This window comes from Variovorax soli NBRC 106424 (assembly GCF_001591385.1).
Taxonomy (GTDB): Bacteria; Pseudomonadota; Gammaproteobacteria; order Burkholderiales; family Burkholderiaceae_C; genus Variovorax; species Variovorax soli.
Map to the genome: position 1 here is coordinate 1 of NZ_BCUU01000046.1, position 40,910 is coordinate 40,910.

Annotated in this window: 46 protein-coding genes; 29 read left to right on the forward strand and 17 right to left on the reverse strand. The window is 67.5% G+C overall.

Annotated features, from left to right (window positions below):
- The 4 genes from VSO01S_RS14645 to VSO01S_RS14660 form a co-directional block, all read left to right on the forward strand.
- Positions 1 to 458: class I SAM-dependent methyltransferase (locus tag VSO01S_RS14645; RefSeq protein ID WP_068643554.1), on the forward strand; the 458-nt coding region annotated here is incomplete at its 5' end.
- Between the two features lie 63 nt (positions 459 to 521).
- Positions 522 to 1,412 carry a 4-hydroxy-tetrahydrodipicolinate synthase gene (gene dapA / locus VSO01S_RS14650; RefSeq protein WP_084241884.1) on the forward strand — a complete coding sequence of 297 codons (891 nt, stop codon included), beginning with the start codon at positions 522 to 524 and terminating at the stop codon, positions 1,410 to 1,412.
- A gap of 105 nt (positions 1,413 to 1,517) precedes the next feature.
- Positions 1,518 to 2,603: an NlpB/DapX family lipoprotein gene (bamC, locus tag VSO01S_RS14655; RefSeq protein ID WP_068643555.1), complete on the forward strand. Its 1,086-nt coding sequence runs from the start codon at positions 1,518 to 1,520 to the stop codon at positions 2,601 to 2,603.
- Entirely contained in the window at positions 2,600 to 3,376 is a 777-nt protein-coding gene (locus tag VSO01S_RS14660; RefSeq protein ID WP_068643556.1) for an MBL fold metallo-hydrolase, read from the forward strand. Before bamC ends, VSO01S_RS14660 begins: the two co-directional genes overlap by 4 nt.
- 72 nt (positions 3,377 to 3,448) lie before the next feature.
- Here the strand turns inward: VSO01S_RS14660 and VSO01S_RS14665 are convergent, their stop codons facing one another.
- The 3 genes from VSO01S_RS14665 to VSO01S_RS14675 form a co-directional block, all read right to left on the reverse strand.
- Entirely contained in the window at positions 3,449 to 3,754 is a 306-nt protein-coding gene (locus VSO01S_RS14665; protein ID WP_068643557.1) for a hypothetical protein, read from the reverse strand.
- 104 nt (positions 3,755 to 3,858) lie between these two features.
- On the reverse strand, positions 3,859 to 4,374 hold the full coding sequence (locus VSO01S_RS14670) for a hypothetical protein (RefSeq protein WP_068643558.1): 516 nt from the start codon (positions 4,372 to 4,374) through the stop codon (positions 3,859 to 3,861).
- A complete protein-coding gene (locus VSO01S_RS14675; RefSeq protein WP_068643559.1) occupies positions 4,361 to 5,524 on the reverse strand; it encodes a JmjC domain-containing protein in 1,164 nt (387 codons plus the stop codon). The genes VSO01S_RS14670 and VSO01S_RS14675 overlap by 14 nt, the downstream gene beginning before the upstream one ends.
- 14 nt (positions 5,525 to 5,538) lie before the next feature.
- Here VSO01S_RS14675 and VSO01S_RS14680 point away from each other — a divergent pair, with 14 nt between their 5' ends.
- Entirely contained in the window at positions 5,539 to 6,063 is a 525-nt protein-coding gene (locus VSO01S_RS14680) for an FKBP-type peptidyl-prolyl cis-trans isomerase (protein WP_068643560.1), read from the forward strand.
- Positions 6,064 to 6,133: 70 nt separating this feature from the next.
- On the opposite strand, the gene VSO01S_RS14685 is transcribed toward VSO01S_RS14680, so the two are convergent.
- From VSO01S_RS14685 to coaBC, 4 genes are all read right to left on the reverse strand, one after another.
- A complete protein-coding gene (locus tag VSO01S_RS14685) occupies positions 6,134 to 6,652 on the reverse strand; it encodes a glycine zipper 2TM domain-containing protein (RefSeq protein WP_084241885.1) in 519 nt (172 codons plus the stop codon).
- Between the two features lie 138 nt (positions 6,653 to 6,790).
- Positions 6,791 to 7,237, reverse strand: coding sequence for a dUTP diphosphatase (dut, locus tag VSO01S_RS14690; RefSeq protein ID WP_068643562.1), 447 nt, complete (start codon positions 7,235 to 7,237; stop codon positions 6,791 to 6,793).
- Positions 7,234 to 7,584: a hypothetical protein gene (locus VSO01S_RS27735; RefSeq protein WP_068643563.1), complete on the reverse strand. Its 351-nt coding sequence runs from the start codon at positions 7,582 to 7,584 to the stop codon at positions 7,234 to 7,236. The genes dut and VSO01S_RS27735 overlap by 4 nt, the downstream gene beginning before the upstream one ends.
- 21 nt (positions 7,585 to 7,605) lie before the next feature.
- Entirely contained in the window at positions 7,606 to 8,832 is a 1,227-nt protein-coding gene (gene coaBC, locus VSO01S_RS14700) for a bifunctional phosphopantothenoylcysteine decarboxylase/phosphopantothenate--cysteine ligase CoaBC (RefSeq protein ID WP_068643564.1), read from the reverse strand.
- A gap of 128 nt (positions 8,833 to 8,960) precedes the next feature.
- Here coaBC and pyrG point away from each other — a divergent pair, with 128 nt between their 5' ends.
- Genes pyrG through VSO01S_RS14730 form a run of 6 tightly spaced genes read left to right on the forward strand, consistent with a single transcriptional unit; the run spans position 8,961 to position 13,915 of the window.
- Positions 8,961 to 10,631: a CTP synthase gene (gene pyrG, locus VSO01S_RS14705; protein WP_068643565.1), complete on the forward strand. Its 1,671-nt coding sequence runs from the start codon at positions 8,961 to 8,963 to the stop codon at positions 10,629 to 10,631.
- Between the two features lie 34 nt (positions 10,632 to 10,665).
- Positions 10,666 to 11,523: a 3-deoxy-8-phosphooctulonate synthase gene (kdsA, locus tag VSO01S_RS14710; RefSeq protein ID WP_068643566.1), complete on the forward strand. Its 858-nt coding sequence runs from the start codon at positions 10,666 to 10,668 to the stop codon at positions 11,521 to 11,523.
- Positions 11,524 to 11,542: 19 nt separating this feature from the next.
- Complete coding sequence (locus tag VSO01S_RS14715) at positions 11,543 to 11,833, forward strand: DUF1330 domain-containing protein (RefSeq protein WP_068643595.1); 291 nt, start codon at positions 11,543 to 11,545, stop codon at positions 11,831 to 11,833.
- A gap of 53 nt (positions 11,834 to 11,886) precedes the next feature.
- A complete protein-coding gene (eno, locus tag VSO01S_RS14720) occupies positions 11,887 to 13,173 on the forward strand; it encodes a phosphopyruvate hydratase (RefSeq protein ID WP_068643567.1) in 1,287 nt (428 codons plus the stop codon).
- Between the two features lie 29 nt (positions 13,174 to 13,202).
- Positions 13,203 to 13,478, forward strand: coding sequence for a septum formation initiator family protein (locus VSO01S_RS14725; protein WP_068643568.1), 276 nt, complete (start codon positions 13,203 to 13,205; stop codon positions 13,476 to 13,478).
- Complete coding sequence (locus VSO01S_RS14730) at positions 13,475 to 13,915, forward strand: hypothetical protein (protein ID WP_068643569.1); 441 nt, start codon at positions 13,475 to 13,477, stop codon at positions 13,913 to 13,915. Before VSO01S_RS14725 ends, VSO01S_RS14730 begins: the two co-directional genes overlap by 4 nt.
- On the opposite strand, the gene hslO is transcribed toward VSO01S_RS14730, so the two are convergent.
- Both hslO and VSO01S_RS14740 read right to left on the reverse strand, forming a co-directional pair.
- Positions 13,909 to 14,916 (reverse strand): Hsp33 family molecular chaperone HslO, encoded by a 1,008-nt coding sequence (gene hslO, locus VSO01S_RS14735; RefSeq protein ID WP_068643570.1) that lies wholly within the window; start codon positions 14,914 to 14,916, stop codon positions 13,909 to 13,911. The two genes, VSO01S_RS14730 and hslO, sit on opposite strands and share 7 nt — an antisense overlap.
- A gap of 19 nt (positions 14,917 to 14,935) precedes the next feature.
- Complete coding sequence (locus VSO01S_RS14740; protein ID WP_068643571.1) at positions 14,936 to 15,460, reverse strand: gamma carbonic anhydrase family protein; 525 nt, start codon at positions 15,458 to 15,460, stop codon at positions 14,936 to 14,938.
- Between the two features lie 45 nt (positions 15,461 to 15,505).
- Here VSO01S_RS14740 and VSO01S_RS14745 point away from each other — a divergent pair, with 45 nt between their 5' ends.
- On the forward strand, positions 15,506 to 16,336 hold the full coding sequence (locus VSO01S_RS14745) for a ferritin-like domain-containing protein (RefSeq protein WP_068643572.1): 831 nt from the start codon (positions 15,506 to 15,508) through the stop codon (positions 16,334 to 16,336).
- Here VSO01S_RS14745 and VSO01S_RS14750 read toward each other — a convergent pair whose 3' ends face one another.
- The 3 genes from VSO01S_RS14750 to VSO01S_RS14760 all read right to left on the reverse strand — a co-directional run bounded on the left by VSO01S_RS14750 (position 16,337) and on the right by VSO01S_RS14760 (position 19,421).
- Positions 16,337 to 17,347, reverse strand: a complete 1,011-nt coding sequence (locus VSO01S_RS14750; RefSeq protein WP_068643573.1) for a Bug family tripartite tricarboxylate transporter substrate binding protein — start codon at positions 17,345 to 17,347, stop codon at positions 16,337 to 16,339.
- Positions 17,348 to 17,370: 23 nt separating this feature from the next.
- A complete protein-coding gene (gene xerD / locus VSO01S_RS14755) occupies positions 17,371 to 18,276 on the reverse strand; it encodes a site-specific tyrosine recombinase XerD (RefSeq protein ID WP_068643574.1) in 906 nt (301 codons plus the stop codon).
- Between the two features lie 170 nt (positions 18,277 to 18,446).
- Positions 18,447 to 19,421, reverse strand: a complete 975-nt coding sequence (locus VSO01S_RS14760; RefSeq protein ID WP_068643596.1) for a tripartite tricarboxylate transporter substrate binding protein BugE — start codon at positions 19,419 to 19,421, stop codon at positions 18,447 to 18,449.
- A gap of 120 nt (positions 19,422 to 19,541) precedes the next feature.
- Between VSO01S_RS14760 and VSO01S_RS14765 the strand changes: the two genes are divergently transcribed.
- Together VSO01S_RS14765 and VSO01S_RS14770 are read left to right on the forward strand one after the other, a co-directional pair.
- On the forward strand, positions 19,542 to 20,447 hold the full coding sequence (locus tag VSO01S_RS14765) for an AEC family transporter (RefSeq protein WP_068643575.1): 906 nt from the start codon (positions 19,542 to 19,544) through the stop codon (positions 20,445 to 20,447).
- A gap of 138 nt (positions 20,448 to 20,585) precedes the next feature.
- The gene (locus VSO01S_RS14770) at positions 20,586 to 20,996 is read left to right on the forward strand and encodes a hypothetical protein (protein WP_084241886.1); all 411 of its coding nucleotides are present in this window, start codon (positions 20,586 to 20,588) and stop codon (positions 20,994 to 20,996) included.
- Between the two features lie 65 nt (positions 20,997 to 21,061).
- Here the strand turns inward: VSO01S_RS14770 and VSO01S_RS14775 are convergent, their stop codons facing one another.
- Positions 21,062 to 21,454, reverse strand: a complete 393-nt coding sequence (locus VSO01S_RS14775) for a hypothetical protein (protein WP_068643576.1) — start codon at positions 21,452 to 21,454, stop codon at positions 21,062 to 21,064.
- Positions 21,455 to 21,515: 61 nt separating this feature from the next.
- Here VSO01S_RS14775 and VSO01S_RS14780 point away from each other — a divergent pair, with 61 nt between their 5' ends.
- Entirely contained in the window at positions 21,516 to 22,136 is a 621-nt protein-coding gene (locus VSO01S_RS14780) for a GNAT family N-acetyltransferase (RefSeq protein ID WP_068643577.1), read from the forward strand.
- On the opposite strand, the gene VSO01S_RS14785 is transcribed toward VSO01S_RS14780, so the two are convergent.
- From VSO01S_RS14785 to VSO01S_RS14800, 4 genes are all read right to left on the reverse strand, one after another.
- Entirely contained in the window at positions 22,121 to 23,560 is a 1,440-nt protein-coding gene (locus VSO01S_RS14785; protein ID WP_068643578.1) for an aldehyde dehydrogenase family protein, read from the reverse strand. The genes VSO01S_RS14780 and VSO01S_RS14785 overlap by 16 nt on opposite strands.
- A 29-nt stretch (positions 23,561 to 23,589) precedes the next feature.
- Positions 23,590 to 24,501 (reverse strand): 5-dehydro-4-deoxyglucarate dehydratase, encoded by a 912-nt coding sequence (gene kdgD, locus VSO01S_RS14790; protein WP_068643579.1) that lies wholly within the window; start codon positions 24,499 to 24,501, stop codon positions 23,590 to 23,592.
- 70 nt (positions 24,502 to 24,571) lie between these two features.
- Positions 24,572 to 25,552 carry a Bug family tripartite tricarboxylate transporter substrate binding protein gene (locus VSO01S_RS14795; RefSeq protein WP_068643580.1) on the reverse strand — a complete coding sequence of 327 codons (981 nt, stop codon included), beginning with the start codon at positions 25,550 to 25,552 and terminating at the stop codon, positions 24,572 to 24,574.
- Positions 25,553 to 25,707: 155 nt separating this feature from the next.
- Positions 25,708 to 26,532, reverse strand: a complete 825-nt coding sequence (locus tag VSO01S_RS14800) for a FadR/GntR family transcriptional regulator (RefSeq protein ID WP_068643581.1) — start codon at positions 26,530 to 26,532, stop codon at positions 25,708 to 25,710.
- Positions 26,533 to 26,590: 58 nt separating this feature from the next.
- Here VSO01S_RS14800 and VSO01S_RS14805 point away from each other — a divergent pair, with 58 nt between their 5' ends.
- From VSO01S_RS14805 to grpE, 14 genes are all read left to right on the forward strand, one after another.
- Complete coding sequence (locus VSO01S_RS14805; protein ID WP_068643582.1) at positions 26,591 to 27,442, forward strand: NAD-dependent epimerase/dehydratase family protein; 852 nt, start codon at positions 26,591 to 26,593, stop codon at positions 27,440 to 27,442.
- Positions 27,443 to 27,467: 25 nt separating this feature from the next.
- Positions 27,468 to 28,367 (forward strand): SMP-30/gluconolactonase/LRE family protein, encoded by a 900-nt coding sequence (locus tag VSO01S_RS14810; protein WP_068643583.1) that lies wholly within the window; start codon positions 27,468 to 27,470, stop codon positions 28,365 to 28,367.
- Between the two features lie 51 nt (positions 28,368 to 28,418).
- Positions 28,419 to 29,390 (forward strand): TRAP transporter substrate-binding protein, encoded by a 972-nt coding sequence (locus VSO01S_RS14815; protein ID WP_068643584.1) that lies wholly within the window; start codon positions 28,419 to 28,421, stop codon positions 29,388 to 29,390.
- Positions 29,391 to 29,530: 140 nt separating this feature from the next.
- A complete protein-coding gene (locus VSO01S_RS14820; RefSeq protein ID WP_068643598.1) occupies positions 29,531 to 30,061 on the forward strand; it encodes a TRAP transporter small permease in 531 nt (176 codons plus the stop codon).
- Entirely contained in the window at positions 30,052 to 31,362 is a 1,311-nt protein-coding gene (locus VSO01S_RS14825; RefSeq protein WP_068643585.1) for a TRAP transporter large permease, read from the forward strand. The genes VSO01S_RS14820 and VSO01S_RS14825 overlap by 10 nt, the downstream gene beginning before the upstream one ends.
- A 13-nt stretch (positions 31,363 to 31,375) precedes the next feature.
- Positions 31,376 to 33,037 carry a galactarate dehydratase gene (gene garD / locus VSO01S_RS14830; RefSeq protein ID WP_068643586.1) on the forward strand — a complete coding sequence of 554 codons (1,662 nt, stop codon included), beginning with the start codon at positions 31,376 to 31,378 and terminating at the stop codon, positions 33,035 to 33,037.
- A gap of 103 nt (positions 33,038 to 33,140) precedes the next feature.
- Positions 33,141 to 35,192, forward strand: coding sequence for a hypothetical protein (locus VSO01S_RS14835; protein ID WP_068643587.1), 2,052 nt, complete (start codon positions 33,141 to 33,143; stop codon positions 35,190 to 35,192).
- Between the two features lie 33 nt (positions 35,193 to 35,225).
- The gene (locus VSO01S_RS14840) at positions 35,226 to 35,990 is read left to right on the forward strand and encodes an SDR family NAD(P)-dependent oxidoreductase (RefSeq protein WP_068643588.1); all 765 of its coding nucleotides are present in this window, start codon (positions 35,226 to 35,228) and stop codon (positions 35,988 to 35,990) included.
- A 14-nt stretch (positions 35,991 to 36,004) separates the two neighbouring features.
- Positions 36,005 to 36,994 carry a Bug family tripartite tricarboxylate transporter substrate binding protein gene (locus tag VSO01S_RS14845; RefSeq protein WP_068643599.1) on the forward strand — a complete coding sequence of 330 codons (990 nt, stop codon included), beginning with the start codon at positions 36,005 to 36,007 and terminating at the stop codon, positions 36,992 to 36,994.
- 119 nt (positions 36,995 to 37,113) lie between these two features.
- The gene (asd, locus tag VSO01S_RS14850; protein ID WP_068643589.1) at positions 37,114 to 37,956 is read left to right on the forward strand and encodes an archaetidylserine decarboxylase; all 843 of its coding nucleotides are present in this window, start codon (positions 37,114 to 37,116) and stop codon (positions 37,954 to 37,956) included.
- 89 nt (positions 37,957 to 38,045) lie between these two features.
- Positions 38,046 to 39,365 (forward strand): Hsp70 family protein, encoded by a 1,320-nt coding sequence (locus VSO01S_RS14855; protein ID WP_068643590.1) that lies wholly within the window; start codon positions 38,046 to 38,048, stop codon positions 39,363 to 39,365.
- A 162-nt stretch (positions 39,366 to 39,527) separates the two neighbouring features.
- On the forward strand, positions 39,528 to 39,863 hold the full coding sequence (locus VSO01S_RS14860) for a winged helix-turn-helix transcriptional regulator (protein WP_068643591.1): 336 nt from the start codon (positions 39,528 to 39,530) through the stop codon (positions 39,861 to 39,863).
- A gap of 49 nt (positions 39,864 to 39,912) precedes the next feature.
- Entirely contained in the window at positions 39,913 to 40,263 is a 351-nt protein-coding gene (locus VSO01S_RS14865; protein ID WP_068643592.1) for an FKBP-type peptidyl-prolyl cis-trans isomerase, read from the forward strand.
- Positions 40,264 to 40,442: 179 nt separating this feature from the next.
- Positions 40,443 to 40,910, forward strand: a 468-nt coding sequence (grpE, locus tag VSO01S_RS14870) for a nucleotide exchange factor GrpE (RefSeq protein ID WP_068643593.1), incomplete at its 3' end; no start/stop codon positions are given.

A 40,910-nucleotide genomic window follows, 5' to 3' on the forward strand; every position in this document is an offset into this window, starting at 1 on the left:
GGCACCTGCGCTGGTTCGCCCAGCGCGGGCATCCGGTCACGGGCGTCGACCGCTCGGCCGAGGCGCTGGCCAGCGCCGGCGCCTTCGGGCAGACCGTCCTGGCCGACATCGAGAACGGGCCCTGGCCCTTCGCCGGCCAGGCCTTCGACGCCGTCGTCGTCACCAACTACCTCTGGCGCGCGCGGCTGCCGGACATCATCCAGGCCGTGGCGCCGGGCGGCCTGCTCCTCTACGAAACCTTCGCCCAGGGCAACGAGAGCGTCGGCAAGCCCTCGCGCCCCGACTTCCTGCTGGCGCCCGGGGAACTGCTGCGTGCCTGCGACGGCCTGCGCGTGGTGGCGTACGAAGATGGTTTTCTGGACAGCCCCGAGCGCTTCGTCCAGCGCATTGCCGCCGTCCGCGCGGCGCCGAACCCGGGGGAAACCCCGCCCCGCTACCCGCTGCAAACGCAGGGCTGAGGCTCCCGCCCGGTCCGGCGGCGCCGGTAGAATGAGGACTTTTCGTCCTAAAGAGACTCCCCCTTGCAGCAACTGACTGGCAGCATCGTCGCGCTCGTGACGCCGATGCATGAAGACGGAAGCGTCGACTACCCGGCCCTGCGCCGCCTGATCGACTGGCACATCGAAGAAGGCACCGACTGCCTCGGCGTGGTCGGGACCACCGGCGAGTCGCCCACGGTCAACGTCGAAGAGCATTGCGAAATCATCCGCGTCTCGGTCGAGCAGGCCAAGGGGCGTGTGCCCGTCATGGCGGGCTGCGGTGCCAACTCCACGCAGGAGGCCATCGAACTGGCCAAGTTCGCCAAGGGCGTGGGCGCCGACTCGCAACTGCAGGTGGTGCCCTACTACAACAAGCCCACGCAAGAGGGCCAGTACCGGCACTTCAAGGCCATTGCCGAAGCCGTGGGCGACCTGCCCATCGTGCTGTACAACGTGCCCGGGCGCACCGTGGCCGATATGGCGCACGACACCGTGCTGCGCCTGGCGCAGGTGCCCGGCATCGTGGGCATCAAGGAAGCCACCGGCAACATCGAGCGTGCGCAGTGGCTCATTCGCGAAGTGCCCAAGGAATTCGCCGTGTACTCGGGCGACGACCCGACCGCCGTGGCACTCATGCTGTGCGGCGGCCAGGGCAACATCAGCGTCACGGCCAACGTGGCGCCGCGCAAGATGCACGAGCTGTGCATGGCCGCCATCGCCGGCGACGCGCGCCGCGCCATGCAGATCCAGATGGAACTTCTGCCGCTGCACCGGCATCTGTTCGTGGAGCCCAATCCCATTCCGGTGAAGTGGGCCATGTCCCGGCTCGGGCTGTGCGGCGGCGCCATGCGCCTGCCCCTGACCGAGCTGTCCGAAGGGGCTCGCCCCGTGGTTGAAGCCGCTCTGCGCCAGAGCGGCCTGCTCAAGGATTAGTCGACAAGCCCCCACGACGTCACAAAAGCCGGCACCCCCGCGCGACCCGCGTCCAAGACCGGCCACATAGAGCGCCAAAGCGCCCCCTCAATCAGGAAGAACACCTTGAAAACTCTTTCGCGCCTCGCGTTGCTGGCTCTTGCTGCCAGCCTTGCCGCCTGCTCCGTGTTCGAGAGCGACAAGATCGACTACAAGAGCGCCGGCAAGGTGCCGACGCTGGAAGTCCCGCCCGATCTCACCCAGCTCACCAAGGACAACCGCTACGCGATTCCCGGCGGCGGCGTGTCGGCCAACGCCATGCAGGCGGGCCTGGCCAATGCGCCCAGCCAGCCCGCGGCAGCGAACGTGATCGGCGACGTGCGCATGGAGCGCAACGGCACGCAACGCTGGCTGGTGGTCGACCGCGCGCCCGAGCAGCTCTGGGATTCCATTCGCGATTTCTGGCAGGAAAACGGCTTCTTGCTCACCACCGACCAGCGCAACATCGGCATCATGGAAACCGACTGGGCCGAGAACCGCGCCAAGCTGCCGCAGGACATCATCCGCGGCACGCTGGGCAAGCTGGTGGATTCCATCTACTCCACCGGCGAACTGGACCGCTTCCGCACGCGGCTGGAAAAGTCGGGCAACGGCACCGAAATCTTCGTGACCCATCGCGGCATGATCGAGGTCTATTCCAACAGCGCCAAGGACCAGACCGTCTGGCAACCGCGCCCGGCCGACCCCGAGCTCGAAAACGAATTCCTGCGCCGCCTGATGGTCAAGCTTGGCGTGCCGCAGGAGCAGTCGAAGGCCATGATGGCCGCCGGTGCGCCCGCCGCGGCGCAGCGTGCCGTGGTCAGCAACGAGGGTGGCGTGCCCACCGTGCGCATCAACGAAAGCTTCGACCGCGCCTGGCGCCGCGTCGGCCTCACGCTCGACCGCACCGGCTTCACCGTGGAAGACCGCGACCGCGCGGCCGGCACGTACTTCGTGCGCTACGTGCCGCCGGACCGCAAGGAGCCCGGCACCTGGGCCAAGATCCTGAGCTTCGGCCAGGCCGGCAAGGATCTGAAGCCGCTGAAGCTGCGCGTGCAGGTCAAGAGCCAGGCGGACGTGAGCACCGTCAGCGTGCTCACCGAAGCCGGCGCGCCCGACACCAGCGACAACGCCAAGAAGATCGTCCAGGTCATTGCCGACGACATGAAGTGATCCGGTTCCGCAGCCTGGGCAGCGGCAGCGCGGGCAACGCCACGCTGATCGAGGCCGGCAACGGCCTTTCCACCAGCCGCGTGCTGGTGGACTGCGGCTTCGGCCTGCGCCACCTGGAAGCGCGCCTCGCGCGCGCGGGCCTCGCGGCCACCGACATCGACGCCGTCTTCATCACGCATGAACACGGCGACCACATCGGTTGCGCACATGCCTTCTCCCGGCGCCACGGCGTGGCCGTCTGGATGAGCGAAGGCACCTGGCTGGCGAGCGGCTCGCGCGACTACGAAGGACGCCTGCGCTTTGCACGCGACGGCGAGGCGATCGAAGTCGGCGAGCTGCAGTTGCGCCCCTTCACCGTGCCGCACGATGCGCGCGAGCCGCTGCAACTGCGCTGCACCGATGGCGCCCGCCACCTGGGCGTGCTCACCGACCTGGGCCATGCCACGCCCTACGTGATCGCCCAGCTCGCCGGCCTCGACTCGCTGCTGCTGGAGTTCAACCACGACACGGACATGCTCGCCGTGTCGAGCTACCCGCCCTTTCTCAAGCAGCGAGTGGGCGGCAAGTGGGGGCACCTGTCGAACAATGCAGCATCGGATATTGCGCAGGCGCTGTGCCACAGCCACATGCGCCACCTGGTGGCAGCCCACCTGAGCGAGCAGAACAACAAGCCCGAGATCGTGCGCCAGGCCATGGCGCAGGTGCTGGGCGCGAGCGCCGACGAGATGCTGACGGCGAACGCGGCCGACGGAACGCCCTGGCTGGACGTTTAGTTGCGCCTGTTCGCGACGCGCAAAGAACAAAAGCCGCCCGAGGGCGGCTTTTGTCTTGGCAGACAGGCCCGGCTATTCCTTCTTGGGCGCGTTCGCGGCGGCGTCGGCTGCCGCCTTGCGTGCAGCCTCGACGGCCTTGTTGGCTTCATCCAGCGCGGCTTGCGAATCGGGCGCCGGCGTGCCGGGCGTTGCAGCCGGGGCAGCTGGCGCGGCAGGTGCAGGTGTGGCGGCCGGGGCAGCCGGCGCAGGCGAAGGTGCGGGGGTGACGGCAGCAGGCGGCGGCGTGCTCACGGACGGTGCCGCGCCTTCCTGCTTGTTGCAGGCGGTCAGCGCAGCTGCACCGACCAACGATGCGATCAGCCAGACGGACTTGTTCATGCATGCTCCTTGGAGATTTCGAATCGAGAACGAAAAAATTCTAGATCGCGATCCATCGGGCATGCCCCGCGCGGCGTGTATCAAAGGGTGTTCGCGGCCTTGGCCTACAGGCCGAGCGTCGTGATCGGAAAGCCTTCGCGGCTCGCACGCAAACATTCGTCTAACGCTTCGCGCAGCGCGCGGCGCCCCATGGCATCGGTGCCGCTGTGGCCGCGGCAACGTTCGGCGTCGAGGCGCCGCAATGCCCAGGTCGGGGTCCAGATGGCACTGGGCACGGCCGGCAATCCGGCACCGCGGCAGACGCGCGCATCGACGATGTGGCCCCACATGCGGCGCCAGTGCACGAAGCGCGCATGATGCCGCTCGAACACATCGAAGCGTTCAGCCAGGAGCGTCAGCCGGCGCCCGGCGGACGACCACTGCTGCAGCGCCTCGGCCACGGCCCGCTCGCCCAGCGGCCAGTCGGCAAAGTCGGCGTCGCTCCAGACCCATTCGCGCCAGCCCTCGCGCGCCGCTGCTTCGATGGCCTGGCGAATGAGCTGCGCAAATTCCTCCGGGCCCGAGAAGGGGCCGGACGCCAGCGTGGCGCCGTTCGATGATGCGTCGTCATTGCTCGGCATGGGCCCACCCCGCTTCGCACCAGTCGGCCAGGAGTTCCAGCGCGCCGTCGCTCGCGCGCGCCAGGTCCCTGGCCTGCAGTTCGCGCCGGTCGGCCAGGCGCCGCATCAGCGTGGCGTCCCGCCCGCCGGCCAGAAAGCTCTCGCCGTTGATGTAGATGTGGCGTGCGTCGTAGAGCATGCGGGTGCGGCGATCGAGCACCACGCGCTGCCAGGGCTGCGGCGGCACGTCGCCGTCATCGTCGAACCACACGTTGGCCTTGGGCTCGGTCATGGACTCGCCAAGCGCACGCTCGATGGCGTCGGGCGAGCGCAGCGCCAGCGCGACGGCCTCGCGCGCGAAGGCCTGCAGTTCAGCCGGCATGGCTGCGGGCGCCTCGACCGCTGCCTGGCCGGGATCGCGGTAGTGCGTGTGCGCCGTCTGGGCAACGGGCGCGTGCTCCAGCTCTTCCGCATGCGCCTCGGCCACGCGCGCCAGCAGATCGGCACCCAGGTGCCGCTTGGCGGGCGAACGCAGGCCGATGGAATAGGTCATGCAATCCGTACCCTCGGCCACGCCGTCGTGTGCATAGCGCGGCGGCAGGTAGAGCATGTCGCCGGGCTCGAGAACGAAGCTCTGCTCGGGCTCGAAGCGCTCCAGGATCTTCAGCGGCACGCCTTCCTGCAGCCGCATGTCGCGCTGGCGCCCGATGGACCAGCGGCGCCGGCCCGCCGCCTGCAGCAGAAAGACGTCGTAGCTGTCGAAGTGCGGGCCCACGCCGCCCCGGTCGCTGGCGTAGCTGATCATCAGGTCGTCCAGCCGCGCATCCGGCAGGAAGCGGAACTGATTGAGCAAGTCATGGATGCCCTGGTGGTGCAGGTCCACACCCTGCACCAGCAGGGTCCAGCCGGGCTGCGTGGTGGGCGGCAGCGAACGGCGCCCGAAGGGCCCGTGGCGCAGCGTCCAGACCTGCCCGTTCTTGCCGCCATGCTGGATGAGCCGCGACTCAACGCCCTCTTGGCCAGCAAGGTCGAACAGCTGCGCACGCGGGATCGGTGGCACCATGTCGGGAACGGCGCCGCGAACCAGAAGCGGCTTCTTCTGCCAGTAACGGCGCATGAATTGCTGCGGGCTGATGCCGCCGAGCAGCGCCAGTGGCGTGTTGATGTCCATGGGACAATTCTCGTATGGAAATCACTCAACAATGCGTGGTCGCACTGACCTGGAAACTGAAGGACACGCTGGGCGAGCTGCTCGATGAGCTGGACGAGCCGGTGGAATTCCTGGTGGGCGGCGACGACCTGCTCAAGCCCATCGAGGCCGCGCTTCAAGGCCACGAGCCCGGCGCGCAGCTGCAGCTGCACATCGAGCCGGAGGAGGCTTTCGGCGACTACGACGAGGAGTTCGTCTTCCTCGAGCCGCGCGCCATTTTCCCGAAGGAGCTGGAAGAAGGCATGACCTTCGACGGCAGTGCCCTGCCCAAGGGCAACAGCGGCACCCTGCCCGCCAACCTGCTCTACACCGTGACCGAGATCTACCCCGAGCACGTGGTGCTCGACGGCAACCATCCGCTGGCCGGCATCGCGCTGCGCCTGGAGCTGAAGGTGGAAGCGGTGCGCGAAGCCACCGAGGACGAGATCGGCCGCGGCACCGCGGGCACGGGCTTCTTCAAGGTGCAGCCCATGGCGCCGGGCAACGACACGCTGCATTGAGCCGTCCCGGTTCGATGCACAGTAAAAAAGCCGGGCAGTGCCCGGCTTTTTCTTTGGCGCGGCGAAGAACTCAGACGCGCGTGATCTGGTTGCCGTCGATGCGCACGCGGTCGCCCACGCGCAGGTCGCCCGGGCTTTGCACGTCGAAGGCGCGGTAGTTGCCGTTGTCGGTCTGGATCGACACCCGGTAGCTCTGGTAGACGCGCGGCGAGCGGGTGTTGGCTTCGATGGCATTGCCCAGCAGGGCGCCGCCCACCACGCCCAGCACGGTGGCAGCCGCCTTGCCGCTGCCGCCGCCGACCTGGTGGCCGAGCACACCGCCCACCACCCCGCCGGTCACGGCGCCGACGCCGCTCTGGGGTCCGCCCGAGCTTTGCGTCTGGAGCACTTCGATGTTGACCACACGGCCGTAGGACACCTGCGGAACCGGCGTGCCGACCACGGGGTAGGACGGGGCAGGCTCATAGGGGTAGGTGGCGGTCTGCTGGTAGTAGGGGGCCGGCGCCACGCAGGCGCTGAGTGCGGCAAGGGCCGCGGCGCCCAGGCCCAGGCGGCCGAGCATGCCCATTCGGTTGAGCATTTTTTTCATGATGGAGTTGCTCCTCGTTTCAGATCGATGCATGTGCAGGTCGCACTGCCGACACAACGCATCTCCTGTCGATTTCGAGCACAGGCTTGAACGGGCGGTTCCCGCCTTTACCTGGCGGAAACAACTCGGCGCCCGGCGTCAGTGCTTGCCGGTCGAACCGTAGCCGCCCTCGCCGCGCTCGCTGGGCGGAAACTCGTCCACCACGTTGAAGCGGGCCTGCACCACCGGCACGATGACCAGCTGGGCCAGCCGCTCCATGGGTTGCAGCACGAAGGGCACGTTGCTGCGGTTCCAGGCGCTCACCTTCAGTTCGCCCTGGTAGTCGCTGTCGATCAGGCCGACCAGGTTGCCCAGCACGATGCCGTGCTTGTGGCCCAGGCCCGAGCGCGGAAGGATCAGCGCCGCATAGCCAGGGTCGGCCAGGTGGATGGCAATGCCGGTGCCCACCAGCTGCCAGCCGTTGGGCTCCAGGGTGATGGGCGCATCGAGGCAGGCGCGCAGGTCCAGGCCGGCGCTGCCGGGCGTGGCATAGGCCGGCAGTTGTTCTGCCATGCGGGGGTCGAGGATTTTGACGTCGATTCTCATTTTTTCGTCTTCTGCTGTTGCTGCTGCCGCGCCATCTCCTGCAGGTTGCCTTCGAGCTTCTTGAGGAGTTGGCGCAAGCCGCGTGTCAGCGGATGCTCGGTTGGGAGTTGCAGGCCGGGCGGGGCGAACAGCGCACGCGCCCGCTCGGCCGCTGCCGCATCGGCCCCGATGTGCCCTGAGGCGGAGGATTCGGCCTCAGGGGCGCCGGGCACCGGCGCGTCGATGGGCTGCAGGCCCTGCTGGCCGGCGCGCTGCGCCATCAGCTGGCGCTGCGCAGCCTGCGCCGTCAGGCGCTCCACATAGCTGGCGAAGTCGCCATTGGGCGGGGTGTCCCAGGAGGAGTGCATGGCTCAGGAGCCGAAGTGCGGTCAGGCCGGCTTCCACACGGGCAGGCGCGCCGCGATCTCGGCCACCAGCTCGCGCGCCAGCACCTGCTTGGGCGCGCGCGGCAGTTCGCGCACGCCGGCGTCATCGACCAGCAGCAGGCTGTTGTGGTCCTGCCCGAAAGTGAGCGGGCCGATGTTGCCCACCAGCAGCGGAATGCCCTTGCGCTCGCGCTTGGCCTTCGCATGTTCCACCAGGTTCTCGCTCTCGGCCGCGAAGCCCACGCAGTAGAGCTGGCCGCGCCTGGCGCGCTCGCCCTGCGCCAGCGTCAGCAGGATGTCGGGGTTTTCGGTGAAGGCGAGCGAGGGCGCCCGGCCGCTGCCGTCCTTCTTGATCTTCTGGTTGCTGTGGGTGGCGGGCCGCCAGTCGGCCACCGCCGCGGTGGCCACGAACACGTTGGCGTCCTGCGCCGCAGACTGCGCCGCCGCCAGCATCTGCTGGGCCGACTGCACGTCGATGCGTTTCACCCCGCGTGGGGTGGCGAGGTGCACGGGGCCAGCAACGAGCGTCACCCGCGCCCCTGCCTCGCGCGCCGCCCGGGCAATGGCAAAGCCCATCTTGCCCGAGGAATGGTTGGTGATGCCGCGGATCGGGTCCATGGCCTCGAAGGTGGGGCCCGCAGTAACCAGCACATGCTGGCCCGCCAGCACCTTGGGCTGGAAGTGGGCGACGATGTCTTCCATGAGCTCGGCCGGCTCCAGCATGCGGCCGTCGCCAGTCTCGCCGCAGGCCTGCGCGCCGGTGCCCACGCCCAGCGCGATGGCGCCGTCGGCCTGCACCTGCGCCAGGTTGCGCAGCGTGGCCGGGTGCGACCACATCTCGCGGTTCATGGCCGGGGCCAGCAGCAGCGGCACCCGGTCGATAGGGCGCGCCAGGCACATCAGGCTGAGCAGTTCGTCGGAGCGCCCCTGCACCAGCCGCGCGATGAAGTCCGCGCTGCACGGCGCCAGCACGATCGCGTCGGCCTCGCGGCTCAGGTTGATGTGCGGCATGTTGTTGGGCTCGCGCACGTCCCACTGGGAGATGTACACGGGGCGGCCCGACAGCGCCTGCATGGTCACCGGGGTGATGAACTGGGTGGCCGACTCGGTCATGACCACCTGCACCGTGGCCCCGGCCTTGACCATGAGGCGGCACAGCTCGGCCGATTTGTAGCAGGCCACGCCGCCCGTGAGACCCAGAACGATGTGCTTGCCGGCAAGATCTTGCATAGGGACGCAAGTGTAATGACGACGGGCCCACGCCGTGCCCCGGTATTTGGCCCGCGCGGGCCGGCTGACTGGGGCCAACCCCTATAATTCGAATTTCCCACTGCCCGAATCTCGCGTTCGGTAATGGCATGACCAAATTCGTCTTCGTTACTGGCGGTGTGGTGTCTTCCCTCGGCAAGGGAATCGCCTCCGCCTCTCTCGCCGCGCTGCTCGAATCGCGCGGCCTCCAAGTCACCCTCATCAAGCTCGACCCCTACATCAACGTCGATCCGGGCACGATGTCGCCGTTCCAGCACGGCGAAGTGTTCGTCACCGACGACGGGGCCGAAACCGACCTGGACCTGGGCCACTACGAGCGCTTCATCACGACGCGCATGCGCAAGGCCAACAACTTCACCACCGGCCAGATCTACAAGAGCGTGCTCGAGAAAGAGCGCCGCGGCGACTACCTGGGCAAGACGGTGCAGGTGATTCCGCACATCACCAACGAGATCCAGGACTTCATCAAGCGCGGCGCCGGCATCGGCACGCCCGACGAAGTGGACGTGGCCATCGTGGAAATCGGCGGCACCGTGGGCGACATCGAGTCCCTGCCTTTCCTGGAAGCGGTGCGCCAGATGAGCCTGCGCGCCGGCCCCAACCAGGCCGCCTTCGTCCACCTGAGCTACCTGCCCTGGATCGCCGCCGCCGGCGAGCTCAAGACCAAGCCGACCCAGCACACCGCGCAGAAGCTGCGCGAGATCGGCATCCAGGCCGACGCCCTGCTGTGCCGCGCCGACCGGCCCATTCCGGAAGAAGAGCGCGCCAAGATCTCGCTCTTTTCCAACGTGCCCGAGTGGGGCGTGATCTCCATGTGGGACGTGGACACCATCTACAAGGTGCCGCGCATGCTGCACGAGCAGGGCCTGGACGGCCTCATCTGCGACAAGCTGCGCATCAACACCCCGCCGGCCAAGCTGCAGCGCTGGGACGACCTGGTGCACGAGGTGGAGCACCCGCAGCACGAGGTCACCATTGCCATGGTGGGCAAGTACGTCGACCTGTCCGACAGCTACAAGTCGCTCAACGAGGCGCTGCGCCATGCCGGCATGAAGAACCATGCCCGCGTGAAGATCGACTACATCGACTCGGAAACCATCGAGCCCGACAACGTCTCGCGCCTGGCCAAGTACGACGCCATCCTGGTGCCCGGCGGCTTCGGCCAGCGCGGCGTGGAAGGCAAGATCTGCGCGGCCCGCTACGCCCGCGAGAACAAGATCCCCTACCTGGGCATCTGCCTGGGCATGCAGGTGGCCACCATCGAGTACGCCCGCAACGTGGCGGGCCTGAAGGACGCCAACAGCACCGAGTTCGACGCCAAGACCCCCTGCCCCGTGATCGCGCTGATCACCGAGTGGAAGGACGCGGACGGCAGCATCAAGGTGCGCAACGAGCAGTCCGACCTGGGCGGCACCATGCGCCTGGGCGCGCAGAGCTCCGACGTGCAGCCCGGCACGCTGGCCCACAGCATCTATGGCGACGTGGTCACCGAGCGCCACCGCCACCGCTACGAAGCCAACGTGAACTACCTCGACCAGCTGCGCAAGGCGGGTCTGGTGATCTCGGCCCTGACGCAGCGCGAGCAGCTCACCGAGATCGTCGAGCTGCCCAAGGCGCAGCACCCCTGGTACATGGGCGTGCAGTTCCACCCCGAGTTCAAGTCCACGCCCTGGGGCGGCCACCCGCTGTTCATCGCCTTCGTCGAGGCGGCGCTGGTGCACCAAGGTGTCGAGAAGACGTCCCTGAAAGTGGTCGCCTGAGGGCGGCCTTCAAGCTCAGCACAGCGGAGAGCGCATGAAACTCACCGGATTCGACATCGGGCTGGACAAGCCCTTCTTCCTGATCGCCGGCCCCTGCGTGGTGGAGTCCGAGCAGCTGCAGATGGACACCGCCGGCACGCTGAAGGAAATCACCGCTTCGCTGGGCATTCCGTTCATCTTCAAGAGCAGCTTCGACAAGGCCAACCGCAGCTCGGGCTCGAGCTTTCGCGGCCCCGGGCGCGAGAAGGGCCTGGACATCCTGGCCAAGGTCAAGCGCGAGCTGGGCCTGCCGGTGCTGACCGACGTCCACAACGAAGACGACATCACCGAGGCCGCCAAGGTGGTCGACGTGCTGCAGACCCCGGCCTTCCTGTGCCGCCAGACCGACTTCATCCGCGCCGCGGCGCAGTCGGGCAAGCCGGTGAACATCAAGAAGGGCCAGTTCCTCTCGCCGCACGAGATGAAGAACGTGATCGACAAGGCCCGCGACGCGGCGCGCGAAGCAGGCCTGCCCGAAGACAACTTCATGGCGTGCGAGCGCGGCGCCAGCTTCGGCTACAACAACCTGGTGAGCGACATGCGCAGCCTGGCCATCATGCGCGAGACCGGCGCGCCGGTGGTGTTCGACGCCACGCATTCGGTGCAGCTGCCGGGCGGCCAGGGCACCAGTTCAGGCGGCCAGCGCGAGATGGTGCCGGTGCTCTCGCGCGCAGCGGTGGCTGTGGGCATTTCAGGCCTGTTCATGGAAACGCATCCCGATCCGAACAAGGCGCTCTCCGACGGCCCCAACGCGGTGCCGCTCAAGCACATGAAATCCCTGCTTGAAACGCTGGTTGCCCTCGATCGCATCACCAAGAAGACCCCCTTCCTCGAAAACAACTTCCAAGCCTGAAGAAAGAGCATTGACCACCATGAGCAGCGCCTACGTCATCGCCAACGTCGAAGTCACCAATCCCACGCAGTACGAGGAGTACAAGAAGTGGTCCAGCGTTGCCATGCAGGCGCACGGCGCCGAGGTGTGCGTGCGCGGCGGCAAGGTCGAGGTGCTGGAAGGCGACTGGAATCCGCAGCGCATCGTGATCCTCAAGTTTCCTTCGGTCGAGGCGGCGAATAAGTTTTATGCATCCGCGGAATACGGCAAAGCGCGCGAAGCGCGCGCCGGTGCTGCGATCATGCGAATGATCGTGGTCGAGGGCCTGTAAACGCCCTTCGCGCCAGCGATTCCACAAGTTTTGATATCTGGAGCCAATTGAGTATGAGCGCAATCGTAGACATCGTCGGCCGTGAAATCCTCGACAGCCGCGGCAACCCCACCGTCGAATGCGACGTGCTGCTGGAGTCCGGCACCATGGGCCGCGCCGCCGTGCCCTCGGGCGCTTCCACCGGCTCGCGCGAAGCCATCGAGCTGCGTGACGGCGACAAGAGCCGCTACCTGGGCAAGGGCGTGCTGAAGGCCGTCGAGCACATCAACACCGAGATCTCCGAAGCCGTGCTGGGCCTCGATGCGTCGGAACAGGCCTTCCTCGACCGCACCCTGTGCGACCTGGACGGCACCGACAACAAGAGCCGCCTGGGCGCCAATTCCATGCTGGCGGTGTCGATGGCCGTGGCCCGCGCCGCCGCCGAGGAGTCGGGCCTGCCCCTGTACCGCTACTTCGGCGGCATGGGCGGCATGCAGATGCCGGTGCCGATGATGAACGTCATCAACGGCGGCGCGCATGCCAACAACAGCCTGGACCTGCAAGAGTTCATGATCATTCCGGTGGGCGCACCGAGCTTCCGCGAAGCGCTGCGCTACGGCGCCGAGGTGTTCCACTCGCTCAAGAAGATCATCGACAGCCGCGGCATGCCCACCGCCGTGGGCGACGAAGGCGGCTTTGCCCCCAACGTCGAGAGCCACGAGGCGGCCATCCAGCTCATCCTGGAAGCCATCGACAAGGCCGGCTTCGTGGCGGGCGAGCAGATCGCCCTGGGCCTGGACTGCGCCGCCAGCGAGTTCTACAAGGATGGCAAGTACGTCCTGGCCGGCGAAGGCGGCCTGCAACTGGAAGCCGCGCAGTGGACCGACATGCTGGCCACCTGGTGCGACAAGTACCCGATCATCAGCATCGAGGACGGCATGCACGAAGGCGACTGGGACGGCTGGAAGCTGCTCACCGAGCGCCTGGGCAAGAAGGTTCAGTTGGTGGGCGACGACCTGTTCGTCACCAACACCCGCATCTTGAAGGAAGGCATCGACAAGGGCATCGCCAACTCGATCCTGATCAAGATCAACCAGATCGGCACGCTGACCGAGACCTTCGCCGCCATCGAGATGGCCAAGCGCGCGGGCTACACCGCCGTCATCTCGCACCGCTCGGGCGAGACCGAAGACTCCACCATCGCCGACATCGCGGTGGGCACCAACGCCGGCCAGATCAAGACCGGCTCGCTGTCGCGCTCGGACCGCATGGCCAAGTACAACCAGCTGCTGCGCATCGAGGAAGACCTGGGCGACGTGGCCAGCTACCCCGGCCGCGCTGCCTTCTACAACCTGCGCTGACCGCCGGCTGATTTTCCAGACCGGCCGCCATGCGCTCGCGCATCGTTCCGATCGTCCTGGTCCTGCTGCTCCTCGTCCTTCAGTTTCAACTGTGGACGGGGCGTGGCAGCGTGCCCGACGTGGCGAAGCAGCGCGAGTCGCTCACCCGGCTGCAGGAGGCCAACACGCGCGCCGCGCAGGCCAACGAACGCCTGGCCTCCGAGGTGCGCGATCTGCAGGAAGGCCTGGAAATGGTCGAGGAACGCGCACGCGCCGAGCTGGGCATGGTCAAGCCCAACGAAGTGTTCGTGCAGATCACGCGTTGAAGCAGCAGATTGCCTTGCTGGGCGCCGACCGCGCCGGCCGGCAGGCATTGGCGAACGCGCTGGCGCCTCGCCTGCAAGGCACATCCTTCTTCGTCCAGGCGGTTGAAGACAGCAGCCAGCTGCAGTCCCCTGCCCTCGTCCTGCTGCTGGCGTCATCCCATGCGCATGGCGATGAAGAAGGCCTGCGCTGGCGCGAATGGCTGGTTCAGGCGGGCATCGCCTTCTCGGTGCTGCATGGCGAAGCCCAGGCCCGCCTGGACGGCGCCTGGCGGCTCATCGCGCCGCTGCTGGGGCTTGCTGCGCCGTCGCAGGATGCGGGCGCCGGCGCCAAATCACGCTGGACCTGGTCCTGCGACAAATGCTCCGACCCGGCCTGCGAGCACCGGCTGTTCCAGGACTTGCTGCAGGGCCGCGCGAAAGACGCCGGCAGCTACTGAACCGTCGGGCTGCCGGGCAGCTGGTCCTTGGGCGCGGTGAAGATCTGCGCCGCATCCACCGCGTCGAAGCGGTACTGCTTGCCGCAGAAGTCGCAGCCCACCTCGATGTCGCCGCGCTCGGCCAGGATCTCCTCCGCCTCCTGCACGCCCAGGCCGCGGATCATGCCGGCCACCCGCTCGCGGCTGCAGGTGCAGCGAAAGCGCGGGCCCAGCATGCCGACCTGCGGCTCGAAGCGCAGCAGCTTCTCTTCCCAGAAGAGGCGCCGCAGGATGGTGTCCACGTCCAGCCCCAGCAGCTCGTCGCGCGTGAGGCTCGCAGCCAGGATGGAGATGCGGTTGTAGTCCTCGTTCTGGCCGATCCGGTCTTCCAGCGAGATGCCCTGCACCGCCGCGCCTGCTTCCTGCGTGCCCTCCAGGTTGGCCACGCCCTTGGTGGGCAGGCGCTGGATCAAGAGGCCCGCCGCCACCTTGTCGTCGGCGGCCAGCACCAGCGTGGTGTCGAGCTGCTCGCTTTGCAGCATGTAGTGCTGCAGCACCTCGTTGAGCCTGACCAGCGGCTTGCCGTGCTCATCCACCAGCGGCACCACGCCCTGGTAGGTCTGCTGGCCCGGCACGCGCTCGGCCGGCTCCAGCGTGATGGCGCAGCGTCCGCGCCCGTGCAGGTTGACCATCTGCGGCAGCTGCGCATCGGCCGCGACTTCGCCGGTGACGGTGGCGGTGCTGCGCACGCTCATGTCCGCCTTGGCCTCGGCCACCGCGACCTTGACCGGCCCGTCGCCGAAGATCTGCAGGATGAGCGAGCCCTTGAACTTGATGTTGGCCTGCATCAGCGCCGCCGCGGCCGTCATCTCGCCAAGCAGTTCGGCCACCGGCGGCGGATAGGCGCCCGTGGTGGTGTTGGAGGCGCGGCGGGCCAGGATCTCCTGCCAGGCGTCGGTCAGGCGCACGATCATGCCGCGCACCGGCAGGCCCTCGAACAGGAATTTGTGCAGTTCGCTCAAGACGGATTTCCCAGTGTTGTCAGCCGACCTTCTTCAAGCCCTTGCGGAAGCGCTCGCTGTTGTCGACATAGTGTTGTGCGTTGGCGCGCAGCCGCGCGGCCGAGGCCTCGTCCAGCGTGCGCACCACCTTGGCCGGCGCGCCGAAGATGAGCGAGTTGTCGGGAAACTCCTTGCCCTCGGTCACCACGCTGCCGGCACCGACAATGCAGTTGCGGCCGATGCGGGCCTTGTTCAAGACCACCGCGCCAATGCCGATGAGCGAGTTGTCGCCGATGGTGCAGCCGTGCAGCATCACCATATGGCCCACCGTGACGTTCTCGCCCAGCGTGAGCGGCACGCCGGCATCCGAATGCAGGGTCGACATGTCCTGCACGTTGGAATTGCGGCCAATGCGGATCGGCTCGTTGTCTCCGCGGACCACGGTGCCGAACCAGACGCTGGCGTGCTCGCCCAGTATCACGTTGCCGATGAGTTGCGCGCTGTCGGCCACCCAGGCGCCTTCGCCCAGTTGAGGCGCCACGCCGTCCAGTTCATACAAGGCCATTGCAGATTCCTTATCGAATCGATCCCGAAACCTAGAATTGTAGGGATGCACCCTCGCCTTCGTGCCCTGGAGGCTTTGCGCCTGACCGACCCCGACAGCAAAGTCCGAGCCACCCGCGCCCTGGCCGCCAGCGGCGACCTGGACGGCATCGGCGGCGACCCCGTGCGCACCCCCGGCGACGGCGAAGGCGTTCCGGGCCGCCCGGACCGGCCCGAACGCGTCTCGGCCACCGCGGTGCCCAAGCGTTCGCCCTTCACCACCGAAGGCCGGGCCGCGCTGGTGCATTCCATCTGCCACATCGAGTTCAACGCCATCAACCTCGCGCTGGACGCGGTGTGGCGCTACGACGGCATGCCCGCCGCCTACTACCGCGACTGGCTGCGCGTGGCGGACGAAGAGGCGCAGCACTTCAGCCTGCTGCATGCGCACCTGCAAACCATGGGCTGGCGCTACGGCGACTTTCCGGGCCACGACGGCCTGTGGACCATGTGCGAGCGCACCCGGGACGACGTGCTCGCCCGCATGGCGCTGGTGCCGCGGACGCTCGAAGCGCGGGGGCTGGACGCCACCCCGCTCATCCAGGCCAAGCTGCGCCGCGTGAACACGCCCGACGCGCACGAGGCGGTGGCCATCCTGGACATCATCCTGCGCGACGAGGTGGGCCACGTGGCCATCGGCAACCACTGGTACCGCTGGCTGTGCGAGCGCAGCGGGCAAGACCCCGAGGCGCTGTATCCGGAGCTGGTGGCGCGCTACGAGGCGCCGCGCCTGAAGCCGCCCTTCAACCACGAAGCGCGCTCGCGGGCGGGCTTCAGCGATGAAGAGCTGCGGCTGCTCGACGCGCAGGCGGCAGCGGCGCAAGCGCCCGGCAGATAGTCACTCCGCCTTGATGCCGGCCGCGCGAATGATCCGGCCGTTGGACTCGTACTCCCTGGCGATCTCGCGCGCGAACTCGCCCGCGGCGCCGCCAGCCGGTTCGTTGTCGGTGGCGCGCAGCTTGGCGGCGATTTCCGCACTGGCCAGCGCCCGGTTGATCTCGACGTTGTAGCGCTCCACCAGCGCCGGCGGCATGCCGGCGGGCGCAAAGATGCCGAAGCGCGACGACAGGTTGGCCGCCGGCCAGCCCAGCTCCGCCAGCGTCGGTACCTGCGGCAGGCCGGGCAGCCGCGAAGGCGCGCCCACGGCCAGCGGACGCAGCTTGCCCGACTGGATGTGCGGCGACAGCGTCGGGCCCGCGTTGGTCGACAGGATCTCGAACTGCCCGCCCAGCGCATCGTTGAGCTGCTGGCCGCCGCCCTTGTACGGCACGTGGGTGATGTCCACGCCCGTGGCGGCGCGCAGCTGCTCCAGCATGATGTGCCCCAGCGATGCCTGTCCCGACGTGGCCCAGCGGATCGCGCCCGGCGACGCCTTGGCCTCGCGCAGCAGGCCGGCAAAGTCCTGGCTCTTGCTGGCCGAGGTGGCCAGCAGCATCACCGGCGACACCATCACGCTGGCCACGGGCGCGATGTCCTTCTGCGGGTCGTAGGGCAGCTTGCCCAGGTGCGGGCTGAGCACGAGCGGGCTGATGGCGGAGAAGCCCAGCACGCTGCCGTCGGCCGGCGCCTTGGCGACGGCGTCCATGCCGATGGTGCCGCTGGCGCCCGCCTTGTTCTCGACCACGACGGCGCTGCCCAATTGCGCCGACAGCTTCTCGCCCAGCGCGCGGGCGATCACGTCGCTGACGCCGCCGGCCGGATAGGCCACGACGATGCGGATGGTCTTGGGCACCTGCGGCTGGGCCATGGCAGCGCCGGCGCCGGCGAGCGCGGCCAAAGCGAGTGCGCCTGCCGCCAATGCGCGCCGCGAGATGCGTGGTGATGTGTGGAGTTGCGGAACTTGCTTCATGTCTTCTTCAACAATGCGGATGCCTATCCACGCGGGTGATGCTGCGCATGCAGCTGCTTGAGCCGCTCGCGCGCCACGTGGGTGTAGATGGTGGTGGTGGAAATGTCGGCATGCCCCAGCAGCATCTGCACCGCGCGCAGGTCGGCGCCGTGGTTGAGCAGGTGCGTGGCAAAGGCATGCCGCAAGGTGTGCGGCGACAGCGGCGAGCGGATGCCGGCCGCCACCGCGCATTTCTTGACGATGACCCAGAACATGACACGCGTCATGCCGGCGCCACGCGCGGTGACGAACAGGTCCGCCGTCTGCTGCCCGGCCAGGATGTCTGCGCGCGCCTCGTGCAGGTAGCGCTCGATCCAGCGCCGCGCCTCGGCGCCGAAGGGCACCAGGCGTTCCTTGCTGCCCTTGCCCATCACGCGCAGCACGCCCTCGTTCATGCCGAGGTCGTGCAGCTTCAGGCCCACCAGTTCGCTCACCCGCAAGCCGCTGGCATACATCAGCTCGAGCATGGCGCGGTCGCGCAGGCCCAGCGGCGTGCCCAGGTCCGGCGCGGCCAGCAGGTCTTCCACCTGCTTTTCCGTGAGCGTCTTGGGCACACGCAGCGACTGGCGCGCCGGCACCAGGCGCAGCGTGGGGTCGGCGTCGATGCGCCTTTCGCGCAGGGCCCAGCGGTAGTAGCGCTTGAACACCGTCAGGCGCCGGTTCGCCGACGTGGCCTTGCCCTTTTGCGAGAGCCGCGCGCCCATGTAGGCCTGCAGGTCGTGCTCGCCCGCGCCGTCCAGCGTGCCCCGCCGCTCGCGCAGCCACTGCGCGAGCAAGCTCAGGTCGCGCCGATAGGCTTCCAGCGTGTTCTTGGCCAGCCCGAACTCGAGCCACAACGCATCGACGAACTCGTCGATTTCGGGAAAGGCAGTGGCAGGCGCAACGGTCATCGGCCCGCAAGCCTAGCAAAACAAAAAGAGAAAGCCGCCCGAAAGGCGGCTCTGACTTCCGATACCCGTCCCGCACCGGGGAACCGGCTTTGCCGGGCCCCAGGTGGGGTCCCCGCCTCGGGGGGTGGCGTTACACGCCCGAAGGGCGTGAAAAGCCGGGGGGCGGTTGGTCAATCCAGCTTGAGCTTCTGCTTGGCCACCACCTGCTTGTACACCGCGTACTCGGCCTTGATCTGCTCGGCGAACTGCTCGGGTGTGTTGGCCACGATGATCGAGCCGGTGTCCTCGATACGCTTGCGCACCGCCGGATCTTCCAAGGCCTTGCGGGTGCCGGCATTGATCTTGTCGACCACTTCCTTGGGCAGGCCCTTGGGGCCCAGGATGCCGTAGTAGGCCATGCGGTTCACCGGCTCCAGGCCCACTTCCTTGAAGGTGGGCACATTCGGCAGCTCCTTCAGGCGCTGCGGCGCAGCCACCACGATGGGCACCAGCTTGCCGGCCTGGATGAAGGGCAGCGCAGAGGGCAGGTTGTCGAAGATCATCGGCACCTGGCCGCCCACCACGTCATTCAGTGCCGGGCCGGCGCCGCGATACGGGATGTGCGTGACGAAGGTATTGCTCAGGTTCTTGTACAGCTCCATCAGCAGGTGGCCAATGCCGCCCGTGCCCGAGCTGCCATACGAATACTTGCCCGGATTGCGCTTGATCTCGGCCACGAATTCCGCGTAGTTCTTGGCCGGAAAGCTGGGGTTGACCGCGATCACATTGGGCGTGGCAGCGATGTTGATGATGGGCGTGAAGTCGTTGACCGGGTCGTACGGCACCTTGGGATTGATGGCCGGATTGGCCGCCGTGCTCGACACCGTCGCGACGCCCAGCTTGTAGCCGTCGGGCGTGGCGCGCGCGGTTTCCGCAGCGCCCACGATGCCGCCGCCGCCGGCCTTGTTCACCACCACCACGCTCTGGCCCAGCACGCGGCCCAACGGGTCGGCGGTGACGCGAGCCACGATGTCCGTGGTGCCGCCGGGTGCAAACGGCACCTGCAGCTCGATCGGCTTGTTCGGATAGCCCTGCGCCAGGCTGGGGCCGGCCACACTAAGCATCGCAGCGGCAGCGGCCAGCGCGGCCCAATGGCGACGTTGAATCATCAGAGAACTCCTTCTTGGGGAATGGTCGATCAATTTCGAAACCCCGAATGCTAGCGGCAAGCGCTGGCCATCCATTCCCAGGATTACCCATGGCATTTGCCCGTTTATCCTCGCCCGGTGAACCACGCCCAGCTCCTTTTCCCCGATTTCTCCCTCATCGCCTGCGGCTGGCTCCTGTGCCGCTACACCGCCCTGAACCGCAAGGTCTGGGACCAGGTCGAGAGCCTGGTCTACTACTTTCTCTTTCCTGTCCTGCTGTTTCACTCCATCGTGCGCAGCCCGCTGGACTTCGGCGCCACCTCGAACCTGGTGGGCGCGGGCGTGGCCCTGTGCGCCGTCGGCATCGGCCTGTCCTACAGCCTGCCCTTCCTGCCCTGGCTGCGCACCCACATCGACAAGCGCGAGCATGCCGCCAGCGCGCAGATCGCTTTCCGCTTCAACTCCTTCATCTGCCTGACGCTGGCCGAGCGCCTGGCCGGCACCCAAGGCCTGCTGCTGATTTCGGTGCTGATCGGCGTGTGCGTGCCGCTGCTGAACGTGGCCTCGGTCTGGCCCATGGCGCGGCACGCCCAGATGGGCTTCGTGGGCCAGCTGGTGCGCAACCCGCTGATCATTGCGACCGCCTCGGGACTGCTGGCCAACATCCTGGGCTTCACCGTGCCCAACTGGCTCACGCCGACGCTGTCGCGCATCGGCGGCGCGTCGCTGGCGCTGGGCCTCATGGCGGCGGGCGCGGGCATGCAGTTCTCGCAGCTGGGCAAGGGCAAGGTGCTGGCGGTGTCGGTGCTGTCCATCCGGCACTTCATCCTGCCGCTGGTCGCCTGGGGCTTGGCGCGGGCCCTGCAGTTGGAGCCCACGCAGGCCGCGGTGCTGATCGCTTTCTCGGCCGTTCCGACTGCATCGAGCGCCTACGTGCTCGCCAGCCGCATGGGCTACAACGGCGCGTTTGTCGCGGGGCTGGTGACGATGTCGACGCTGCTGGGGGTGGCGAGCCTGACGTTTGCGCTGGCGTTGCCGCGATAAATTGCCGGCACAGACCCGGATGGGCGCCTGGCGGGAAGAGTTGGCAGATTGAGGGATTCCGTTTCTAGGCAAGCCAGGAACCGTGCGCGCTTCTGCGTACGATTTGGAGCTCCAACAACGACTGCATCAGGGAGTTCCATGATCAATGTATTTATCCGTTCGTCCGTCATTTGTCTTGGCTTGATCTCTTTCGGCACGTTTGCCGAAGAGGCGCGAGACTCGAGGATCGTAGGAAGCTGGCAAGGCATGCGAACCGCCGACGGCAAATGTCAGTTCCTTGCGTGGAAGTCCAAATTCAAGGAAGACGGCCGCTTCGAAATCACCTTCTTCGCCGACGCGGAGCGCAAGAAGGAGCTTCACACAGAACGAGGAACGTGGAGGGCAAGCGATGGAAGAAACGAGCTGAAGACGGACGGCGTGCCTACCACTGAGGTCTACACCTACTCTTTCGCAGATCCAAATACAGTCCGCTACGTCAACACCGTCAGGGATCCTTCAGCCGATTGCCAGGCCGACTACGAATTTTTAGAACACCGAACCCAGAACTAAGCGCAAGCTGCTCTGTTGAGGCCGCTAGAAGGCGGCCTCAAGCATGAATGAGGGGTACCGCTCAATCAAGCGGGAAACCAGCGCTGCACAGCCAACGCGGAATCCGTCGGACCAGTGTTGAAGCACAGCTTGGCGCCCGGTGCGCATTCGTGGACCACGTTGATGAGCTTCTCGAAGAGCGGCGTGTTCTCGGGGATGAGCCGCACACCCGCGCCGATCATCACGCAGTCGAAGGATTTGGCCTTCAAGCGTTGGCGCAGCACGGCCTCGGCCGTCTCGCCGAAATCCACAAGGCACAGTTCGGCGGCATAGCCCAATGCCCCGAGGCTGGCGACGTCCGCGTCAAGTCCGGCCTGCACCTTGGCAGCGGTCATGCCGGGAAATGCTGCGTAGGCCGGGTCTGAAAAATCGATGAGCGTGGGCTCGAGGCCGATCAGTACAACGCGGGTCTGGGTCATGATTCCTCCTGATTTGTCGTCGTGAGAATCCAGGATAGCAGTCCGTCGAAAGGTCAATGTCATGCAATTGCCAACAGTCGCGGTGCCCGCCGAACTGCCCACGGAGCGGCTCATCCTGCGGCCGTGGCGCGACGCGGACCGCGACGCATTTGCAGCCCTCAACGCAGACCGGGTGGTGATGGAGTTCTTTGCTTCGACCCTCTCCCGAGCGGCCAGCGACGCCAGCATCGACGCGTGGCAAAAGCAGTTCGAACAACGCGGCTGGAGCAATTGGGCCGTGGAGCTCCAGGCCACCGGCCAGTTCATCGGCTTTGTCGGCTTGAGTGTCCCGGTGCGCGTGCTACCTTTTACGCCCTGCGTGGAGATCGGATGGCGCTTGGCGCGCTCAGCCTGGGGACAGGGCTACGCCACGGAGGCCGCGCGCGAAGCCCTTCGCTTCGGCTTTGGCACGCTGCAGCTCGAAGAGATCGTGTCCTTCACTGCCGTCGTCAACGCCCGCTCGCGCGCGGTGATGGAGCGCATCGGCATGCACGATGCCCATGAGGATTTCGAGCACCCGGGCGTTTCCGAAGGCAGCCCCTTGCGGCTGCACTGCCTGTACCGCCTCTCGCGGCGGCAGTGGAAGGAAAACGGCGGCGGCGGCCATCGGCCGCCGCCGCATGCACCTCAGGCCAGCGTGTAGGCCGTCTTCACCGTGGTGAAGAACTCCTGCGCGTAGCGCCCCTGCTCGCGCGGCCCGTAGCTCGAACCCTTGCGCCCGCCGAAGGGCACGTGATAGTCCACGCCGGCCGTGGGCAGGTTCACCATCACCATGCCGGCCTGGCTGTGGCGCTTGAAGTGCGTGGCGTATTTCAGGCTGGTGGTGGCAATGCCGGCTGACAGGCCGAACTCGGTGTCGTTGGCCGTGGCCAGCGCCTCGTCGTAGTCCTTCACGCGGATCACGCTGGCCACCGGACCGAAGATTTCTTCCTTGTTGATGCGCATGGCCGCCACCGATTCGGAGAACAGCGCCGGTTGCATGTAGAAGCCTTCTGTGTCCAGCTTCAGGCGCTGGCCGCCGGCGGCCAGCGTGGCGCCTTCGCCCTTGCCGATCTCGATGTAGCTCAGGTCCTGCTCGAGCTGGCTCTGGCTGGAGACCGGGCCGATGTCGGTGCCCTGCGCCAGCGCATCGCCCACCTTGATCTTGTCCATGCGCGCCTTCATGGCCTCGATGAACTTCGGGTAGATGCCTTGGGTGACGATCAGTCGGCTGGACGCGGTGCAGCGCTGGCCGGTGGAATAGAAGGCGCTCTGCACGCTCAGCTCCACCGCTTGCGCCAGGTCCGCGTCGTCGAGGACGACCTGCGGGTTCTTGCCGCCCATTTCGAGCTGCACCTTCTTGTGCGTCTCCACGCACTTGGCCGCAATGCCGCGGCCCACGCCCACCGAGCCGGTGAAGCTCACGGCATGGATGCCCGGATGGGCGACCAGTGCATTGCCGATCACGCTGCCGCGGCCCATCACCAGGTTGAAGACGCCCGCCGGAATGCCCGAGCGGCTGATGATCTCGGCCAGCGCCCAGGCGCAGCCCGGCACCAGGTCGGCGGGCTTGAGCACCACGCAGTTGCCATACGCCAGGGCCGGCGCGATCTTCCAGGCCGGAATGGCGATGGGGAAGTTCCACGGCGTGATCAGGCCCACCACGCCCACCGGCTCGCGCGTGATCTCCACGCCGATGTTCGGGCGCACCGACGGCACCAACTCGCCCGCCAGGCGCAGGCATTCACCCGCGAAGAACTTGAAGATGTAGCCCGCGCGCGCCGCTTCGCCGATGCCCTCGGCGCGGGTCTTGCCCTCTTCACGCGCCAGCAGCGTGCCAAGCTCTTCCTTGCGCGCCAGGATTTCGTTGCCGATCTTGTCCAGCGCATCGGAGCGCGCCTGCACGCTGCCGGTGGCCCAGGCCGGGAAGGCGGCAGTGGCCGCGGCCACGGCGGCATCCACCTGCGCCGCGTCGCCCTGCGCGTATTCGGCAATGGTGTCGCCCAGGTTCGAGGGGTTGATGTTGGGGCTGTAGCTGTTGCCCTTGACCCACTGGCCGCCGATGAAGTTGTCGTGTTGTTGATGCATCCTGCTTCGCTCCACTGGGGTGATTGCGCTTACTGAGGCCCGAGACTATCGATCAGCGTCTTGAGCTTGTCCATTTCATCGGCCTTGAGGTCGGTGAGCGGCGCCCGCACCGGACCGGCGTCGTGGCCGACGATCTTGGCGCCGGCCTTGACGATGCTCACCGCGTAGCCCGGCATGCGGTTGCGCAGGTCGAGATAGGGCATGAAGAATTCCTTCAGCAGGCGGTGCTGCGTGGCCATGTCGTCATCGCGTACCGCTTCGTAGAACTGCATCGCGGTGCGCGGAATGAAATTGAACACCGCCGACGAATACACCGGCGTGCCCATGGCCTTGTAGGCCGCCGCATAGACCTCGGCCGTGGGCAGGCCGCCCAGGTAGGCAAAGCGGTCGCCCATCTTCAGGAAGATGGAGTTCATCAGCTCGATGTCGCCCACGCCGTCCTTGAAGCCCACCAGGTTGGGGTTGCGTTCGGCCAGCCGGGCCAGCGTGTCGGGCTTGAGGCGGCTGTTGGCGCGGTTGTAGACGATGACGCCGAACTTCACGCTTTTGCACACGGCTTCCACATGCGCGGCCAGGCCGTCCTGCCCGGCTTCGGTCAGGTAGTGCGGCAAGAGCAGGATGCCGTGGGCGCCGGCCTTCTCGGCCGCTTGCGCGCACTGGATGGCAAAGCGCGTGGGGCCGCCGGCACCCGCAATGATGGGCACCTTGCCGCGGCAGGTGTCGACTGCCGTCTGGATGATTTCCGGATATTCCTCGCCCGTGAGCGAGAAGAACTCGCCCGTGCCGCCGGCCGCGAAGAGCGCCGTTGCACCGTAGGGCGCCAGCCATTCCAGCCGCTGGATGTAGCCGGCCTTGTTGAAGTCGCCGTTGGCATCGAAATCGGTCAGCGGGAAGGAAAGCAGGCCGGAGCCCATGATGGTCTTGAGTTCTTGCGGATTCATCGGAACGGTCCAGGAAATGAGGGTGATGTGTGTTGTGTCGGAGTGATGGGTCGGAAAGGGCGGGCGGCTGTCAGTCCAGCCTGATGTCGGCGTCTTTCACCACCCTGGCCCAGCGAGCGCGTTCCTTGTTGAAGAACTGCTCTTCTTCGGCCGGGGTCATGGTCACGACCTCGGCGCCCTGCCCGGCCAGGCGCGAGCGGATGTCGGCGCTGCGGATGATGGAAATCAGTTCCTTGTTCAGGCGCGCGATGACCGCATCGGGCGTGCCCTTGGCCACGCGCACGCCCTGCCAGGTGCCCGACTCGAAGCCGGGCACGCCCTGCTCGGCGATGGTGGGCACGTTGCCGATGAGCGGCATGCGCGTGGCCTTGGAGACGGCCAGCACCTTGAGCTTGCCGTTCTGCACCTGCGGCAGCGTGGCCAGCATGCCGTTCATCAGCACCTGCGTCTGGCCGGCCACCGTGTCCTGGATGGCCTGCACGCCGCCCTTGTAGGGCACGTAGGTCCACTTGGCATTCACGGCGCGCTGCAGTGCCACGCCGGCCAGGTGCGGTGCGCTGCCGGTGGCGGTCACCGCGAAGTTCAGGTCGCTGGTCCGGGACAGGGCCACCAGGTCCTTCAGGTTGTCGGCCTTCACCGAGGGGTGCACCACCAGCAGGTGCGGCGAGTAGGCCAGCATGGTCACGCCGCGCAGATCCTTGGAGGGGTCGAAGCTCAGCTTGGTGTAGACCGAGGGGCTGATGGCCAGCGCGCCCACGTCGCACAGCAGCAGCGTGTAGCCGTCCGGCGCCGACTTGGCGACGTAGTCCGCGCCCAGGTTGCCGTTGGCGCCGGGCTTGTTCTCCACGATCACCGGCTGGCCCAGCGCCACCGACAGCGGCTGGCTGATGGAGCGGGCGATGATGTCGGAGGAGCCGCCCGGCGGATACGGCACCACGATGCGGATCGGCTTGCTGGGCCAGTCGCCCTGCGCCAGGGCCGGCGCGTGCACAACGGCCATCGCGGCGCCAAGTGCCAGGGTGGCGACGATGCGGCGGCGTTGGATGCTCATGTTGTCCCCTTCAGGTATTGGATGAACTGCGAGCCGCCTCTTCGACAAAGAGGAAGTCTCTTTTGTTATCAGTCATCGTACAACTGAAAAGACAACTTGTCCAGAAAGACCGAGTTTTGCGCTGATGCCCGCGGGCGCGCCGCGCAGGCGGGCCGTCAGCGGGCGGGCGGCTTGCCGTCGGCGCCTTGCTGCGCCTGCTGGCGCGCGGCTTCCTGGGCAATGCGCAGGCGTTCGCGGCTGTTGGTGAGGTGGATGCGCATGGCGGCGCGCGCCGACTCCGGGTCGCGCCGCGCGATGGCTGCGTAGATCTCCTCGTGCTCGCGGTTCACGCGGGTGAGGTATTCGCTGCCGCGGTCCAGGTTGCGCAGCGCGTTGATGCGCGTGCGCGGAATGATCGTGGTGCCCAGGTGGCTCATGATGTCGGCAAAGTACTGGTTGCCGGTGGCCTGGGCGATCTGCAGGTGAAAGCGGAAATCGGGCGCCACGGTATCGCCCGCCTGCGCCACATTGGTCTCGAAATCGTCGAGCGCCTGGCGCATGGCCTGCAGCTGCTCCTCCGTGCGGCGGGTGGCGGCCAGCCCGGCAGATTCAGTCTCCAGGCTGATGCGCAGCTCCAGCACCGCCAGCACGTCGACCGAGGTGGCGATGTCGCCCGCGTCCAGCCGGAACATGCCCGCGGTGCGCGGCTGCAGCACGAAGGTGCCGATGCCGTGGTGCGTCTCGACCAGCCCCGCGGCCTGGAGCTTGGAAATGGCCTCGCGCACCACCGTGCGGCTGACGCCGAAGGCCTGCATGATGGCCGACTCGGTGGGCAGCTTGTCGCCCGGGCGCAGCGCCCCGTCGCGGATGCGCGCACCGAAGTCCTCCACCAGGCTGTGCGCCAGGCCGCGCCCGCGCGGACGGCCGCGCGCCACATAGGAACCCAGCGCTTCGGACGGCGCGGCCGGGGGGCTCGGAACTGCTGTTGACATGCGCGTCATGGCCTGATGATAATGGCGCGACAGTTGTACGACAACAGATAACTTAAGACAAGACGACATGAGCGAGACAACCGGCGCGGCCCCTGCCGCCCAACATTCCGAGGCAGCCCCGCGCCTTTCCCGCCTCCTGCTGACCGGCGCCGCCGGCGGCCTGGGCAAGGTCCTGCGCGAACGGCTGCAACCCATGGCCCGGGTGATCCGCCTCTCGGACGTGGCCGAGATGGCGCCCGCCGCCGGCCCCCATGAAGAAGTGGCGCCCTGCAACCTGGCCGACAAGAAGGCGGTCGACGCCCTGGTGGCGGGCTGCGATGCCATCGTCCACCTGGGCGGCGTGTCGGTGGAGCGGCCTTTCGAAGAGATCCTGGAAGCCAACATCCGCGGCGTGTTCCATGTCTACGAGGCCGCCCGCCGCCATGGCGTGAAGCGCATCGTGTTCGCCAGCTCCAACCACGTGATCGGCTTCTACAAGCAGAGCGAGCACATCGACGCGCATGCCGCGCGCCGGCCCGACGGCTACTACGGCCTGTCGAAGTCCTTCGGCGAGGACATGGCCCAGTTCTACTACGACCGCTACGGCATCGAGACGGTCAGCATCCGCATCGGCTCGTCCTTTCCGGAGCCCGCCAACCGCCGCATGATGAGCACCTGGCTGAGCTACCGCGACCTCACCACGCTCATCGAGAAGTCGCTCTTCACGCCAGGCGTGAAGCACACCGTGGTCTACGGCGCATCGGCCAACCGCGATGTGTGGTGGGACAACAGCGCGGCCGCGCACCTGGGCTTCGCGCCGCAGGACAGCTCCGAGGTCTTCCGCGACAAGGTGGAGGCGCAGCCGCCGGTGGCGCCCACCGACCCGAATGCCATCTACCAGGGCGGCGCCTTCACCGCCCAGGGCCCTTTCGGCGACTGACGCGCTTCAACGCGCCCATCCCATCATGCAAGCCGAACTGATCCTGGACGCACGTTGCGGCACCGGGGAGAGCCCCGTGTGGATCGCACACGAGCAAGCCCTGTACTGGGTGGACATCCCTGCCCGCCAGCTGCATCGCATCGAACCCGCCTCGGGCGCCCACCGCAGCTGGACCGGCGACGAGATGCTCGCCTGCATCGCGCCGCGCGAAGGCCACCCCGGCCAGTGGATCGCCGGCATGGAAAGCGGCGTGTTCGCCATTGCCACGCAGGGCGACGGCACGCTGGCCAGCACACGCCTGGCCAACGTGGCGCATGCGCAAGCCGGCATGCGCTTCAACGACGGCCGCTGCGACCGCCAGGGCCGCTTCTGGGCCGGCACCATGCTCATGGACATGGCGGCCGCGCGCGAGGTAGGCCGCGTCTACCGTTACCAGAGCGACGTCAATGCCGAGGCCGCGCTGCGCGTGCACTTCGACCAGATGATCGTGCCCAACGGCATGGCCTTCAGCCCCGACGGCCGCACCATGTACCTGTCGGATTCGCATCCCAGCGTGCAGGCCATCTGGGCCTTCGACTACGACACCGCCACCGGCACGCCGCACAACCGGCGCCTGTTCGTCGACATGAAGCCCCTGCCCGGCCGCCCCGACGGCGCCGCGGTGGATGCCGACGGCTGCTACTGGATCTGCGGCAACGACGCCGGACTGGTGCACCGCTTCACGCCCGAGGGCCGGCTCGATCGCTCCCTGCCGGTGCCGGTGAAGAAGCCCGCCATGTGCGCCTTCGGCGGCAGCGGGCTCGACACGCTGTTCGTGACCTCCATCCGCCCCGGCGGCGACCTGTCCGACCAGCCGCTGGCCGGCGGCGTGTTCGCCCTGAACCCTGGCGTCAAGGGCCTGCCGGAACCGGCCTGCCGCTTCTGACCTTCAAGACGTCCACTCAGATTTCAACCACCCACCAACGAGGAAGACAAAATGAAATACACCCGCACCCTGATCGCGCTGGCCGCGAGCGCCTGTGCCATGGCGGCGCATGCCGTCGAGTTCCGCTCGGCCGACGTGCACAACAGCGACGACTACCCCACCGTGGCGGCCGTGAAGCACATGAGCGAGCTGCTGGATAAGCGCAGCAACGGCAAGTACAAGATCAAGGTTTTCAACAAGAGCGCCCTGGGCTCCGAGAAGGAAACGCTCGACCAGGTGAAGATCGGCGCGCTGGAGATGAACCGCGTGAACATCAGCGCGCTCAACTCCATGTGCCCGAAGACGCTGGTGCCCACCATGCCCTTCCTGTTCAGCTCCATCGACCATATGCGCAAGACGCTGGACGGCCCGATCGGCGAAGAAATCCTGAAGGGCTGCGAACATGAGGGCCTGGTCGGCCTGGCCTTCTACGACAGCGGCGCGCGTTCCATCTACGCCAAGAAGCCGGTGAAGACCGTGGCCGACACCAAGGGCCTGAAGATCCGCGTGCAGCAGTCCGACCTGTGGGTGGCGCTGGCCAGCGCCATGGGCGCCAACCCCACGCCCATGCCCGCCGGCGAGGTCTACACCGCCCTCAAGACCGGCCTGATCGACGCGGCCGAGAATAACATCCCCTCGTACGATGGTTTCAAGCATTACGAGGCAGTGAAGATCTACTCGCGTACCGAGCATTCCATGGCGCCCGAGATGCTGGTGATGTCCAAGGCCGTGTACGACAAGCTTTCGAAGGAAGACCAGGCCCTGTTCCGCCAGGCCGCCAAGGACTCCGTGCCCTTCCAGCGCAAGAAGTGGGACGAGCAGGAAGCCAAGTCGCTCGAAGTGGTGACCAAGGGCGGCGCGACCATCGTGTCGGACGTGGACAAGGCCTCGTTCCGCGCGGCCATGGCCCCGGTGTACGCCAAGTTCATCACCACGCCCGATCTGCAGCGCCTGGTAAAGGCGGTGCAGGACAGCGGCAAGTAAGCGCCACCCGCGCAGTTCTCCGTCCCTGCCGAACCCGGCGGGGACGGCCCCGGATTCAGCCAGAAGAGACTCCCATGACCCTTGCCGCCCGTTCGGCAGAACAGGACGCGACCGACATTCCTGGCGTGCCTCTCCAGCTCATGGAGCTGGAGAACCCGCACCAGCGTCCGCCCGCGCGCCACCTCTATTCGCGCATCTGCGCCTTCCTGTCCAAGTACAGCCTGATGCTGGCCGTGGTGATGCTCATCGCGATCATCGTGTGCGTGCAGTACCAGGTGGTCGGCCGCTACGTGTTCAACGACACCCCCACCTGGGCCGAGGGCCTGGCGCTGCAGCTGGTGCTCTACGTCACCGCCCTGGGCGTTGCGGTGGGCGTGCGCGATGCGGGCCACATCGGCCTGGAATCGCTCGTTTCGCTGCTTCCCGAGTCCCTGCGCCTGAAAGTCGAAGTGCTCATCCATGCACTGGTCGCCGCGTTCGGCGCCATCATGGCCTCCAGCGGCTGGACCTGGACAGTCCTCAAGTGGACCGACATGAAGCCGATGCTCCACATCCCGGTGGGCGCGGACTATCTGGCGCTGGTCGTGGCCGGGGTCCTCATCGTTCTCTTCTCAATCGAACATATCGTCGCGCTGCTGCGCGGCGAGGAAGTGGTGCCAGCGTGGAACTGACTGTCCTGACCATCGCCTTCGCGGCCCTGCTCATCCTGGGCGTGCCGGTGGCATTTTCGATCGGCCTGGCCTCGGTGGCCACGGTCTGGTACGCGGGCCTGCCCACCGCGGTGGTGTTCCAGAAGATGGTCGGCGGCATGCAGATCTTCTCCTTCCTGGCCATCCCCTTCTTCGTGTTCGCCGGCGAGCTGATGCTCTACGGCGGCATCGCGCAACGCATCGTGCGCTTCGCCAACAGCCTTGTCGGCCACGTGCGCGGCGGCCTGGGCATGAGCAACGTGGTGGGCTGCACGCTGTTCGGCGGCGTGGCCGGCTCGCCGGTGGCCGACGTGTCGGCCATGGGCTCGGTGATGATTCCGCTGATGAAGAAGGAAGGGTACGACGCCGACTACGCGGTGAACGTCACCACCCATGCGGCGCTGGTCGGCGCGCTCATGCCCACGTCGCACAACCTGATCATCTACACGCTGGCCACGACCGGCATCGCGTCGGTGAGCGTACTCAGCCTGATCCTGGCCGGCCTGGTTCCGGCACTGATCCTCACGCTGTGCAACCTGGCGGCCGCCTACTACGTCGCCATCAAGCGCGGCTATCCGATCCGCGGCGCGTTCCAGGGCTGGGGCGAGGTGCTGGCGTCCTTCGTGGCCGCGCTGCCCGGCCTGCTGATCGTGGTGATCATCCTGGCGGGCATTCTCTCGGGCGTGTTCACCGCCACCGAATCGGCTGCCACGGCGGTGCTGTGGGCGCTGCTGGTCACGGTGCTGGTGTACCGATCGCTCAGCTGGCACAACTTCGTCAAGGCCTGCGCCAAGGCCTGCCGCACCACGGGCGTGGTGCTGCTGCTCATCGGCATCTCCTCCGCCTTCGGCTACTTCATGGCGCTGTACGAGGTGCCGCAGAAGACGGGCGAGCTGATGACCAGCGTGTCGAGCTCGCCCTGGGTCATTTTCCTGATGATCAACGTGCTGCTGTTCGTCCTGGGCACCTTCCTGGACATGGCAGCCACCATCCTGATCTGCACGCCGATCTTCCTGCCCATTGCCATGCAGTTCGGCATGAGTCCGGTGCAGTTCGGCGTCGTCATGCTGATCAACTGCGCGCTGGGGCTGAACACCCCGCCGGTGGGCACGACGCAGTTCATCGGCTGCGCCATCGGGGAGGTATCGGTGGGAACGGTCATGCGCTCCATCTGGCCGTTCTACGGCGCGCTGCTGGTGTGCCTCATGCTGGTGACCTACGTCCCGTCCTTCTCGATGTGGCTGCCCGACATGTTCAATCCGACCGCGGCCGCCGCCAAGTAGACGGAAACTGCCCATGAGCACGCGCGCACCGCACCGCATCCGGATCCATCCGGCAGACAACGTCGCCATCGTCGCCAACGACGGCGGCCTGAAGGCCGGCACCGTATTCGACGACGGCCTCACGCTGGTCGACAACGTGCCGCAGGGCCACAAGGTCTCGCTGGCGGACCTGGCCGAGGGCGATGCGGTGCTGCGCTACAACGTGGTGATCGGCCATGCCCTGAAGGCCATCCCGCGCGGCAGCTGGGTGCACGAGCGCCTGCTGCGCATGCCCGCGGCGCGCGAGCTGGACGGCCTGCCCATCGCCACCGTCGCGCCGCCGGCCATGCCGCCGCTGGAAGGCTTCACCTTCGAGGGCTACCGCAACCCGGACGGCTCGGTGGGCACGCGCAACATCCTGGCCATCACGCAGACGGTGCAGTGCGTGGCCGGCGTGACCGACTTCGCGGTGCAGCGCATCAAGAAGGAGCTGCTGCCCAAGTACCCGAACGTGGACGACGTGGTGGCCCTGGCGCACAGCTACGGCTGCGGCGTGGCCATCGATGCGCCCGATGCCGTCGTACCGATCCGCACGCTGCGCAACATCAGCCTCAACCCCAACTTCGGCGGCGAGGTGATGGTGGTGAGCCTGGGCTGCGAGAAGCTGCAGCCCGAGCGGCTGCTGCCGCCGGGCAGCATCCCGCTGATGCCGGCGCCGGGCCGCCCCCAAGGCGGCATCACGCCCCCTCGGGGGGCGCTCGCCACGGGCGAGCAGGGGCCAACAAGTACCGACGAGCGCAACGTGGCCGATGTGGGCGAAAGCGCCGGCAGCCAGCTCGACGTGGTCTGCCTGCAGGACGACGCGCACGTGGGCTTCATGTCGATGATCGAATCGATCATGCGGCAGGCCGAGGAACACCTGGAGCGCCTCAACGCCCGCCGGCGCGAGACGGTGCCGGCGAGCGAGCTGGTGGTGGGCGTGCAGTGCGGCGGCAGCGATGCCTTCTCCGGCGTCACCGCCAACCCGGCGGTGGGCTTTTGCACCGACCTGCTGGTGCGCGCGGGCGCCACCGTGATGTTCTCCGAAGTGACCGAGGTGCGCGACGGCATCGACCAGCTCACCGCGCGCGCCACCACGCCGGAGGTGGCGCAGGCCATGATCCGCGAGATGGCCTGGTACGACGCCTACCTGGACAAGGGCCGCGTGGACCGCAGCGCCAACACCACGCCCGGCAACAAGAAAGGCGGGCTGTCGAACATCGTCGAGAAGGCGATGGGCTCGATCATCAAGAGCGGCACCTCGCCCATCTCCGGCGTGGTGCCGCCGGGCGAGAAGGCGCGGCACAAGGGCCTGCTCTACGCGGCCACGCCCGCCTCCGACTTCATCTGCGGCACGCTGCAGGTGGCCGCCGGCATGAACCTGCACGTGTTCACCACCGGCCGCGGCACGCCCTACGGCCTGGCGGAGGTGCCGGTGATCAAGGTGGCCACGCGCAGCGACCTGGCGCGCCGCTGGCACGACCTGATGGACATCAACGCCGGGCGTATCGCCGACGGCGAAGCCAGCATCGAGGATGTGGGCTGGGAGATGTTCCGGCTGATGCTCGACGTGGCCAGCGGGCGCAAGAAGACCTGGGCCGAGCACTGGAAGCTGCACAACGCGCTGGTGCTCTTCAACCCCGCGCCCGTGACCTGAAACGCCATTCATTGCGCCGCCGCGGGCGCCGCCCTGCCGCCACAGGCAAGGGACGCGGAGCTTTCGCTTCTTCCTTTCCATTCACACCCAAGGAGACAAAGAGATGCAAGCTAGAAGAACCCGACTGGCACTGAGCGCGCTGGCAGCAGCCGCCCTCGCGGCCGCCTGCGGCGGCGGCAGCGGCGGCGACATGGGCAGCAGCGGCACGGCCGCGTCTTCCGGGGCCGTGTCTTCGTCCAAGACGGTCCTCCCAGAAGTGTTCGCCCTCGAGCCCAAGCTGTCCCGCGAGCCGATGAACGACATCATGACGGGCGAGCTGCTGCCCATCATCGACCGCCTGTTCGACCTGGTGCGCGCGCAGGGCCTGGACACCGAGCTGCAGGGCGTGAAGGTGTTCGCGCCCAACAGCGGCGACAAGTTCCTGCCCGGCAAAGTGGCCATCGGCTTCTCCTACCTGTTGCTCAACAGCTCTCTGTCCGACCCCAAGTACCAGACCTACCTGGACGGCTACCGCGCGATCGCCGACATGACCATCGACGTGGTCAACGAGACCTGGGGCATCTACTACTACACCTCGGCGCTGTGGAAGCTGAAGAAGGCCGGCCACCTGGACGGCCCGACGCCGGCGGTCAACCCCGCGACGCTGGAGCTGCTCAAGACCAAGCTCGACTGGCGAATCTTCGTCGACCAGGCCAACAACTACGCGCTGAAGAATGGCCTGCCCACCAACTACTACGGCGTGGCCTTCAGCATCGCGCGCCTGCGCTACCTGCTGGGCTGGGAAGACGCCACCGGCAGCGAGGCGCTGCTGCAGAAGATGATCAGCCACTACAAGACCTTCTCCGCCTACGGCTTCTCCGACGAGACCGACGGCAGCGGGCGCTTCGACCGCTACAGCATCCTGCTGATCGGCGAGATCTGGCAGCGGCTGATCGAGACCGACATGCAGGTCTCGGCCGAGGACGAGGCACTGCTCAAGGGCTGGCTGCGCCAGTCGGTGGACGTGATCAAGCTGCGCCTCAACCCGGCCGGCAACGGCGTGGACTACGGCCGCAGCCTGAGCGCGTATGCGGACACCGCCTTCTGCGAACTGCTCTCGGCCGCCGAGCACATGAACGTGCTCACCGACGAAGAGAAGGAGGTGGCCTATGCCTTCGCCACCCGCGTGGCCGCCAAGTACGTGGAGTTCTGGTACGACAGCGACTGGGGCTCGCTCAACATGTGGGAAAAAGGCCGGCGCACCGACAGCTACCGCGGCAAGGCGCGCATCCTGGGCGAGAACCTGAGCCTGTCGCACCAGCTGCTCTATACCAACAACCTGTGGAAGGCCAGCGGCTTCGCGCAGAAGAAGCCCATGGCCACGCCGCAGTTCGTGCAGTATCTGCAGGCGCTGCCCAGCAGCACGCTCACGAAGTTCGCCGGCTTCGATGGCCAGGGCGCCACCTACGACCGCGGGCTGGTGACCTACCGCGACGGCCTGCGCGTCATCAGCCTCCCGGTGGTCAACGGCGCAGCCACCTACCACCGCACCAATCCGTACTTCGCGATCCCGCATTCGTACAACATGCTCTCGGGCGTGGCCGACACGCAGTGGCCGCAGCTGCAGCCGCGCTTCACCTTCGCCAACACCGGCACGCCGCAGGTGCTGATCCCGGCCTCGTACCAGAAGAACCTGCAGACCCAGGCCTCCGCCGATGGCCGGCAGCTGCAGGTCACATGGCAGCAGGATGCGCTCGACCGCGTGGCCGGCACCGGCAGCGGCAGCCAGCCCTTCAAGGACACGCGCATCACCTCCAGCACGCGCTTCGACTTCGAGCCCGGGCAGATCACGCGGGTGGACACCTACACGCCCACCGGAACGCAGGCCATCTCGAAGGTCGAGCTGGAGTTCGGCTCGTTCTCGAGCGATGTCACGGCCCTGGGCGGCAACCGCTTCAGCTATGCCAGCGGCGACGTGACCGGCTTCGAGATCGAAGGCCTGCAGGACTGCACGGTGGCCGACGTGAGCGCCGACACCAACTACAACACGCCGGGCGGCGCCCTGAAGACCAGCATCCGCTGCAGCTCGCCGGCCTTCAGTTTCGAGCAGCCGCTGACCATCAAGTGGGTCTTGAAATACCGCCCGGACAGCATCGCCTCGTTCAAGCCCAACTGAGTCCTGTCGACAACCCAAGGAAAGGAAACCGCCATGCAAGACCTCAAGCACAAGGTGGCGCTCGTCACGGGCGCCAGCACCGGCATCGGCGCTGCCGTCGCAACCGCCTTCGCAGCCCAGGGCATGCGCGTGGCGGTGCACTACAACAGCTCGGCAGACGCCGCGGCGCAGGTGGTGGACGCCATCACCGCGTCGGGCGGCCAGGCCTTCGCCCTGCAGGCCGACGTGCGCGACACGGCGGCCATCCGCCGGGCCGTGCAGGACGTTCACGCGCGCTGGGGCGGCATCGACGTACTGGTGAACAACGCCGGCGGCCTGGTGCAGCGCGTGCCCATTGCCGAAATGCCGGACGCGCTGTTCGACGAAGTGCTGCACCTCAACGCGCGCTCGGTGCTGGCCTTCTGCCGCGAGGTGGTGCCGCTGATGCGCGCCAAGGGCCAGGGCGGCAGCATCATCAACGTGAGCTCGGTGGCCGCCCGCCACGGCGGCGGCCCGGGCGCCTACCTCTATGCCGGCGCCAAGGGCTTTGTCAGCACCGCCACGCGCGGCCTGGCGAAGGAGCTGGCGCTGGAGAACATCCGCGTGAACGCCGTGGCGCCGGGCGTGATCCAGACGCCCTTCCACGACCGCTTCTCCACGCCCCAGATGCTGGAGTCCTTCCGCGCGACGATTCCCATGGGCCGCATCGGCGAGCCCGACGAATGCGTGGGCGCGTTCCTCTACCTGGCGTCCACGCAGCTCTCGGGCTACGTCACCGGGCAGATCCTGGAAGTGAACGGCGGGCAGTACATGCCCTGATGGAGACAAACAAGATGCAACGCCGAATCCTGATCAGCGGCCTTCTCGCCGCATCCGCCGCCGCCTTCGGGCTGCCCGCCCTGGCACAGGGCAGTTGGCCCACCGGCAAGACCATCACCTACATGGTGCCCTTCCCGGCCGGCGGCACCACCGACGTGCTGGGCCGCCTCATCGGCGCCAAGCTGGGCCCGGCGCTGGGCACCACGGTGGTGGTGGACAACAAGGGTGGTGCCGGCGGCAGCGTGGGCTCGGAAGTGGCCTCGCGCGCCGCACCCGACGGCTACACGCTGCTGGGCGGCACGGTGAGCTCGCACGCCATCAACGTGAGCCTGTATCCGAAGATCGGCTACGACCCCATCAAGTCCTTCTCGCCCGTGACGCTGATCGGCACCAACCCCACCGTGCTGGTGGTGCCCGCCAGCAGCCCCTACAAGACGCTCAAGGATGTGGTGGAAGGCAGCAAGGCGAAGGCCGGCGGCCTGTCGTCGGCATCGGCGGGCATCGGCACCTCGCAGCACCTGTCGCTGGAGCTGCTGGCCTACAAGTCGGGCGTGAAGTTCAACCACGTACCGTACAAGGGCAGCGGCCCCGCCATCCAGGACGTGATCGGCGGCCAGGTCGACATGATGTTCGACACCACCGTGGTCGCCGCACCGCACATCCAGAGCGGCAAGCTGCGCGCCATTGCCGTCACCTCGCCCCAGCGCCTGGCCTCCCTGCCCGACGTGCCCACGGTGGCCGAGTCGGGCATCAAGGGCCTGGAGGACTACTCGGTGCTGTCGTGGCAGGCCGTCTTCGTGCCGGCCGGCACGCCGGCGCCCATCGTCGACCGCCTGCACGGCGAGATCCGCAAGATCCTGGCCGAGCCGGAGATGCAGGACAAGCTCAGGGCCTTCGGCATGCAGCCGGCCGACATGAGCACCGCCCAGATCGCGGCCTTCCAGAAAGCGGAGGTCGAGAAGTGGGCGCAGGTGATCAAGGCCGCCAACATCAAGGCCGAGTAGGCCGGGGGTCGGCGGCGGCCTTCGCAGGCCGGGGAGAAACGCTCACAAGCCGGCGCGCAGGCGCTGGCTAGAATCGCGCACCCCGGTTCCCTTCAAGCTGCCCGCCAGGCCTTTCACTTTTGCCGTCCGAACGCCTTTCCGTCCTTGCGCAATACCTGCTGCCCAAGCAGGCCCTGACCTCGTTTGCCGGCTGGGTCGCGGGCAAGGAACGCGGCGCGGTCACCACCTGGATCATCGACCGCTTCGTGCGCAAGTACGGCGTGAACATGGCCGAGGCGCTGAACCCGGACACGACCAGCTACGCCAGCTTCAACGAGTTCTTCACCCGCCCGCTCAAGCCGGGCGTGCGGCCCATCGCCGATGCGCTGCTGGTGTCGCCGGTGGACGGGGCCATCAGCCAGTTCGGGCCCATCGAGAACGGGCAGATCTTCCAGGCCAAGGGCCACGACTACACCGCCACCGCGCTGGTGGGCGGCGACGCGCAGCTGGCCGCCACGTTTTCGCACGGCAGCTTCGCCACGCTCTACCTGAGCCCGCGCGACTACCACCGCATCCACATGCCCTGCGACGGGCGCCTCACGCGCATGATCTACGTGCCGGGCGACCTGTTCTCGGTCAACCCCGCCACGGCACGCGGCGTGCCCGGCCTCTTCGCGCGCAACGAGCGCGTGGTGTGCGTGTTCGAATCGGCGCGCGGCCCGTTCGTGCTGGTGCTGGTGGGCGCCACCATCGTGGGCAGCATGGCCACCGTGTGGCACGGCGTCGTCAATCCGCCGCGCAGCGGCAAGGTGCGCGAGTGGACGTATGCCGACCAGCGCGTCGAGCTGAAGAAGGGCGAGGAAATGGGCCGCTTCCTGCTGGGCTCCACCGTCGTCATGCTCTTTCCGGCGTCGCGCCTGGACTTCAACCCGACGTGGGCGCCCGGCAAGGCGATCCAGCTGGGCGAGCCGATGGCGCTGTAGCCGGGCAGGCAGCGCGCTAGAATCCGCGCCCTCTCCCTGATCGCATTCCTGACCCGGCCCGCGCCTGCGGCATGCCGGGCGCCTGTGCCATGACCCGCATCCAACCCGCCGCGGCGCCCAGCGCGCCTTTTTGCGCCATCGACTTCGGCACCTCCAACTCGGCCATCGCGCTGTGCGGGCCGGACGGCCGCATGGGGCTGGTGGAGGTCGAGCCGGACCAGCGCACCATGCCCACCGCCGTCTTCTATCAGACGGAAGACCTGGCCGCGCACGAGGAGCCGCAGCGCATCTACGGCCGCCCTGCCCTGGCAGCCTATGTCCAGGGCCACGAGGGGCGGCTGATGCGCTCCATGAAGAGCATCCTCGGCTCCACGCTGGCCGACCAGAGCACCGACGTGGGCGCGGGCCGCTCGGTGCGCTACCTGGACGTGGTCTCGGGCTACCTGCTGCGCCTCAAGCAGCTGGCCGAACGGGATGCCGGCGCCCCGCTCACCCGCGCCGTGCTCGGCCGGCCGGTGTACTTCGTCGACGACGATCCGGTGCGCGATGCCAAGGCGCAGCAGGCGCTGGAGAACGCGGCGCGGGCCGTCGGCTTTCGCGAACTGAGCTTTCAATACGAGCCCATTGCCGCCGCGCTCGACCACGAGCAGACCGTGGCGCAGGAAGAGCTGGTGCTGGTGGCCGACATCGGCGGCGGTACCTCCGACTTCTCGCTGGTGCGCGTGGGCCCCGAGCGCCGCCGGCGGCTGGACCGCAAGGACGACATCCTGGCCAACCACGGCGTGCACGTGGCCGGCACCGACTTCGACCGGCATGTGGAGCTGGCGAGCATCCTGCCCCTGTGCGGCTACCGCGGCAAGGGCCCGCAGCGCCCCGGCGAGGCGCCGCGCGAGGTGCCCAGCCGCGTGTACTTCGACCTGGCGACCTGGCACCTGATCAACACCGTCTACAGCCCGCCACGCATGGCCGAGCTGCGCCGCATGCGCGACTTCTACGGCGACCCGCGCCAGTACGAACGCCTGATGCGCGTACTGGACGAGCGCCTGGGCCATGCGCTCATCGGCCAGGCCGAGGCCGCCAAGATCGCCGTCGCCCAGGGCGGCTCGACCCGCATCGCGCTCGATCGGCTGGAGGACGGACTGGCGGTGGAACTGGACGAAGCCCAGGCCGTGCAGGCGCTCGACGCCGACCTGGAGCGGGTGGTGAACGCGGCGGGCGAGACGCTGCAGGCCGCCGGCGTGCGCCCCGAGTCGGTCGACGTGGTGTATTTCACCGGCGGCTCGACCGGCTTCAAGCCCCTGACGGACCGCATTGCCGCCCGCCTTCCCGCTGCCCGGGCGCTGCGCGGCGACCGCTTTGCCAGCGTGGCGCAGGGGCTGGGCGTGCATGCACAGCGCCTGTTCGGTTGATCCTGCATACAGCTTTTACGCTGCACTGCCACAAGCCGCACCCAGCCTGTCTTTTCAGCTACAAAAGTCGTAGCAGGCCGGCTTTTCTTGCGCTATAGTCGCCGGCCCGAATCAACCCAAAGATGGCCGCGGCACAGGCGCCGCCCGGGAGACACACCGACGATGAGCACGAAGGAAACCGCGGCCATCAGCCAGTTGCTGGCACTCCTGGAAGCGCGCTACGCCATGCGCGTGCTGTGGGCCCTGCGGGACGGCCATGCGCAGACGTTCCGGCTGCTGCAGGACAGCGTCGGCGGCATCACCCCCAACACGCTCAACACCCGCATCAAGGAACTGCGCGAGGCCGGCATCGTCAGCCACGGCAGCGAGGGCTACAGCCTCACGCTCACCGGGCAGGACCTGCTCAAGCGCCTGTCCGACCTGCAGGCCTTCGCCACGCGCTGGCAGGTCGGCCATGTGCGCAAGGCCACGGCCGTGGCGTCGCCGCCCCCTCGTTAAACTTGCGCCCTTTACCCTTCCAGCCACATTCTCTCGAGAGGAGCCTCCCATGCCCACCACCCCGTCCGGCCTGCAGTACGAAGACACCACCGTCGGCAGCGGCGCCGAAGCCAAGGCCGGCCAGCACGTGCACGTGCACTACACGGGCTGGCTCTACAACAACGGCGTGCAAGGCGCCAAGTTCGACTCCAGCCGCGACCGCAACGACCCCTTCGCCTTCTCGCTGGGCGCGGGCCAGGTCATCAAGGGCTGGGACGAAGGCGTGGCCGGCATGAAGATCGGCGGCCACCGCACCCTGATCATTCCGCCCGAGCTGGGCTATGGCGCGCGCGGCGCCGGCGGCGTGATCCCGCCCAACGCCACCCTCAAGTTCGACGTCGAACTGCTGGACGCGCACTGAACAAAAAGCATTGAATTCGGCGCGCCTGGCGCCTAAGTACAAAAGGCGGCCTGCGAGCCGCCTTTTTTACCGTCTGCGAATTCGCCGATTGCGGTCTTGAAATGCCGGAATGCGGCCTTATCTAGGGCGGAATTGTTCACGTATCTACCAACGGCCGACATTTGGCCGCCCCATTGAAGATGTCCGAAGCACCCAAATCCGACCAGTTTCCCCCCCAGGACGACATGAGCCCGGAAGAACTCGAAGCGGCCCAGGCGGCCAACGAGGCCGATGCGGTCCAGGCCCTGGCCCAGCTGCAAGGCGAGCTGGCCGCGCTGCAGGCCAAGAACGCCGACCTGGCCGACCAGTACCTGCGCGCGCAGGCCGACGTGCAAAACGCCCGCAAGCGCGCCGAGGACGAAGTCACCAAGGCCCGCAAGTTCGCGGTGGAAGCCTTTGCCGAGAGCCTGCTGCCCGTCACCGACAGCCTGGAAGCCGGCCTGGCCGTGCAGGACGCCACGCCCGAGCAGATTCGCGAAGGCGCCGAGGCCACGCTGCGCCAGCTCAAGAGCGCGCTGGAGCGCAACAAGGTGATCGAGATCGCGCCCGCGCAAGGCGCCAAGTTCGATCCGCACCTGCACCAGGCCATCTCGATGGTGCCGGCACCG

Bases quoted from the DNA above. Each gene is read 5' to 3' on its own strand.
- VSO01S_RS14665 (WP_068643557.1), bottom strand. From the start codon at position 3,754: ATGAACAAGTCCGTCTGGCTGATCGCATCGTTGGTCGGTGCAGCTGCG.
- VSO01S_RS14670 (WP_068643558.1), bottom strand. From the start codon at position 4,374: ATGCCGAGCAATGACGACGCATCATCGAACGGCGCCACGCTGGCGTCC.
- VSO01S_RS14675 (WP_068643559.1), bottom strand. From the start codon at position 5,524: ATGGACATCAACACGCCACTGGCGCTGCTCGGCGGCATCAGCCCGCAG.
- VSO01S_RS14680 (WP_068643560.1), top strand. From the start codon at position 5,539: ATGGAAATCACTCAACAATGCGTGGTCGCACTGACCTGGAAACTGAAG.
- VSO01S_RS14685 (WP_084241885.1), bottom strand. From the start codon at position 6,652: ATGAAAAAAATGCTCAACCGAATGGGCATGCTCGGCCGCCTGGGCCTG.
- dut (WP_068643562.1), bottom strand. From the start codon at position 7,237: ATGAGAATCGACGTCAAAATCCTCGACCCCCGCATGGCAGAACAACTG.
- VSO01S_RS27735 (WP_068643563.1), bottom strand. From the start codon at position 7,584: ATGCACTCCTCCTGGGACACCCCGCCCAATGGCGACTTCGCCAGCTAT.
- coaBC (WP_068643564.1), bottom strand. From the start codon at position 8,832: ATGCAAGATCTTGCCGGCAAGCACATCGTTCTGGGTCTCACGGGCGGC.
- pyrG (WP_068643565.1), top strand. From the start codon at position 8,961: ATGACCAAATTCGTCTTCGTTACTGGCGGTGTGGTGTCTTCCCTCGGC.
- kdsA (WP_068643566.1), top strand. From the start codon at position 10,666: ATGAAACTCACCGGATTCGACATCGGGCTGGACAAGCCCTTCTTCCTG.
- VSO01S_RS14715 (WP_068643595.1), top strand. From the start codon at position 11,543: ATGAGCAGCGCCTACGTCATCGCCAACGTCGAAGTCACCAATCCCACG.
- eno (WP_068643567.1), top strand. From the start codon at position 11,887: ATGAGCGCAATCGTAGACATCGTCGGCCGTGAAATCCTCGACAGCCGC.
- VSO01S_RS14725 (WP_068643568.1), top strand. From the start codon at position 13,203: ATGCGCTCGCGCATCGTTCCGATCGTCCTGGTCCTGCTGCTCCTCGTC.
- VSO01S_RS14740 (WP_068643571.1), bottom strand. From the start codon at position 15,460: ATGGCCTTGTATGAACTGGACGGCGTGGCGCCTCAACTGGGCGAAGGC.
- VSO01S_RS14745 (WP_068643572.1), top strand. From the start codon at position 15,506: ATGCACCCTCGCCTTCGTGCCCTGGAGGCTTTGCGCCTGACCGACCCC.
- VSO01S_RS14750 (WP_068643573.1), bottom strand. From the start codon at position 17,347: ATGAAGCAAGTTCCGCAACTCCACACATCACCACGCATCTCGCGGCGC.
- xerD (WP_068643574.1), bottom strand. From the start codon at position 18,276: ATGACCGTTGCGCCTGCCACTGCCTTTCCCGAAATCGACGAGTTCGTC.
- VSO01S_RS14770 (WP_084241886.1), top strand. From the start codon at position 20,586: ATGATCAATGTATTTATCCGTTCGTCCGTCATTTGTCTTGGCTTGATC.
- VSO01S_RS14775 (WP_068643576.1), bottom strand. From the start codon at position 21,454: ATGACCCAGACCCGCGTTGTACTGATCGGCCTCGAGCCCACGCTCATC.
- VSO01S_RS14780 (WP_068643577.1), top strand. From the start codon at position 21,516: ATGCAATTGCCAACAGTCGCGGTGCCCGCCGAACTGCCCACGGAGCGG.
- VSO01S_RS14785 (WP_068643578.1), bottom strand. From the start codon at position 23,560: ATGCATCAACAACACGACAACTTCATCGGCGGCCAGTGGGTCAAGGGC.
- kdgD (WP_068643579.1), bottom strand. From the start codon at position 24,501: ATGAATCCGCAAGAACTCAAGACCATCATGGGCTCCGGCCTGCTTTCC.
- VSO01S_RS14795 (WP_068643580.1), bottom strand. From the start codon at position 25,552: ATGAGCATCCAACGCCGCCGCATCGTCGCCACCCTGGCACTTGGCGCC.
- VSO01S_RS14800 (WP_068643581.1), bottom strand. From the start codon at position 26,532: ATGACGCGCATGTCAACAGCAGTTCCGAGCCCCCCGGCCGCGCCGTCC.
- VSO01S_RS14805 (WP_068643582.1), top strand. From the start codon at position 26,591: ATGAGCGAGACAACCGGCGCGGCCCCTGCCGCCCAACATTCCGAGGCA.
- VSO01S_RS14810 (WP_068643583.1), top strand. From the start codon at position 27,468: ATGCAAGCCGAACTGATCCTGGACGCACGTTGCGGCACCGGGGAGAGC.
- VSO01S_RS14815 (WP_068643584.1), top strand. From the start codon at position 28,419: ATGAAATACACCCGCACCCTGATCGCGCTGGCCGCGAGCGCCTGTGCC.
- VSO01S_RS14820 (WP_068643598.1), top strand. From the start codon at position 29,531: ATGGAGCTGGAGAACCCGCACCAGCGTCCGCCCGCGCGCCACCTCTAT.
- garD (WP_068643586.1), top strand. From the start codon at position 31,376: ATGAGCACGCGCGCACCGCACCGCATCCGGATCCATCCGGCAGACAAC.
- VSO01S_RS14835 (WP_068643587.1), top strand. From the start codon at position 33,141: ATGCAAGCTAGAAGAACCCGACTGGCACTGAGCGCGCTGGCAGCAGCC.
- VSO01S_RS14840 (WP_068643588.1), top strand. From the start codon at position 35,226: ATGCAAGACCTCAAGCACAAGGTGGCGCTCGTCACGGGCGCCAGCACC.
- VSO01S_RS14845 (WP_068643599.1), top strand. From the start codon at position 36,005: ATGCAACGCCGAATCCTGATCAGCGGCCTTCTCGCCGCATCCGCCGCC.
- VSO01S_RS14855 (WP_068643590.1), top strand. From the start codon at position 38,046: ATGACCCGCATCCAACCCGCCGCGGCGCCCAGCGCGCCTTTTTGCGCC.
- VSO01S_RS14860 (WP_068643591.1), top strand. From the start codon at position 39,528: ATGAGCACGAAGGAAACCGCGGCCATCAGCCAGTTGCTGGCACTCCTG.
- VSO01S_RS14865 (WP_068643592.1), top strand. From the start codon at position 39,913: ATGCCCACCACCCCGTCCGGCCTGCAGTACGAAGACACCACCGTCGGC.